This is a genomic window from Sphingobacterium sp. GVS05A, from assembly GCF_019969845.1.
Classification (GTDB): Bacteria; Bacteroidota; Bacteroidia; order Sphingobacteriales; family Sphingobacteriaceae; genus Sphingobacterium.
On the sequence record NZ_JAHXYR010000004.1, the window covers coordinates 519,044 to 576,714 of the forward strand.

The following is a 57,671-nucleotide window of genomic DNA, read 5'->3' on the forward strand; positions in this document are numbered from 1 at the left end:
CAATATATGAATGTTAAAATAATAAGTGTTGCCAAGCAACTGCCCAAATACTCCAGCACAACTGCTGAAATACTTCCGCTATTGGATATATGGCTTAAGGGCCAGGAGCACCGGTTTATAAAAAAAGTAAAGAAACTTTTTGAGGGTTCGGCTGTCGACAGAAGGTATGCTATTATGGGTCCGAATGAGGTTTTTACTGCAACATCATTCGAGGAGAAAAATAATATTTACATGCGGGAAGCCATAGTATTAGGTGAGGAAGCACTTCGTAAGGCTCTCGAAAAGGTAGGATGGACACCCCAATCTCTGGATTATATCATCACCGTCAGCTGTACAGGGATTATGATACCTTCATTGGACGCATATCTTATCAATAAGATGAAACTCCGGCAGGATATTGTCAGGCTGCCAGTTACTGAAATGGGTTGTGTTGCTGGAGTTTCCGGTATTATTTACGCAAAAAATTTCTTGCAGGCCAATCCTGGAAAACGTGCTGCTGTAATTGCCGTCGAAGCACCAACAGCAACCTTTCAGCTGTCAGACTTTTCAATGTCCAATATAGTTAGCGCTGCGATATTTGGAGATGGCGCCGCCTGTTGTTTACTTTCATCTCATGAAGCAGATCGAGGACCTGTGATACTCGACCAACAGATGTACCATTTTTACGATACTGAAGACATTATGGGTTTCAAGCTAACAAATGGCGGTATGCAGATGATATTGGATGTTGAGGTTCCCAATGTGATCGCATCGCATTTTAATGCAGTCATACATCCATTTTTACAGGAGAATAGTTTAGAAATTGAAGATATAAAATATATGATTTTTCATCCTGGAGGTAAAAAGATTGTCACAACAATGGAGCAGATTTTTGCCGAGTTTGGCAAAGATATTACAGATACCAAGGCCGTTCTGGCCCAGTATGGCAATATGTCAAGTGCTACAGTTCTTTATGTTCTCGAGCGTATCATGGCACGCGAGCCTCAGGCCGGAGAACTAGGGTTAATGTTGAGTTTTGGCCCCGGTTTCTCAGCACAGCGAGTTTTATTACAATGGTAACCTTAAAAAACAAGTCGATGGATTTGAATGATATTATTGCGAAATTGCCTTATGGGGAGCCATTTTTATTTGTGGATGAATTGGTGCATGTAGATGAAGAAGGTATTATAGGAAACTATACTTTCAATGAAAATCTGGATTTTTACAAAGGGCATTTTTGCGGTAATCCAATTACTCCGGGTGTTATTTTGACCGAAGTAATGGCTCAGATAGGGCTGGCCTGCTTTGGAATTTATTTGCTCGGTAGTGATTTAAACAATGGTATTGCGATGGCATTGACCTCAAGTGAAATACAATTCTTAAAACCGGTGTATCCTAAGGAAAAGGTTACCGTTTTTTCGGATAAGATATATTTTAGGTTCGGGAAGCTCAAGTGCGCTGTCACGTTGAAAAACGAAGCTGGATATGAGGTTTGTAAAGGAACCCTGTCAGGTATGATCAGGAGAGAGCTATGAATAGAGTTGTAATAACTGGACTAGGGGTGGTTGCCCCAAACGGAGTAGGGGTAACCGCCTTTTCAACGGCCATAAAAAATGGACTTTCGGGTATAATGCATGATCCTCTACTGGAAAGGTTACAATTCTCTTGCCAGATAGCAGGAACGCCATCGATATCTGAAGATCTCAAAAGACAGTATTTTACGGACTTGGAACTGAGAGGATTTAATAGCACCGGAATATTGTACGGTGTCATTGCTGGTATGCAAGCATGGGCAGATGCAGAACTACCAATAGATGTTTCTTCTGAACCGGATTGGGATAGTGGAACTGTTTTTGGTTCAGGTACCTCCGGCATAGATAAATTTCGTGAGAGCATTTATAAAGTAGACGATCTGCAAACACGGAGACTAGGAAGTACAGTAGTGGCACAGACGATGAACAGTGGAGTCAGTGCATACCTAGGGGGGAAACTCGGGCTTGGGAATCAAGTGACAACCAATTCATCTGCCTGTGCTACGGGTACGGAAGCCATTCTGATGGCCTATGATCGCATTCGTTCGGGAAGAGCAAAACGGATGGTAGCAGGGAGTACAGGAGATAGTGGCCCTTACATCTGGGCAGGCTTCGATGCCCTGCGGGTCTGTAGTTCTCAATATAATGAGCATCCACAACAAGGGGCCCGGCCAATGAGTGCAACCGCCGGAGGGTTTGTCCCCGGTAGTGGAGCAGGTGCTTTACTATTAGAAGATTTGGGAAGCGCCTTGTCGCGTGGTGTAAAAATATATGCAGAATTGCTTGGGGGCCAGGTCAATTCAGGAGGTCAGCGTGGAATGGGGAGTATGACAGCTCCTAATAACGATGCAGTGCAACGATGCATCATCGATGCACTTAAAAATGCTGGCATTTCTGCTATGGATATTGATGCCATCAATGGGCATCTTACTGCAACAGCCAAGGACGCGCTCGAGATAGAAAATTGGACTAAGGCGCTTGAACGTAATGGGAAAAACTTCCCTTATATCAATTCGCTCAAAGGCTTGATCGGACATTGCCTCAGCGCGGCAGGTAGTATTGAAAGTGTCGCTACAGTATTGCAACTGTACGAAGGGTTCTTGTTCGGTAATAGCAACTGTAATGACCTACATCCCGACATCGCTGCTCTTATAGATCCGCTGAAAGTACCGCTGAAAACAATCTACTTGAGACCCAATATTGTAGCCAAAGCCAGTTTTGGCTTTGGCGATGTAAATGCCTGTCTAATATTTAAAAAATTTAATAACTAAGTCTATGAACAGAGAAGAACTAATTGACGCATTAAAGCCTATCATAGCACCATATACTACAAATGATGACGCTTTTGGGAAGCTTAGCGAGAATACTGATTTCATTCATGACCTCCAGATCAATTCTGCCAATCTGGTTGATATAGTATTGGATATTGAGGAGAAATTCGATATTGTTATTGACAATCCCGATATGGAACGTATGCTCAATGTAAAGGCAGCTATCGATATTATAGAAAGCAAACTTCAAATGAAATGATTGGTAATGACGTCATCGATCTGGTGCAATCCCGCAAAGACAGTAATTGGCGACGTAGGGGATTTATTCCGAAATTATTTGGTGCTGATGAGCAATTGTTAATAGCAAATAGTCCCGATCCCGAGACGACGCTATGGCTCTTATGGAGTATGAAAGAGGCAGCTTATAAGGCATGGAATAGAGAAACCAAGATCCGGAAATACATGCCCAAAAAACTGGTTTGTACAATATCCCGACAGTCGGTCAGTAATGCTTGTGGCCGGGTTGTTTGTGAAGGGAAGATCTACTATACTGAAACAATTCTTGCGCCTGATTTTATACATTCCATAGCTGTTAGTGTTTTTAGTCATCTAGACTACGTTATTGAGATCGAAAAAAATGAAATTGTCAAAGACCATTTTGGCATTCCATATGTTGCTGTAGAGGGGGGGACAGAACTATTTGCAGCTTCAGTAAGCAATCATGGTCGTTTTGAAAAAGTAGTTGCTATTTCGCGCATATAAGGTTGTTCTACTTCTTGTCATTTGTCGGAAAGGTCTCTCTTTTCGCTTAGGTAGGCTATTCCTATTAAAAGTTATGTAGAACAAAAGAAAAAAGCAAAAGCGACATTCCACAAGGAATGCCGCTCGTTCAATATCGGATAAAAGAATACCGTTGTCTTGGATTAGTAACCCGGATTTTGCACCAAGTTAGGTTCTACCTGAAAACTACTTTCGTGAAATGGCCATAGGTATTGGTGATTTAAGAACTTTCGATCCTCAATTTTAAGTACCTCAGACTGTCCAGCACCATTCAAACGCATGTGACCGAGAGCTGCTTGATTAAGTACCGTTTCTGCCGTTTTCCAGCGCAAGATATCGCTATAGCGTAATCCTTCGCCAGCAAATTCGATTCTTCTTTCGTTGCGGATGAGCGCAATCCATTCCTGCTGCGATTTTGCAACTAAATTGACATCCGCAATGCTCATATCAAGTCCGGCTCTTTTGCGAATTTGGTTGATACAACTTTTAGCCAGTTCATCTATTTCATTCAACATAATCTTAGCTTCGGCATAGGTTAAAAGTACTTCGGCATAGCGGGCTAAAGAAAAATGCATATTTCCACCAGTACGGAACGCATCGGCTTGGTCCACGAATTTCTTAAACCAGTATCCCGATCTACTACTGCGTAGGTTTTGGTAGTAAAAAGCGCTTTTGGAATCATAGATGTCTATTTTTTCATTATTGAAGAGATCGCCATGACCAAATACACTGGCTTCATACCGTGGATCGCGGTTTAATTTTGGATTAAGCTCATAGGCTTGCTTGCTGTGTAATGGACAGTTGTCAATTGGTCGCCCCTGTAAAGTCCAATAACTATCCACGAGTGCTTTTAGAGGAACGACATAAGATTGTCCATTTCCGGTTCGATATTGTGGTGCCAGATGTTGAAATGACGCCGTTGCTGAGTTGTTATGACTCTCCATATCGAACTTGATAATAAACTCTTTGTTGGTTTTATCTGCTTGATAATTAAATAGATTGGCGTATTGAGTGTGCAGTTGATATTTTCCACTATCCATTATTTCCTTAGCAAGCCTCGCCGCCAGTTCGTACCTTCCATTATAGAGCGCATAGCGCATAACCAATGTTTTAAAGGAATATTTATTGAACATATATGCATTTGTAGTACCTTCATTTTCCGGAAGTCTATTGGCGACATCTTCACTCATTTCAAAGAGTTTGTCGAGGATTTCGGCTTTAGGGGTAACAGCTGGTGTTGCCTCTTCCAGTTTAACAGGAGTAAGCACAAAAGGGACATTACCCCAAAATTCTGTGATCCTGAAGTAATGCCAGATGCGCAAACCTTCAAGAATTGCTTTATACCTTTGCCGCGTAGATTCATTTTCGACATAGGGTACATCAACATTTGCCAAATAGGTGTTAATACGTCCTATATGCTGATTGTGTAAATTCCAGTAATAAACAGCTAAAGCAGAGTTGCTGGTCATATTGCCGTTGGCAATGATCATATGGTGATCTGTCTCAATGCGGGCATAAGCATTGTCCGAACGACCTTCGGTCATATAAAAAAGGAGACGACGTTCACCAGGGCCCATAAAAGCATCCAAATAACTGCTATAGACCACACGACGTAGATCCTCCTCTGTGTTAAAAAACTCATCAAAGGAAGTTGCTGTTGGATCTCGTTTATCAAGAAATTTTTCGCAGCTACTAAGTGTCGCCAATGCTATTATCAGGGTAATAATTTTCTTTTTCATTGTTATGATATTAAAAAATGCTCGCACTTAATCCAAAACTGTATGTTGCCATCCGCGGGTAATTTCCATTACCACTACCGATCCGCTCAGGGTCTAGTCCTTCCCACTTTGTCAAGGTGAATACATCCTGGGCGTTTACATAAAGCCGCAGGTTTTTGACACTTTTACCAATGGATGGAAAAGTGTATCCAAGTTGAAGTGATTTAACACGGAAATAGGCCGCATTGCTGAGCCATACATTACTCAAAAGTGTGTTCGGCGTAGAGCCTGTCCATAAACGTGGGAAACGGCTATTTGGATTTTCCGGACTCCAATGGTCGGCAACATATTCAACACGTGGCGCCCCTAGATCATTGCTGTTTCCATCTACATAAACTGGATAGGCTTCCTGACCAGCTAGCCTACCAGTTCTCTTACCCACACCTTGACCTAACGCAGAAAAATCCCAGCGTTTATAATGCAGGTCAATATTGATAGCGTAATTGTAATAGGGTAGTGGATCCGCCAGATAAACGCGGTCATTGTCGTTAATGAGGCCATCCTGATTTTGATCGACATAGCGGATATCGCCAGGTCTAGAATTAGGCATTTTTGCTGCTGTTTCATCAATTTCTTGTTGACTCTGAAAGTAGCCATTTGATTGAAAGCCATAATAATTATTGATCGGGATCCCTTTATACCATATCTGATCATTGTTACCTTTGAAAATCAAACGGTCATTTTCATTATAGCCAGCCTTGAGTATGCGGTTGCGGTTATTGAACAGCATCGCACCGATTTTATAGGAGAAATCATCTTTCTTGTCAGACCAGTTTACCGAAACTTCCCAGCCATCGTTCTCTACCGCACCAATATTTACTGCTGAGACCAGGGTGTATGAGCCTGTTAGGGGCGGAACAGCAAATTGATCATAGATTAAATCATACGAATTTTTATGGTATACCTCGGCTGTTAAAGAAAGTCTATTTTTGAACGCATTCATATCGAGACCAAGATTCCATTGTTTTTGTTTCTCCCATGAAAAATTAGAATTAGGAACGCGCATTGTCCATCCCCAAGTATTGACAGATTCCTGCCACAGATACGGGGCTACATTTTCATTACCAATTAAACCGTATGAGGCACGGATTTTAATATTGTTGATCGCCTCGGATTCGAGAATAGGTTTGAAAAAGCGTTCATTATGTAGGTTCCATGCAAAGGCCCCTGATGGAAAGAATCCCCAGCGATGACCCGGTGCAAATTTACTGCTTCCATCCGAACGGCCTGTTAATTCAAATATATAACGGTTATCAAATGAATAGTTTAGTTTACCAAAAAAGGAAGCCTTGCTAATTTCTCTAAAATCGGTGAAGGTATAGCTCATGATCTCAGAACCTGCGGTGAGATAGATTTTGTCTTTGTCCTGACGTAGTTCTTTATTGTAATTTACCAATGCTCGCGCAGTCAGTTGGCTCTCGCTTACTCCCTGTGAGGCATTAACATCGTTACCCCATATGCTGATTGGCGCCCCTTTTTCATCAAAGAATTTGTAGGTTAATCGCTTTTGTTTGTCGGCGGATTTATTGATCATGTATGATACATTTCCTTCGATATTTAGGTTACTGTTAATATTGTATTTAGGTCGGAGATTGATCGTACTACGGTCATGCATATAGTTTTTGGTACCACCATGTTTAATCGAAGCTATCGGATTAATGTTGTTATGCAGAATGAAAGGTTCAGGCCTGTCTACATCATAGTAGATCTGTTGTGTTGGGTTTAGGCGCCAGGCTTGTTGATAGAGCCCGTGACCATCATCATTTGCCATCAGCCTATTGACTTGTAGACGATGTGCGTAAAAATCGGCCATCAAAACAAACTTATCTGCAATATTGATATTCGTGTTGAACCTGGCCGAGAATTTTTGCGTACCTTCAATATTGTTGAGGCCGTTTTCCTTAATATGACCCAGCATAAGGTTAAAGGTACCTACGCCACCGCCACCAGAAATACTAGCGTTGTTGTTGATTGCTGTAGAGGTGCGTTCCATTATTTCATCCAGCCAGTTGACCCCTTTTATTTTTCCATTAGCATATTGTTCAATTGTCTCATCAGAATAGATCGCTGGTTGCCCTTGTTGGATTAGTGTTTCATTTCGCAATTTCATAAAATCAACTGCGCCAACAAATTCTGGAAGATCTATCGGTTTGTTTATTGCATACCAGTTATTTGTAAAAACCTTGAATTGACCAGTTTGTCCACGCTCTGTTTCGATGATAATAACGCCATTGGCACCACGTGAGCCATACATAGATGCTGAAGCCGCATCTTTAAGTACTGTAATACTTTTCACTTGGTTGGGATCGATATCGTGGATACTCTGTTCCATTCCATCTACGATGACCAGAGGATCGGCATTTTGTAGCGTACTGATACCGCGAATAGAAATGGTGCCAGGTACACTGCCAGGAAGGCTATTCCCTCGCATCATTGTAACACCAGCAATTGTTCCCGAAAAGGCATCCTGCATTTTATAGATTGGACGGTTTTTTACTTTTTCCATATCCATTTGGGATACGGAGGAGGCGAGGTGCTTTTTATCGACCTCTGAAAATCCAACGACCACCACCTCTTCAAGCCCAATTTCGTCGTTGTCCATGACGATATTGAGCTCAGTTTTGTTGTTGATGGGAAGTTCAAGCTGTTTAAAGCCCACCGCACTGAAGATCAATGTACCTCTATTCCCATTTGGGAGAGAAAGTTGAAATTCACCTCTAGCATTTGTTGAGGTTCCAATGTTTGTCCCTTTGAGCAAAATGCTGACTGCACTTAATAGATTTCCTTTTGTGTCATGTATTTTCCCTTTAATAGTACGTTGCTGATACATTTCGCTATTTGATTGATCATCAGGAATATTTTCCTGTTTCCGTTTTATGACGACGGTACCACGATGTACCATGTAATAGAATGCGCTATTTTTAAAGAGCTGATCAAGTGTTTTATTCAGGGTTGCATCTGTTATTTCAAGATTTGCTTTTTCATTATTCAGTAAGCCCTCCATAAAGATAAAACGTACTCCTGTCTGCTTGGTGATGTTTTTGAGTACCGTTTCAATCTTTGCATTTTTGGCGTGCAGTGTAATCTGAGCAGAGCTTGAAGCATAGGCACCCATCATGGATGTTGCTAATAATATTCCTGTCAGTTTCATTTTGATTAGATTGTTCAAAATTTTTCCTTTGTCTATAGGACAAAGAATTCCTTTTGAATAAAATAAATTATTCATAATTTGGTAGAGAATTAATAGTTTATGATCAGTTGTTAATTCAGTTAGATGCAGGAGTATTGGAGTACTTCTGCATTCTTTTTCATACAATATTTAGGTATTTATCTTCTTACATATTATAAGTCCTCCTTTTCTTAGTTAGATAGTTTATTTATTTTTGTCAGTCGGTTTGTTAACGATTAATTTTTCTTTGTCGATTGTTAACTGATAGCCGGTCAGGTCTTTCAGTAGATTACAGACCTCTGCAAGGGTCACATCTCTTTTTATACCTCCTTTGTAACGCCTTTTGTCTAATGAAACGTTGGATTCAATGTTGATACCATACCATCTGCTTAATTCATCGAGAATCTGCTGCATATTTTTATTATCGAAATAGAAATAGCCGTCTTTCCATGCCGTTGCTTCTTCCATATCTGGTATAGGAAAGGCTACCAATTGACTGTTAACCATTTTTACTCCATTTCCAGCATCTATAAAAATCTCTTTTTCTTGTCCATTGATTTTTAGGCGTCCTTCTGTTAATAGTACTTTGGCGTTGGGCTTATAGGAATTGATATCAAAAGCTGTTCCTATAGCTTGGATACTAAGGTCATTAGCCTCTATGATGAATGGTCGTTTTGTGTCCTTGGCAACTTCAAAATAAGCTTCACCTTTTAATGTTACCTTCCGTTCATTTTCAGTGAAATTTGCTTTATAAATCAGTTCCGATTCCGAATTCACCCATACACGTGTACCATCACTTAGCGTTATCGTTATAGTAGATCTCTTGGGCACAATTAAAGTGTGTATCGGGTTGGACTTTTCGGTTTTGAGCTGTGAGTATAGTAATTTTCCATCTTTTAATTCGATACCTTGAGAAAGGCTTTGATCCACTTGTTTATTCATTAAGTTAATGTCTTCTTTTCCTTTAATCTTCAGGATAGCACCGTTTTCCCCTGGAAGGACATCATTTTTCTGTCCATAGACCTTATCTGGGATAAGATAATTGATAGGTTTTAGATAGGATTTCCAGATCCAAACGAAAGTAAAGAGTAATAATAGTGCGGCAGCTACTCCGATAGTAGTTTTCCATTTTCCATTCCACCGACGATAATTTGGAGCAATTTTTCTTTCATTATATTTGGTTTTTAAAATTTCCCACTCCTGATCTAGATCGGTGCTGCGTAAATCAAATGGAACTTGGATATCCGTATTCGCAAGACGGTGGCGTAAACTATCTTTTGCGTCAGGATATTTTTCCAACAAACGTTTTAGCTCATTTTCCTGTACAGTAGATAATTGTCCATCTTTCAGGAGTAATGAAGCCAATTCAGCCAATACTATTTTATCGGTTTCTATCATAATTCAATAACTAAATAACTTGAGGAATCAAAAAGGGTGACTCGGGATGAAAAAAAATAAAAAGGAATAATCTTTAAAACAAAAAGAAGTTTAATATTAAATTTAGGAATTTGGTTTTCAAAAGGTTTATCGCACGCATGCGTTGGGTTTTTACGGTGTTGACGGACACATCCAATTCCTGCGCTACCTCGTCATATTTCATGCCATCCAAGTAGATTAAACGGCAGATTCGTTGACACCCTTCAGGTAATTGGTCAAGTTCGCGGTGTAATGCGCCAATCAGTTCGGAATTGATAAGATCGTCCAGGATATTATGATTGTCGGATTCTTCTACGGTGATGGAATTGCGTATCTTATCAAATACCATATCCCGTCGTTTGGTGTTCATTGCCATATTTTTTACGGAGGTGTAGAGAAAACTTTTGATAACCCGTTCTCCTTTCTCCAACAGCTCTGGTCTATCCATTAGGACAATAAAAGCATCTTGTACAATATCCTTGGCTATTTCCTCCGAGTTGACCCATGGAAAGGCAAACGTACAGAGCTGTAGAAAATATGTTTTAAAATAATATTCGATGGATAACATTACCTAGCTATTTTTTAAAAATATAGCTATTATACAAAAATATTGGGAACAATGTGCTTAATTCATACAAAGCGATACCAGAGCTGTTTTTGCCAATAAATAATTGAAATGAACATTTTTAAGTGTTGTTTTTTGCTTTATCTAATATGATTAAAATAGTGCGATGAAACAGATTCTGGTTTTAATTTCCTTTGTAGCATTTGCTGGCTGTAAAATCAATACACAGAAATTGCAGATTTCTGCTATTCAAACCGTACCAAAACGAGTGGCAAAAGAGAATCCCGAAACTGGTACAACATATACTTTTACAAGCCGTAACGAAATAACAGAGCGGCTCGCACCCCAGATTTTTATGCTTTCCAAAACTGCTGAAACGCTACAATTTCGTATACAAGGAAATATTCATTCCAGTGGACATTCGATGAGTCGGGTCAGAAAAATTCGTTTCGAAAAACGCGAACAATATGGTAATACCATTACACTGCGCTACTTTGTTGAAATCAAGAAAATTCCTGGCAAGGAAAATGCAGATGTACGCGGTTACAATTATACAAAAGATGAAACGTATAAAATACCGAATGACGTTAAATTGATACAAATCGAATTGTATGAAGATCGACTTAATGACACATCAATTATCAATCCAGCGCTTATCGCTCAACATATCTTTAATTTTTTTGCGAAAATATAAAGGCGTATTTGTTTGACAAAGCAAGAGGAATAGGTAAAACTTGTCCCATGACAATCTTTAATCTGTTGAAACCCATTAACTTTATGCTGTACAAAAATGAGATAATATGAAACCTAAAATGATATGGGCCAATTTGGCGGTTGCTAATCTGGAACGCACACAGAAATTTTATGAAGTACTGGGATTTAAACCCAATAATCCCCATACTTCTAATGACCTGGTCAGCTTCTTTTTTGGGGAAAATGATTTTATAATTCATTTTTTTCTGAAAAATATACTGGAATCGAATGTAAAAGATGTCAATTTTGGCGATTCTCAGATAAGCAATGAGATCATATTCACACTTTCCGCAGAAAGCAAAGAACAAGCAGATCAATGGGCCAATGAAGTTGAAAGTGCTGGGGGAACGATTGTATCCAAACCGACCAGTTTCGGTAATAACTATTATGGATTTGTCTTTGCTGACCCTGATGGTCATAAGTTTAATGTCTTCAAGATGTAGCTAATTTAACATTAGGCCCTATTGAGAAGGCACATTTGAAATGCTATCCAATAAACAAAAAAAATAAGAATAGAAAATTCAGATATTCAGGATTGATAAGAAGCTTGTAGTAATTCTTTACCCATTACTTTTTCTCTAGACGCTTGCAAAAGAGAGCATAAATTAACTATTTAAATAGTTTCAAAGCATATTGAATTGTCGTTATAGCTACGGTTTATGATGGTGTGAAAAAATACTTTCAAAGCATGATGTATATATTGAAAGAAATACCGTGTTTTAAATTTTTATTATTTTTTCTGTAAATATAAATTATAAAATTTATATTTACAGAAAAAATAATTACACTAATATGCGTTTTATTTTCATTGTTATCTTGTCGGTTTTTGCTTTTAGCTGTAAAAAAGACGAAAATAATTTGGGTGATAAGGATCAGAATATGCTAAAGGCTGGCTTTTCTTACCTGAATCCACAGGGTAAAGAGTTTGGCGACTCTTTGATCGTTTTACCCGTGTCTGGATCTATTATGAATATCGACAATCCGCTTAGTGCCTATGCTGGAGCAACCTTCAAAAACAATGCGCACTGGACATGGGGCAAAGGTCGCGACTTGACCAAGGATGTCGTTTTATCGTGGAAAGTAATTGATACCAAGGATAACAAATTAGTCAAAACCTCTAACATGGAAGACCTGCAATTAGAACTTTATGAGTTAGGGAAATATAAACTTATACAATATACTTATGCTAGTGTAGCATATAGAGATATAGCTAAACCTTTAGACTCTGTCTCAAAGCTTGTTGAGATTGTCAATAAAAGACAAATTGATTCTATTGGTATTGACCTCCTTTCTTTTAGTAGTCCATATCTTAATTGGAACTTAAATTCGAAGGAGCCCGTTGATGTTTTTGTTTCAATATACAGAAACAAGGGTGAACTTATGCTGGGCAAAGCTCCGCTTTTTAAATCCAAGGTGATCAGGGGTGTTAAGTCAGGTGCAACAGCGTTAAAATTTGATATTCCGGGATCAACTACCTTATCTAGTTTTAGCAAGCCTATCAACTCTGACGATGATCTTCTCATTCAGCTCAATGTTGAGCAAAACGGAACAACATACACATTAATAGATAACGAACGGGGACTGGTCATACAACGTCTACAAAGCGGATACTTATCTAAAGATAACAGCCACCTATTGGAAGAATTCAAATTAGCCTATGGGAAAATGGCACTCATTATCAATACATCATATCAATTCATGCAATAATAGGGCAGGGGCTAGCTGATACCCTTGTTATATGTTTGGTCAGTAGGTATTTAAAGACGGAACTATTCTAAAGAATATTTTAATATTTATCGAATGGAATTTATATTATCAATAGTAATTGCCAATATCTTTATTTTGCTGGCATTACTTCATCTCTTTTGGGTATTCGGAGGTCAGTGGGGGATTAGTGCTACCATACCTACGGACTTGAATGGGAGAAGGTTATTTAATCCTGGTTGGCAGGGGACTTTACTTGTCGCCATTGGATTATTATTTTTTGCATTGATAAACCTCTCTGCCATTGGGATGATAAAGGTTCCCTTCGAGAATCGCTATGTACTTTATGGCATGTATGTGATTAGCGGTATTTTCTTTTTGCGATTTATAGGTGATCTGAAATATGTTGGAATATTTAAGAAGTATAGACAGTCCGTATTTGCATCGCGGGATACCTACATCTATAGTCCGTTATCCCTGTTTTTATCACTTTCCAATGGAATTTTAGCCGTTTTATTATAAGGGGATATTGTCCTGTTTTTTTGCTCTCGTATTAATGATCTGTTTACCCTTAATTTTTAAATTACATAGATCTATATTAGCGGTCGATACCAATATATTAGAATAAATAAAAGGAGCAGTTCAAAAATCAAAAATGTGCTCCAGGAATTGAATATTTGAAAAAGATAGTGTAGATGGTTACGAAATAAAAAAATAGGAGTGTCCAACCACTGTGGACACCCCTCTATAGGTTTAAGCCAATCGAAGACTAATTGGAAAAGACCCCGAAATCAGCCAGATGTGAATAGAAGAAATCACCCCAGGAATTCACAGACTCTATTTTAAGATAGCGTGTGCTTATCGTTGAATCAAGATTTACATTGATCCAGGAACCAGAAACTTTGCTCAGCTGAGCTGATTTAATTAAGGTCCAACTTGTACCATTGGTGCTTGTATAAATGTTAATATCTTTCATTGCCCCATTCAGATTATCGCGGTTTCGAAATGCAAGTCCTTTTACTGACCGTAGAGCACCCATATTCACAGAGAAGAAGTGAGGTTGTGGTGTTTGGGCTGAAGACCATGGCGTATGCCAGATTGTATTTCTGTTCATATCTAACACATTGCTTGCGGGAGCACCAGATTCATTGCTGTCACTGCCTAAGATCGACCAGCCTGTTGTTGGCAATAGTTTATGAGTGACAACTTTGCTGAGATCAGGAACATTATTGACAAAGTTGTAAGCATAACCTAATGTTGAGCGGCTTCCGTTGACATGCATAAAGCCGATACGCATTTCATAATTTCCGTTTAAATCATAAAAATCTGCCAGCGGGCACTCGAATCTGAAGCTATCTTGGCCAATGATTTTTGTCGCCCATTGTACGGCATCATAATCATTATTGCCACCAAAAGGTTCCCTGTCATGCCAAACAACGATATCATTTACAGGTTTGGTTGTGGTAAATTTTCCAGAAATAATGATTTTATCGTTGCTGTAGCTTGAGGATAATGAAGTGATCTCCGCAGATGCAGCACCATACCAGTCATTTCTTGTCACGGTGCTAAACACCTGGCTGTTATTAAAGGTTGCTGCAGTGGTAGCTGTCAATGAAGTGGTGGAGATTCCATAAGTTGAATTGCCAGATCCCATCAATGCAGTACCTAGAGTTGGGGCCAATGTCTTGTTCATTCGGTTATGGCTAGCATTTAAGCCATGGCCAAGTTCATGAATCATTCCACCTATCCAGACTGTCGCTTTCCAGCCAATATCTCCACCTATTCCAAGGTTTTTTGCGTCCAGATTTATGTAATCCAATGCATAACAGGTCGTGCCAGTACCATAAAATGGTGGGCCTCCTGGATTAGCGGGATCAGTATTATAAGTAGGAATAACAATCAGGTTGTGCTCACTTTTTTTGACTGTGGGGTTCTGTGCAAAATAGGCATCTACTTCGGATTTTACTGCACCGCTACCGCCTGAATAAGGGTAAGTTGACTTACCAAATTTTCCTGCAATGTAGTGGATATTGATCAGGGTGTCATTTGTCAGATCCAATCCAAAGGATTTGCGACCAAAACCTTCACGGTTCATATTCGAGGCAAACATTTCCTGTGCATCAAGAAGGATCCGACTGATTCGTTTTTTAAAGTTGGGAATTGAATCGACATCATTGGGCACGAAGTAAATGACATTGAGTTTGTACGGATTTTGGCGCCATTCATTCGTAATCGTCGCGCTGGATGCTTTTAGTTTTAGATTTTCACTGTTTTCATCCGTTGGGATGAGCGTCTTATTACACGACGCTACACCCAGAGCCAAGGTGGCAATCAATAAATTTAAAAGTTTTCTCATAATGGTTTATATTGTATAATAATGAATATAAACCATTGAGCTTATTATCTAGAAAAAAAATTACATTTTTTATCCAATATTGTTTAATCAATCGATTGATAAATGGATTTTAATAATTGTTTTGTAACATTTATTAATTCAGTTGATAAAAATTAAGTTATAAGACGGAGGTGATTTATCCCTTTTATAAATAGATCCGAAAACTATTATTGTCACTGAAAGATAAGATCTATCGTCGAACCGATAATAAAAGCCGTTATTATAAACATTATAAATCCTAAAATATGGGCGACTAACGCTTTTAAATAGCTAGCTATTTTAGGGGGATCGAAAAACTGTCCCATTGCCCAAGCACAGTATATGAATGCAATTTTACTAGCATACATCATGAGATGTATATGGGTAATACCTTCTATTATTGCAAAAACACAATATATCAACATAGTCATTCCCAAAGTAAAACACAACAGGATGATAATTTCAAAGAGATTGAAACCATATTTTCTAAAAAATAGTTTAGCCCAAAATGCAATAAATATTCCTATCATAATATTGGCATAACCATAATGGGTTTGGATCCAGATAAATATAGCGCCTGTAGTGGAGTGTCGGGAATTATAGTAACTAATATATTTGTCTTCGATATGAAAATAATGGCTTACAATCGAGTAGATTAGTGAGGTGACAATAATAAAAATAATAGGTTTGACCAAGCGACTTCGATTTTCGGAAATGTAATTCCGTATATTTTTTCCCGGAGTGGTGACTAGTTCTCGAATAGTATATAAAATACCACGTTCGAAGTGAAGGACGTGTTCGATCTCTTGGGCGATATAGTGCGCATCTATCCTTTTTAGGACCGCAGGCTGGCCACAATTTGGACAAAAATTGGAGATGATATTAGTTTCACAGTTTTTGCAATTTGTCATTTTTAAGGTAATTAAGGCTGTAATGATATATTTCGGTTTGTTGTTCGCCAAAGCTCTCCGGTTAGGGATAATTGTTGTCCACGTAGTCAATAGATTTTTGGCTCCCTATTGATTTCTATTTTGCTCAAAAATATTACAGATTATCATAATAAAAGCTACACCTGAGTGTAGTTTTATTTATTTTTGAAGTATAGAGTTTGAACATGGATGTTAACGATTTATTTTCACCCAAAAATACGGTGGATAGTCTTTCAGCAAAAGATTTAGAACAGACCAAAGATTATATAGAAATAGTTAAAGCTTTCGCACGTATTACTTACCAAAGTATCTATGTGATAGATTATCAATTGAAAGCATTTGAATTTGTTTCAGATAATCCGTTGTTTCTGGCAGGTTTAAGTTCAAAACAGGTTGTTGAGATGGGATACGGATTTTACCAGAAATATGTCCCTGCGACGGATTTTCAGATGCTCATTCAGATCAACAATGCCGGCTTTAATTTCTATGAAAATATTCCATTGGAGGAGCGGAAGCTACATGTTATATCCTATGATTTTCAAATACAAGATGCAAATAAGAAATATATTTTGATCAATCACAAGTTAACACCGTTTTTTCTAACTGAGAAGGGAAAGATATGGAAGGCCATGTGTATCGTATCTCTATCTTCAAATGTATCTTCAGGAAATGTAACCATAGAAAAACTTCATTCTGATTTATTGTGGGAGCTTGACCTATTGACCGAAAATGGATCGCCCGTATAAAAATTAATCTCACAGAACGTGAAATCGAAATTTTACGTTATTATCATCGCGGACTTACTATCTACGAAACTTCCAAGAAGATCTTCATTTCAATCGATACGGTGAAATTTCATCGGCGGAAATTATTTGAAAAATTGGGCGTAGGCAATATGAATGAGGCCTTGACCTTTGCTTTGAATAATAGGTTGTTATGAGTATTCCATTGCCAATCTCGTTTTGATTAAACAAAGCGATTCGAAGTTCCGACAAGATTCGCAAAAGAAAATGTAATTCTAATCGTATCATTATGAATATTTTAATTGTTTACAGTCATCCGAGCGAGAAATCCTATACTTTTGATATATTCAACCATCTGAAGAATATATTGGCAGCCCAAAAATGGAATGTTGAAGTTTCTGATTTATATGCAAATAATTTTCAGGGTATTATGACCGCAACGGAATACCAAAGAGAAGGGAATGCAGACACAGCGCTGCCAGTTCCTAGGGATGTGATTGAAGAGCAGCAAAAAATTGAAAATGCTGACTGTATTATCTTTCTCTATCCGGTCTGGTGGAGCGATTGTCCGGCAATGATGAAAGGTTGGTTTGACCGGGTATATTCGGTTGGCTATGCCTATGGACAAAAGCCAGACTTGCCTAAAATGAAAATAGTCAAATATGGAATAGTCATCTGTACTGCAGGTCATCCCAATAACTTTTTAGAGGAAATCGGCATTGCCCAAAGCATGGAGAAAGTTATGCTTGAGGACAGGTTAGGGAAACGCTTTCAGCACAAGGAAATGCTAATACTAGGGGGCACCTTGGCAATTGACAATGTGCGGGAAAAACATCAGGAACAAGTCAATGAATTAGTGAAAAAGATGAGCATTAACCCGTTGTTGTGATTGGCATAATCGGGGCGAAATTTTGAATATACGGCTCTTTATAAGAATTATTATTTCGTAAATTTATCCTATGAAGCGATTCCGATGTCTATAGATAAATCGCTTCTTCATTCTTAATATAACAAATGCATGGACAGCACGAAACGAAATAGGGGCTTTCTCTTCACACAGTATACCGAGCCGTTTCAGACACCTTTTGATAAATTATTTAATATTTTCAAAGAACTGATTACACATACTGCCGGTGATTTTGATGAAGCTATTGATTGGCTGCGTCAATTGGATAGAGAGTTCAAATTGACCACTCCAGAATATACGATCGACGATTTCATTGCGGATCTCAAGAACAAAGGATATATCCGAGAAAAATTGGGCTTTGGTGGTGATGGCGGTGTAGATCTTACATCCAAGCTGGAAAAAGCTTTGCGACAGAATGCGTTAGATCAGATTTTCGGAAAGATGCGAAAAGGATCGTCAGGTAACCATAAAACCAATCATCAGGGGCGGAGCGACGAAAATATGGGCGATTTTAGAAGCTTTCAGTTTGGAGACAGCCTGGAGAAAATCGTATTGACCGAGAGCTTGAAAAATGCACAGATCAATCACGGGATAGGAGAGTTTAGCTTATCAGAAAATGATCTGGTTGTAGAGGATACGCAGTTTAAATCGCAAATGAGTACGGTGTTGATGATTGACATCAGCCATAGTATGATTCTATACGGGGAAGACCGGATCACACCCGCGAAGAAAGTGGCTATGGCCTTATCGGAGCTCATCATCACACGTTATCCCAAAGACTCCCTTGACATCATTGTCTTCGGTAACGACGCCTGGCCGATAGCGATCAAAGATCTGCCTTATCTGCAAGTAGGACCTTTTCATACCAATACTGTCGCTGGCCTTCAGTTGGCGATGGATATACTCAGACGAAAACGGCATGCCAATAAGCAGATCTTTATGATTACTGACGGAAAGCCGAGCTGTTTAAATATGCCTGATGGCACTTACTATAAGAATCCGATGGGTTTGGATCCTTTTATTACCAGCAAGTGCTATAGCATGGCAGCACAAGCCCGAAAGCTGGGGATACCCATTACCACCTTTATGATCACTTCAGATCCTTATCTGCAGCAATTTGTCAACGAATTTACAGCTTCAAACCAAGGCAAAGCATACTACACAGGACTTGGAGATTTGGGCGGAATGATTTTTGAAGATTACGAAGAAAATCGTAAAAAAAGAATACGATAAACACATCGTTTATCGATAATAGGATATCATCTTGCGCAACGTTTGCGCCTCATCATTAGGAATATATGGATTATACGAAGATTACAACATTTGGCGCATTGAAAACATCAGGTTACAAACCTAAGACGATAAAAGAAGAATTGCGCCAGAATCTGATTACAAAAATAAGCAAAGGCGAAAACGTTTTTACTGGTGTACATGGTTACGAGGACACAGTTATTCCCGAACTTGAAAGAGCCATTCTCTCCAAGCATAATATTAATTTTCTAGGTCTTCGTGGTCAGGCAAAGACACGCCTGGCTAGGCTTATGGTTAATCTGCTGGATGAATATATACCTGTGGTACAGGGTTCGGAGATCAATGATGACCCATTTAATCCTATATCGCGCTACGCGCAGGAATTATTGAAGGAAAACGGGGATGACACCCCGATAAGTTGGCTTCATCGAAGCGACCGTTTTGCTGAGAAACTTGCCACTCCTGATGTGACCGTAGCAGATTTAATCGGTGATGTAGATCCTATCAAAGCCGCTAATCTGCGCTTGAGTTATGCGGACGATCGTGTGATTCATTTTGGCATGATTCCACGGGCAAACCGTTCGATATTTGTGATTAATGAGCTGCCCGATCTTCAAGCTAGGATTCAGGTGGCCCTTTTTAATATCTTGCAGGAGGGGGATGTTCAGATTCGTGGATTTAAGTTACGTCTACCATTAGATGTACAGTTTGTGTTCACTGCAAACCCAGAGGATTATACCAATAGGGGAAGTATTGTGACGCCGTTGAAGGATCGGATAGGATCCCAGATACTAACACACTACCCCGCATCTGTTGAGGTGGCAAAGGCAATTACTGCCCAAGAGGCCAATTTGGAAGCTGCGCAGAAGGAGCGAATATATGTTCCCGAGCTGGCTCGTGAATTAATTGAGCAGATCAGTTTTGAAGCCCGAAATAGCGAATATGTTGATGAAAAAAGTGGTGTCAGCGCACGGATGAGCATTACAGCATTTCAAAATCTGTTAAGTACAGCTGAATTGCGCATGCTTAGAAATAAAACAAAAGCGACTGCGGTGCGCTTGAGCGATTTTATGGGTATTGTACCGGCTATAACCGGTAAGGTGGAGCTGGTTTACGAAGGTGAACAGGAGGGGGCTGCTACTGTGGCGTTGCAGTTGATCGAAAATGCCGTAAAAAGTATCTTTCCAATCTTGTTTCCCAAAATTGAGAAGCTGGAAAAGGAAAACGAGCGTTATCCCTATGATGATATCGTTCGTTGGTTTTCGGAATCGGAAGGTATTGAGCTGTCCGATGAACTCTCTGATGCGGATTATGAGAGCTTATTAGATCAAATGACACCTATCCAAACGCTGATACAACAATATCAGCCAGAGACCAAGACAGAGGATCGCTACTTCCTGACCGAATTTGTACTTTGGGGGCTAGCGCTAAATAACAAATTAAGTAAATATAGGTTAGGCAATGGCCTGCAGTTTCAAGATAACTTTCAAGGATATCTGAGAAACAATCTATAACAATCGGATAAAAACTTCCCTCTGTTAGTTCGAGGGAAGCTTTTTTGTTTTATGTGTTTATCCTTTGTAGGATATATAGCAGGGAATAAAGATAAGCCTTGACTGTTTTTCCAAACGAATATAAATCCATTGATAGTGAAATTTGCAGAATATTTAGTCCCTGATTTCTCTCGGCTGCTGGCTGCATACTTACCTGTCGACCTTATCATAGTTTACTCCAAGATAAATTTGATGCATTTTTGTTGGCAAATAGGGATAGGCAATACGCTTCTTTTCCCATTCAGATCATATATCAAATAAAAGGACAAACTGAGCACATCCCCCAGTTTTGGTCAATCTATAAATTCGCATGTGTTTTACTTCTTTTTCAGGTAACGGTTTATTACTGGACTGAAATCTATTTTGGAGGATATCTGCATATGGTCTACCAAAATTGATTCCGGAAATTCATCCAACGATTTAAAATTAATACAGCCTTTTTGGAATTTGGCTTTGGGCAATTTTGATTTTAGCTCATCCATGAGTTGTGGCTTGGAATACATCACCAACGAGTGGAATGAAATATAGTTTTTAGCAACTGTAAGTCCATATTTGAAAACACCCTGTTCATTATAACTGATCGCATTGGGATTAGACATGAATTTTCCAAAGCTTTCAGAAACAGCTTTGTCATTTTCTAATATTACTTTTCGGAATTGACTAATCGCTTGTTGTTCGGTTTGCGAAAGTGTACTGATATATTGTTCTATTTCCATAATTTTTTATCGTCCCTAGGTCTTTTGTTTACCATCTAAAATTATTCAATTTTCTTTGATTCAGCTATAGTTCTAGATTAAAAAAATAAACTCCTAAGTTTAAAGACTTGCTGGTCGAAAGGTACGATTTCTAAGGTATATCAAACGTTTATGACGACAGAAGGTCTTGATCAAATCTGGACTAAAAAGCTAAATGTAAAATCAGAGGTCCGTTATATCAATGCGTTCGATTTTAATAAGGGCGAAACAACCAGAATGAAGGGCCTTGAATTGAAAACAGAGAACTATATTCTGTGGGAATATATAACCTAAGATAAGGAATGGGTGACGACAAATTAGTCAAATTGTTTCCAGCGTAAAAACTCATCCACAATAGGCAGATCTGCTTCCGCCCAGTCGTAATGCTTTAGCTCAGCGGCATCTACCCATATCGCTTGCGCATGTTCCAGTGTATCCACTTCACCCGAATGCAGACTGCATACAAATGGATAGAGCTGTAGCGAGAATTCGGCGTAATGGTGCTCTATCACCGTGAGCGCTTTATGTATAGTAATATCAATATTGAGTTCCTCTTTGATCTCCCTGCGTAGGCAGTCTTCTTTAGACTCTTCGGCTTCAATCTTCCCACCCGGAAATTCCCATTTCAATGGTAACTTCATCGACGCAGAGCGTTGGCAAATCAGAATTTTATTAGCGTGTTGTATAATCGCGCAGGTTACTTGGAGCATAGTGCTCAAAGGTATTAATTTTTTCATAATTTGTCTTTTTGCATATTAAAGCTGTTCTAGAAGCTTTCATTCGTAATAAGGCGTGAGCTAAGCTATCCCACATCGGCCAACCTATAAAACTACACCCAAGTGTAGCTTTTATTCGAGCAAACTGTGATATTTTTGAATCAATAAGAACAAACTAACACATGAAAAGCCTGAAAAATACAGTACAGTTGATTCAATTATCTAACAGAGCAAAAGGGATGAATTTTAAAATCATCCTCATATTGCTTTGTGGAATCCTTTTTGGAAAAGTTTATGCGCAAAAAATTGAAGTCTTAAATTTTGCGACTTTTCACATGACATATACACCTGATGCACATAAAGTAAAATTTAATGAAAAGGATGACAAAAATAAAAAAGAGACTTATAAAATAGCAAAGATGCTGGCGGAATTCAAACCGACAATAATTTGTGTGGAAGTACTTCCAACCAAAAATGAGGAATTGAACGCAGGCTACAGGAGTTTTAAGGAAATTAAAGATTATACCCCAAAATATGGAGGGGAGATCGCCTTAATTGCTTACGAAATTGGTAAAATGACTAGCGTAAACAAAATATATGGTATCGACGAGCAGCAGACAGCAGCTTATAACTATAATATAGGGAATGAACTGGAAAATCAGGTGGACAGTATAACCTCAAAAAAATACAACGCCAGTATTCTTAAAGAATTTATGGCCGCAGAAAACCTTTCTGTGCTAGAAAAATTGAAGCTATTTAATCGCAAAGCGACTTTCCAAAAATTTATAAATCTAAATGCTGATATTTTAACTCACAACAGTACAAAAGGCAATTTCGAAGGGGCAGATGAAGCGAGCAAATTTTATAGACGAAATCTGCGGATATTCTCCAATTTGAACCAGATACCAGTCAACAACGATGATCGAATTTTTATACTAATGGGAGCTACCCATAGTGCTTGTCTGGATGAATTCATGCAGAGAAGTCCTAAATACCAGCTTGTTGATATTGAAAATTATCTGAAATAAATAGTAGGAATACAAGGTAATTTAAGACCATTTGGATACTTTCCAAACGGCCTTTTTATATTTATAGCATACCCCATGTCTTCGTGTTATGCTGTACAGTTCTTTGAATAAGTCCTCAAATTTTGATCCTCAAAAGAGTAATCACATTGTTTGAAATAAGCTTATAACCAATTTACACTTCCTGTTTCAACATCATAATTGGCACCAACAATCTTGATCTTACCTTCTTCTTCAAGTTTACGAAGTGTTGAACTTTGTCTGCGAATATCTTTAATTGCATGTTTAATATTCTGTTGGTTAAGTTTCTCCAGCAATACACTATTTTTTGATGAACGCTCTTCATTCTCATCAATCACTTCATTGATAATAGGATCAAAATGATTAACTAAATGGTTCAAGTTGTCCATTCCCATTTTTTCGATTTGTGCAGCATCCAATCCACCTTTCAAAGCACCACATTTGGTATGGCCTAAAACGACAACCAGTTTAGATCCAGCAACATTACAGCCAAATTCCATAGAGCCTAGAATATCTTGATTGACAAAATTTCCTGCAATTCTGATACTGAAAATGTCACCCAAACCTTGGTCAAATATAAGTTCAGCAGAAGTGCGGCTATCGATACAGCTTAACACCACAGCAAATGGCCATTGACCCTCACGAGTAGCATTTACCTGTTCGAGTAGATCCCGGTTTGCTTTTAGATTATTGACAAAGCGTTGATTGCCTTCTTTTAAGAAGTCTAATGCTTTTTCAGGAGTAATTGTCGATTGTGTTTCGTACGTATGTGCCTTCATAAAATTTAAATATTTGAATATTAAAGATAGGATAAATTCGTTAAATTTTAATGACGAAAAGAGATCGTATTTTCTGCTCCTTTGAATTTTCTGGCTGTACAAAGCAATGCACAGCACATGTAGGACTATTTTTTTTGATATCTGTTAGACGGGTAGATAGAAGCCTAATATATACTAGATTGCCGTCAAATTTGCTGATACAATGACTCATGCCACCGCGAAGCAAAAAAAGCTTATGAAGCTGCGAATCATAAATAGCTATAAACAAATATTAAATAGCCTTTAACTTTTGTTGTTATGTAAGTTACCTTTATATCGGGTTGGTTTTTAATTCTTTTAGGAAGTTATAAATCTGCTTGTCAAATAGTATCAAGAAAACTTTTCTTGCTACACATAATCGATAAATAAATATGAAATTGATTTTTATTATTCTTTTTTCCATAAGCCTTGTTTACGGGCAGTCCGATAAAAATCTGACTGTCGGCTATGGAGATCGGTACGACAGCTTGCCTAAAATAAATTTCAAGACCGCGGCAGCAGAAAACTATGAAAAGGCATTCAGCGCTAATACCGTCGTCGATATCAGGCCTGCAGTTGAAAAGAAAAATTTTGTGATTCCAACAGGAAAAGGTAAGTTAAAATTTAAAAAGTATGATTCCTCAGCAGGCCAAGGGGATGGATTCCGGGGTTGGGAGTATAACGGCTATTTTCCACAGCTGAAAATGCATATTTTGGTAAGCCATTCTGTTGCCGAAAGTTTAGGTTTTAGCGATTTGGTTTTGTTGGATAGCATCGAGGGTAGCCAGCATAGGATTGCTTCGGTAGGTGATGGTGCTGTTGAAATTCCTATTCCATCTCCTGACGCACGGTTTCTGGCATATTACTACAATGAGGTGTATGCACCTAATAGCTGTTTTATAGGAATTCTTGACGTGCGAAAAGGAACTCCATTTCGGATTCGTCTTTCCGAATGCAGTAGTTTTCAAACCGAAAACTGGGCGGTGGAAAATATCAGATGGATCGACCAGAATACCATAATTGTAAAAGCTTATACACTTAAAAAGCTAGGTAATGAGAGAAGCAAGCAGTTTACTTATTACATTGCTGAGTTAAACAATAAGATAAATATCAAGTAAAGTACCATTCATTGTGGACGTTCTGGATTTTAAAATAACTTTATCATGTGGAAAAATATTACGCTTACTATACTCGCGCTAATGGCTTTAAGCTGTAGAAACGAAAGAGAACAAAAAAACCGAACTGATCCACAACATACAGTTATCACTGGGGACGAAAAGAAAGATACTGCAGGAGTTCTACTGACTGAAAATAAGAATATGCAGCTAGGAGGTAGCGATAGCGTGGACCTATCCGCTGTACACAATACGAATGAATCTAACACAATTATAAAAATAAAATTCAATGAACTTGTAGTAGTCATTAATGGCATGACCATTTTTGATGCAGAAAAAATGGAACGGATTCAAAAAGATACTGCTGAGATCGAAGCTGAAGTTGGAGAAACCATTGAAGGACGTACCATATCCATTTCGAGCGAGCAACTTATCGGTTTGAACATTGAGCAACGCTATGAAACGAGTGTAACCATTATGAATGAAGGGCCTCACTGTGACCTCATTGAGTGGAAACATTTTAATTCCAACTGGAAGTCGTTAAAACAAAATTCAAACGGGCAATTTGTAGGTGATAAATACACCGAAGAGGATTATAATACCTTTCCCGAAGTCTCGATGGATGAGTTGAAACAAACAGTAAAAGAGCAGTGTGGAGAGGATTGGTTTAAACTTTTGGAAAAAACAAATTCTCCACGTGAATATCCTTGTGCCATAAGTATAAGTCGATATTTCTTACGAATCGTAGGTAAGCGGAAAGACAATGGACAAAAAGTAACCAAATTAATTATTATTAAAACCCCGATGGGATGTTAATGGTCGAATGAACCATTTTATTTTTGCCGTTATTTTCCGAAAATCACACTTTCCCAATCTTAAACAATATCCCCATAACTATTGTAAAAATGGTCTTCGCAACTGCTGTAGTCTTTGGGTTACCAAATTGCATAATAAGTATCAATAGAAAACGTAAACGCTAAAGTATGTCTGAACGCCTAAAGCATCTTGTTTCGCCGCTTTTTATTTTTTTTCTTGTTCTATTAATTATCAATGATTTTTTTCTGAAAGCGGTATTCCATAATACGTTTACCGGAAAACTATCTGATTTCAGTGGACTTTTTATTTTCCCTATTTTCTGGTCCGCTATCTTCCCTAAACAAAAATTAACGGTTTTTATATCCACAGCAGTCTTATTTGTCTTTTGGAAAAGTGAATATTCCTCGGTTATCATACAATTTATGAAGCCCTACTTTGGTATTGGAAGAACCGTGGATCTTTCGGATCTGATCGCATTACCCATGATATTGTTGGCATGGTTTTACACAAAAAGGAGGGCACAACAGTCCGTCAATCCAGTCTTAATGACGCGATTGAGCACATATTTTAGCGCAGCTGTCGCAATTTTCTCTTTTTGTGCTACCAGCCAGCAAAGATATATCCAATCTTTTGATCAGCCGCAGTATGTACTGTTAAAAGACCCGACAATCCAGCATCTTAATTTCGATGATGAATTCGAATTTTATAATAGAGATTCCTTACTTGTTGTCAAAATAAATTATCGATCTACCAGTAGGCCTGAGCGGAACGATGACTACAATAAGAATCAATCGGTCAAAACTCTTGATCTTGCCGTTTTACATCGTTTAGCAGATAGTGCTAGCCTGGTTTCGCCCGGAAAAATAACTTTGCTCACAGTCAATACTGAAGAGGGGAGTGATTCTTTAAGATTTAATGGTGGGCGACTTGATGGACGGTTCATCAGGACAAAAGGAGGTAAGACTATCATTGAAGGATTTTATAAGATGGGATTGGAAGACTCCACCTGGATAATCAGGGACACGATCAGTGCCGATAAGGTCATAAAGACATTTGTTAATGGAGAAACAATCAATATCAAACACTATAACCATGATAAACTCCAATCCTCTTCAAATATCAACACCCGTTCTGACACCATTTTTAATATCTATTTGCAGTTAGTAATTCTGGTCCTATGTCTGGCGGGGATATGTTATTTATTATATAGAAATTATCGCAGGGCCATCCCGGATCATTTTAAGCTCAAATTACTTTGGAGATTGCTGTTGTGCTTTATTTCACCGCTCGTCGTCTGGCTGTTTTATGTCGGGATCATGTTATTGCTTATGAATTATAGTCAAGATATTTTCGAGACTTTAGCGACAATTATCTTTATTTTTATCACAGTTTGCCCATTGATGTTTGTCATAGTTTTTTTGATAAAGATCAGAAGGCCAATAGATATTCTCTGGTACAGTCTCTTGTTCGCTCTAGCAGCCAGTATCTGGGCAACGTACCTCACACTTGGAGCGCTTTCACAATGAAATGATAAACTCACCTCTGTTGAAATCCTAAAAACCACGAATAATAATCTAAAGGAAATGATTACCATTGCTTCGGATAAATGTAAGTATCTCGAAAAGTTTATAGCTATCCTTGGTCCAGCGTCTTAGGTGTATTGGGCGATGATATCCTTGTCACAAAATCGTGATTCCTGATAAAAGTAAAAAAGACTACTTGTTTAGTAGTATTTATCAGTAAGATGTTTTATATTTGTGATCAAATCGTTTATCAATTGGCGTTGGCAGCGATACAACCTAACAAAAACAAAGTTCAAATGAAACCACAAAGATCAACCTTTTCCGTCATTCACAACATGAAAAACATTCGATTTAACCTTACTCCATTTCGAATGCGCTATTGCGCTTAAATTTTTTCTTCTAGACTTTTTTAATTGATAGTAAAGGATAGTGATTCTCTTATTATCAATCATGCCACAAGTAGCATCATCCTACTTGTCAGTATTCACTTATTAAACTAATTCATCCCTATGAAAAAATACGAAGTATTTTTCCAGTGCTCGCTATTGCTTTTTTTTCTGTGGAGCAGTATTCTTTTTGCTTCTGCCCAGGAGGGCTCAGTGCCCAAAGTGTTTCAAAATGAATCCGCCGGGCAAAACTTGGAGAAAAATTATTATTTTCCGGCAGGAAGCCGTTTTGTGGCAAACATCCCCACGCCAAGTCAATTTTTCAATCATCAAATCGGTCATAGTCATATCCGTTATGACCAGATTGTTGATTATTTTAAGATACTTGAGCAACGTTCCGGCCGGATAAAGATAGATACGATTGGTCGTACCTGGGAAGGGAGACCGCTGATCGTGCTGAAAGCTTCTTCACCCGACAACATCCGCAATAGTGAACAAATTCGTCAACAGCATATCGAAACGATTAACAAAGCAAAAGAGAACCGGATCGTATCTAATGAAGCACAGCCCGCATTGGTATTTTTGGGTTTTAGTGTGCACGGTAACGAAACCTCAGCTGCCGAAGCATCTATTTTAACCGCTTATTACCTAGCAGCTGCCGAAGACCCAGCTGTTGCGACCTCACTTGCAAAGGGAATATTTTTTATAGACCCAGTCCGTAATCCAGATGGTTATGATCGTTATGTCAATTGGGTCAATGCTAATGCAGCATTTCCACCAAACGGAAGCCCTCTGGATAGAGAGCACAACGAAGTTTGGCCCGGAGGCCGAACAAATCACTATTGGTTTGACTTAAACCGCGATTGGATCAATCAGGTAAATCCCGAAAGTAAGGCGCGTGTCAGCTACTTTCAACATTGGCTGCCGCATTTTCAAGGCGACTTCCATGAGATGGGAGCAGGATCTTCCTTCTTCTTCGAACCCACAAAGACCGATGCTCAAGAATCTCCCTTAGTCCCTAAAAGTACATATCAGCTAAATCAGAAATTTGCTACTTATTATGCGAAGGCATTGGATGAAATAGGATCTTTTTATTTCACCAAAGAACAATTTGATAATATTAATCCAACCTATGGATCTACTTATCCTGATCATGTCGGAAGCCTAGGAATCCTCTTTGAGCAAGCAAGTCCACGGGGCCTCTTTCAAAAAACAAGCAATGGTGATCTAACTTACCCCTTTGCTATTCGAAACCACTTCAGAATAGCCTTGGCGAGTATTACAGCATCTATTGATCATCGTACGACACTTTTGGAAAATCAACTGAGATTCTTCCAGTCCGCGTTCGAATTGGCCCAAAAAGATCCAGTTAAAGGTTACTTGGTGGATCTAAAGTATAATAATAACACTGCGGCACATTTCAAAGAACTTCTTGCCAGGCATCAAATTCGCTACCTAACGAACAATCGTGACCGTAAGGTAGATGGTAAAGATTTTGAGAAAGGAACTTCCATCATTATTCCGACAGCGCAGGCAAACTATCGGCTGGTCAAAGTCATCTTTGACGAAACCAAAACATATGTGGACAGCGTTTTTTATGATGGTTCGGGCAATTCCATTGCTTACCTCTATGGCTTCTCTTATGCTAGTCTAAAACAAGGGGTAGACAACGGAGAAACTGATCAGAGTTCTGTTACTAATCCACCCGCTATTGCCCTGACAAGGAGCAATTATGCTTATCTCGTAGACTGGCGGCAGGAGGGAGCAGCTTGGTTGTTATCCCAATTGCTACAGCGCGGCATCCTTGTTAAGTCCGCTAGCAGTCCCTTTGAACTATCTGATCAGGGCAGGACAATAGGGTTTGATTATGGAAGTCTGCTGATTCCCATACAAGGTCAGCCCATCTCAGCAGATGAATTATTTGATCTCTTGCAGAAATTGAATAAAAGAGGAAATATAACGATTGCATCCGCTTCCACGGGATACAGCGGAAAGGGAATAGATCTCGGAAGTAGTGGATTTAAAAGCCTCGCACCTCAAAATGCATTGCTTTTAACCGGAAATGGGATTAGCGCTTATGAGGCCGGAGAAGTGTGGTATACATTTGAGCGCCAATTGGAACAGCCGATCTTACGGTTAAATCTTGATCAATTTGGTCGTGTAAACCTTGAGGAATATCAAGTACTTGTATTGGCTAGCGGCGAGTACACCGGATTGAGTTCGGCTGCTATTGAGCGTATCCGTGCTTGGGTAAAAAATGGGGGAACATTAATTGCCTTTGGACGTACTGGACAATGGCTTGCAGGACAAAAGATTGCTTCTTTTCAATTTCTTGACAGAAGGAGCGATAGTGTAGTGCCGAAAGAGGAAAAACCAACGAAAACAAAGGAACGTTTTGATTATGCTTCGGCCCAAGGTCGGGAAGGAACAAAACGTATTGGTGGAACCTATTTTAACACTGAAATTGACAGAACCCATCCCATCGGTTATGGTTACACCCATAAAACAAAGCCTGTTTACCGCAACCACACTCTTTTTGTTGAGCTAGGTGACCAGGCCTATAATAATGTTGCAATTTATAGCAAGTCTCCCTTATTAAATGGATACGCATCGGCCGAAAACCAAAAGAACATCACAGGTACAGCCAGCATTATCGTAGAAAATAGTGGGAATGGACGTATTGTATATTTTGTTGACGATCCCTTATTCCGAGGTATTTCCTTTGGCAATGCACGCAGCTTTTTTAATGCGGTCTTGCTCGGACAGGTTCTTCAATCTGGGATAAGAAGATAAACAATTACAAACTAACAACGAATAAAATAGGATAAAACTATGATTTATTCAATGGAGAATGAGGAGTTCATAAATATAGCTGAAAAGCAAAATATCCATGAATAATCCTACCGGAAAATGAATATATCAGGCAGTTTTATTAGAAAAAGCAAACTGGGCATAGTGATTTCATTTATACCAGTGAAAATAAACACTCCTAAATAATTTAAATAGATGAAAAATAAACTGACATTATTTACTGTTTCGATGCTGTTTCTTGCCACACAGGCATCGGCCCAAAAAGTTGCAGCGCTACGTTTAACTGGAAAAATAGAAGGATTGAAAGAAGGTAAAATATATCTTCAACAATACGATAATAAAGTATTTAAGACGATTGATTCAGCCTCAGTCCACAACGGTCGATTTAGTTTCGGGACTCAAGTGCAGTTACCCGAACTCTATGGTCTGAAATTGAAAGAAGAAGGTTATCCCGTCCAACTTTTCTTGGAGGATGCGCCAATTGAAGTGCTCATCCAGTCTGGAGAAAATGGCGATCATGCTACTGTGAGAGGGTCAAAAGCTCAAGATTATTTTGAGCGCGCAAATAAAGAGCAACGTAAGTATACTGCTAAGCAGTTTATTGAAGCGGATCCCAAATCTATTGTCGCTGCGTATGCATTGTTCCGTAACTATTCCTATAATCTGTCGCCGGATGAGCTTGAAGAGCATACAAAATTGCTGGATACCTCATTGCAACAAACACAATATGTGCGCATCTTGAAAGATTTAATCTTAAAACAGCGAGCCGTATTGCCGGGGAATAAAGCCTTAGATTTTGTGTCTACTGGTCCCGATGGAAATAAAGTAAGATTCAGTGAGCATCTTGGTAAAGGATACGTATTGCTTGATTTTTGGGCAGCCTGGTGTGGTCCTTGCCGTCGGGAGAATCCCAATATTGTTGCGGCTTTCCAGAAATATAAAAACCATGGATTTAGCGTATTTGGCGTATCACTGGATAAGAAAAAAGCAGATTGGCTAAAAGCCATTAAGGACGATGGATTGGATTGGACTCAGGTTTCTGATCTTTCGTTCTGGGATACCGAAGCTGCAGCTCTGTATGGTGTCCGTTTTATCCCGAGCAACCTACTTATCGACGAGCATGGTATTATCGTGGCCCGAAACATTAAAGGCGATGCGCTATTGCAGAAATTAAAGGAAATCTACGGCGAGTAAAGAACAAACAAAAACATCAAACAGAAAAACAATGAGAAAATCAAGCTTGTTTTATTTGCTTCTTTCATTAGCTGGCAGTGGGGCCGTGGTACCTTCCTTCGCACAGGAGCAAACAAAATCTATTATAAATGCTGTACTCAGTGGTGTTGTGCAGGACGCTGCCACTGGAAAGCCTCTTTCTGGTGCAACCTTAAGTCTAAAGGATGTAACCCATCATGTAAGTACCGATAAATTTGGGAGATTTCAATTTGTAACCGGACAGAAATTACCCTTTACAGTGACCATTTCCTTTGTGGGGTATACAAGTCAGACCTTGGTCATAGATCATTCTCCAGTGGTTATTGAACTTGAGCCTGTGGATCATACACTTGAGGAGACCGTCGTCGTAGGTTATACTACGGCTAAAAAATCAAGTTATACAGGATCCGTAGCGACGGTAAGTGGCAAAGAATTAGATAATCTACAGATTACGACGATTGGGAAAGCATTGCAAGGGACGGTGCCTGGGCTACAGTCCATTGCCGCAGCAGGTCAGCCTGGGAGTGATGCCGAGTTATTTGTCAGGGGTGTAGGGTCTGTAAACGCGTCAACAGCACCGCTTTATGTCGTAGATGGTACCCCCGGGGCCAATCCCAATAGCCTCAATCCAAAAGATATCCTTTCTATTTCGGTCTTAAAAGATGCGACAGCAAGTGCACTATACGGTTCACGTGGTGCAAATGGCGTCATCGTGATCACAACAAAATCCGGTGAACTGAACAGTAAGACTGCCGTTAACTTTTCGGCGAATTACGGTTATACAGGGAGGGCAGTGAAAGATTATGAATACCTATCCCAGCAGGAATATTATGAATTGCAATGGGAAGCAATCCGCAATACGCAGCTCGATCAAGGGAAATCCGCCGGCGATGCTGCCCAGTACGCTACAGATTATTTGGTCGATGGTGCGCTTAAAGTAAACATCTTTGGGACTAACTATCCAAAACCCGTAGGGCTCGATGGAAAGCTGGTTGCAGGAGCAACATCGCTCTGGAACGATAACTGGGGAGAAGCAATTGCCCGAAGGGGGGTACGCCAGCAATATGACCTTAGTTTGAGTGGTGGCGGCGCAAGTACTCGTTATTATCTTTCTGCCGGTTACCTCAATGAACAAGGCTGGATTCGCACGGCTGATTTCAAGCGGTATAATTTCCGAACAAATATACAATCAAAGGTGAACAACTGGTTTGAAGTTGGTGGGAATGTTGCCTTGTCATCAGGCTTTCAACGTGCGCCTACGCAGAGCGATAGCAATACCGGCAACTTCGCTAACTTTCAGCGTTTAGTGTCCGATCTGTATCCCGTCTATCAGCGCAATCCTGATGGGAGCTATGTGCTGGATGAACAGGGCAATAAGATCTGGGATTATGGGTTATGGCGCCCAACCACAGCTGCGAGTGGTTCAAATATTTTAGGTAGCGCTGAAAATGCAATTTCCGGTACCAACAATGAATCAGTTTTGTTGGGGACCAATATCAAAATATCATTTGCGGACAATTTATTCCTGAAGACCTCGGCCAATATCGACTACCGAAACACGAGTTCACATACCTATTCGCATTCGTACTATAGTACCGGTGTCCTTACAGATGGAGCGGGATCCGCAAGCCGAAGTTCGAGCCGTACACTCAACTATACGGTCAATAGCTTTCTGAACTATGCGACTACATTTGGTAATAAACATAGCATTAGTGCGCTGGTCGGTCCCGAAATCTATGTAGAGGGAGCTTCTTCACTATCAGGTAACCGCACGGGCTTCCAGGTGCTTGGTAAAACGGAACCATCCGCAGGGACACTGAGCGGTGTTTTTAACGGGACTTCTTCCGATTATAAGCTCGCAAGCTGGCTGGGACAGGTAAATTATGATTATCTGGATCGCTACCATTTTTCTACAAGCTACCGTAGAGACGGTTCATCCCGCTTCAGTAAGCAATCACGTTGGGGTAACTTCTGGTCTGTCGGTGCGGCCTGGAACGTGAAAAAAGAATCCTTCCTGAAAGAAATCAGTACGATTAACAACCTGAATCTACGGGCGAGTTATGGAGCTCAGGGAAATGATAAAGTTGGTAACTATGCTTATGGTGGATTCTATTCCATTTATAACAGTTTGGACAATCTGGGGCTTTTACCCTCTGATTTACCTACACCAGACTTAAAATGGGAAACAAATCTTAATCTCAACATCGGCGCTGATATCGCTTTATTTAACAATCGGTTGGTAGCACAGATTGATGTCTATGACCGGAAGTCAAAAGACCTGCTTTTCCAAAAGCCACTTTCACCGTCTACAGGTTATAGCGGGATCGATGCCAATATTGGCTCATTGAGCAACCGTGGAATTGATGGGCAGATTACAGGGGTACCTATTCGAAACAAAGATTTCAGATGGTCTATTACAGCAAATGTGGGGCACTATAAAAATAAAATCACCAAACTACCACAAAAAGAAATTCTCACTGGATCCATTGGACAGTATGGTAACACGAAAAAAATGGTTGAAGGTGGTTCCATCTATGATTTTTATATCAAGGAATGGGCCGGAGTAGATCCGGAGACCGGCAAGGCAACCTGGTATAAGGATGTAAAAGATGCAACAGGAAATATAACTGGGCGCACGACGACAACGAATCAAAATGAAGCATCATTTTATTTTGAAGGAAGTTCATTGCCAGATCTTTATGGCGGTGTTAGTAACAACTTTAGTTACAAAGGAATAGATTTGTCTTTCTTGTTTTCCTATAGTCTAGGAGGAAAAATCTTTGATGGTGATCAACCCATGATTATGCATGTGGGTTCAGCACCGGGGCGAAGCTGGTCCAAGGAGGCCCTCAATAGATGGACACCCGAAAATAGAGATACCGATTTCCCCCGATTGTCTTACGTGACTGATTCTTGGAATAGTATTCCCTCCACACGTTTTCTACGCAGTGCAAGCTATGGACGCCTAAAGAATTTGAGCTTAAGCTATACTATTCCGCGTAATCTAGTGTCAAAATGGTCTCTTTCCGATGTCCGGATACGTTTTGTAGGTGAAAATCTATTGACGTTCTATGGAACTCAGGGCCTGGACCCAGAGCAAACGGTAGGTGGAGTTACCTACTATCGCTACCCGGCACAGAAGTCATACGCTCTGGTCCTCAATGTTTCCTTTTAACACACATATTTGATTTATTATGAAATTAAAATATATCACGATCATTTTTCCTTTATTGGTACTCTCATCCTGCCGTGACAGTTTCTTCGAGACTGCTCCTGCAACCCAGATTACGACTCCCGAGGTATTTTCTTCTGAGAATAATATTGATGCCTTTATTAACGGATCAATCCGCTTTTTGATGGAAAATAGCACCTCTCAAGACAATCCTGGACTCCCGACCATATTCCTCACACATGAAGTGATGGGAGAGGACGCTATTGCACGTGACGGTCGTTATGGTTTTCGGGACTCATATCCCTATAAAGATCCTTTTGACAACACCACCCGCCGGGCACTTTTCTTTTGGACCTTGCAATATAAATCTATCGACCATGCCAATAATCTGATAGCCAATGTGAAAATTGACGATAACAGTAAAGAAAGCTTAAAACACCTCAAGGGGCAAGCCTATGCCTTGAGGGGATTGAATTATCTCAATCTCGTACGTCAGTACCAGTTTACCTATGTGAAAGACCCAAATGTCAAGGCAATACCGATTTATACCGAACCGACGACACCAACGACGGTTCCCAAACCACTGGCTACAGTAAAGGAAGTTTATGAGCAGGTTATTTCCGATTTGAAAGAAGCCGAAAAATTATTGGCGGGTTTCAAGCGGAAAGTGAAGAACAGACTCGACCTCAATGTCGTTTATGGTCTACTGGCTAGAACATATTTGACACAGGAAAATTGGGCGCAAGCACGTGATTATGCAGCAAAAGCACGTGTCGGTTATCCGATTATGACGGCAGAGCAGTACAAGGAAGGATTTAATGATGTCAGCAATCCGGAGTGGATCTGGGGACACCCACAGACCGCGACCCAAAATTTGGGTGGAGCTTCTTTCTTAGCCTATATTGAGACAACTCCCTACGCAACAGATGCCAAAGGTGTAAATCTATATTTTGGTTATAATAGCATTATTCCTGACCCCAATTTTATCAGCTTATTTACAGCTGCTGATGTGCGTAAATCGCTTTTTGAGATTGCAAAGCAACCTGCTGAGGCGATCTATCGTTCTTATCGTTACCGTAAGTTTAGAAATAAGCACCCTAACCGTGATGGACATATCGTTTTAATGCGATCATCGGAACAGCTGCTTATCGAAGCCGAGAGTAGAGCTCACCTGGACGATGTAAAAGGCGCTATAGACCTCCTGAACGAATTAAGACGTAAACGGACTTTGCAAGATCTCGATGTCGCAAATTTTGATAAAGCAAAGGCGGTACAGGAAGTTTTATTGGAGCGCCGTAAAGAATTATGGGGTGAGGGTTTCCGTCTTTACGATATTCTTCGGACGCAGACGGCGCCTGTACGTCGCGAGGCTAATGAGACCTTTGTGGATGATGCTGGAAAGACAGTAGCAGTAATGGGACATTATATTCTCAAGTTTCCAGATGGATCTAACTTATCTCCAAATAGCAAATATTTTTTATTTCCAATACCTCTAAACGAACTGAATAATAACCCAAATTTGTAAAACTAATCAATGGTCAGTTGCTTATAGGAGTTCCTAAAAGGCCACTTAGAAAAACACTAAGTGGCCTTTTATTTAAATGCTTTATTTTAAAAGAAGCTAGCTATCAAATCAGGGAATGAACCAGCTGTTGGTCATTTGTTCCATTTATTGATGAAGACGAATTTCTTCGGCTTAATGAATAAGCTAGCAAGCGAGATTTAGCTTATTCTTTTTTTAATAGGAGTGCTATATCCTGTTTTGCGAGAACGTGACCTTTATTGACAATATTACTTCTTAGATAAAGAAAACATTGGTCATTATGGTCGAGTTTACCAATAGTCAGTTTTACCGATTTTATATCGAGCGTGTTAATTTCCGATGGATCCATCTTATCGGGGTCTGCAATTAGTTGTCCGTCTTTCCTAATTTCTTCAAAATCCCAGGAGTATCCCTTCCATGGTCCCGCAACTAGCGTTGTGTTTTTGCTGTCCATGATGCGTTGACTTTTGTATTTCAAGGGTATACTGTCGATCATGATTGTATAGTCCTTAAGGTGAATTGTGAGCTCCTTTAAATAATGAGGAAAGTCTTCGGGCTCGAAATAAATGCTGTTGTCTTTGTGAATGATCTTAAGCTTTACGATCCCTATTTTGTCTATTTTTGCCGATTGTGAAACTTGTATAAATACCGCGTACTCCTGTTCGCTAATGCCTAGATTTTTGTGATATGGCATAAGTTCGCCAGGTTTTAATCCGCTCATTGTTTTTAGAAACCAATCTTGGTTCTGTTGAATGGCAAGTTTCATTTTTTTGAGAATTTCCGACTCAGCGGCATTCAAAGGAGGGGATCCCAACACCTCTACAATATAGTTGCCCTCAGGAAGTAATGTGTCAACGAATTTAAGTGCCATTACCGTGCTGTCTGTTTTAGTCCTCTCTTGAGCAAATCCATTCACGGAAAATAGTAGGGTAGTTATGGAGGCGATGAAAGAAAGATATCTACGGAGAAATGTCATGTTGAACTTGAGCTTTTGTAAACGTTATAGGCGTTTAAGTTACAGCTTAATTCCGATAAATAAGAAGCTGAAAAGGAATCACATAATAGGAAATGGCAAAGAGAACTTGCTGAAAGTACATTTAACAATTTGATAATACCTGATTATTAACTTTGCAGAACAGCTTAATTAGATTAAGAACGTGAATTATATTATTATCGTAGGGGCAACCCAAGCCTTAATGGCTTTGGGAATTTTATTGAAGGACAAAAAAAATAATGGACAGCATGATAATATCCTTTCTTATTTATTAGCCTCCATTTTTTTGCACCTGGCAATCAGTTTTGCATTGAACGTCTTTTGGCCCAATTCAAAAATCCATCAGCAATTCAATACATTTATCGCATTGGCATATCCCGGTTTGTTATGGTGTTATATACGTTTTCTCGAACATAAGGGAAAGTCCATCGATATTCTTTTGGCGATGTTTCCATCGATAGGTGCATCTATTGGTTATTTTTGGATTGCTGCCTATGTGATCAACCATTCTGGCGAATTACCACCATTCATCAAACGGTACAATTCAATATCTGGTTATGCATATACAATATTATATATCGTGTACCCGTTAAAAATTTTGGCTAAGACACATACGATACCGACATTTTGGAAACTTGAAAAACGTATGGTTAGACTGGCCGCTTCCCTGTTCCTGTTTGTTGGACTCGCATTTTTAATCATCAGCATCTGGACTCGACTATCTGATATATCCGTCTATTTTAATCTTATCCATCTGTGGCTCCGTCTGATTATCTATTCTATATTAGCGGTTATCTGCATATCTATTATTTATGTCAAAGTAAGCTCCTTCCTATATGTTCATTTATATCAGCAGGAGCAAGCAAAGCCGCATATTCTTGACCATCAGCATGAAAATCGGTTGGACAGCTCGATGGGGAAATCCCGATACCCATCTGCTGAGGAAAATGAAAGGAATGCCGGTATAGACTATGTAGGTATTTTGGAGAAGGTAGAAAATCTGATGTCCCAGCATAAAGTCTTCTTAGATCCAAGTCTCACATTAGATATTCTTGCTACAAAGGCCGATGTATCACGTCACCATCTTTCCGAAACGTTAAATCAGTACCAGGAAAAGTCCTTTTATCAGTATGTTAATGAGTATCGAATTAAGGAGGTTATTACACTAATGGATCTGTACAAAAGCAAAGGAGAGACCATCAATATACTTGCGATGGCATTTCAGGCTGGATTCCATTCCAAATCCTCGTTTAATCAATATTTCAAAAAGGTTCAGGGCTGCACACCTTCGGCCTATCTCAAAGCAAAACCACATTATAACCTAGTGAATACCTAAGTGAATATTCTTGTCCATCGGGCTGGAAAAGCGGGTATTAATTAATCCTAAAAGCGGTGTTTCCACGTCGCGATCAGCGTATCAATTTATCGGTAACCTAATCTTAATGCAAAGTTAATGTTTGTAAATGTCATTAAATGAGTGTTTTGTGGTGTTTGGTGCTAATTGATCGTACTTCTTTATCGAGAAAGACGACAGGCATCTCATGAAATATCAATTTCGTAGCAAATAACAAAAATTGATTACATGATATGAAAAGAACATTACTCTTTTTGATTTCGTTGATGCCCTTCTTTTTACAGGCACAACAAATTACAGGGACTGTCACTTCAATGACCGACGAGGTATTGCCTGGCGCTACAATACAAGTGGGGAAGTTGACTGCACAAACCAATCTCGATGGCAAGTTTACACTGATTTTAAAAGAAAAGGGGCCTGTTCGACTTGCTATTTTATACACCGGTTATCAAGCATTCGCGTTAGATACACTTGTTTCAGGTGAGGGAGTTCATTTGGGAATAATCAAATTGCAGCCATCCAATAATAGCCTAGGTGAGGTTGTTGTCGTCGGTTCTTCAGCTGGTTCTCAGCTCAAGGCATTAAACATCAAAAAAACGGCAAATGCCATTATGGAAGTATTGGCGGCGGATGCTATTGGTAAATTGCCCGATCGCAATGCTGCCGAAGCGGTACAACGCATTCAAGGGGTTTCCATTGAACGAGATCAAGGGGAGGGGCGATATGTTTCCGTACGTGGCACACCCATTCAGTGGAGTGCATCTTTGTTAAATGGGAACCGGCTTCCTTCCGCTAGTCTTGACTATGCAGATCGACGGATTCAGATGGATATTTTCCCCTCAGAGATGATTCAATATGTGCAGCTATCAAAAGCAATCACTCCGGATATGGAAGGAGATGCGATCGGAGGGTCGATCAATTTTATTACCAAAGCAGCTCCCTTAAAACGTACACTCCATATCAATGCGGCTGGCGGCTATAACGGACAATCTCAGCGCGGATCATACAACAGTTCAATCCTCTTTGGCGACCGTGTTGCGCAGGGAAAGTTGGGTTATATTCTTTCGGCAGTAATCTGGGACCGAACAGCTGCCCAGGACCGATATAACCTAAACTATGATTTTTCGAACAGTAACGCTACGCAGGCTTTTTCCATTACAGATCTACAATTGCGGGATTATATTGCACGCCGGCGTACATTGGGATTTAATGGTGGACTTGAATATGCATTCAATGAAAGGCACAAAATCATGGCTAAGGGACTCTATAGCGAATATATGGACGCTCAGCGTGTCCGTGAGAATTATTTCTATTTTAATACCAAAACAGCGACCATAACAACCAGAGCCGCAGATTACCATACAAGCCTTTACTCTGGAGAGCTTAGCGGGCAGTCGAGTTTTTCAGAACGATTTGGATTGGATTGGGCACTGAGCATGGATAAGTCCGCTTTTAAATTTAAGGACCCCGATTACTATCCAATGGCAACCTTTTCCCAAAAGGTTGATTATGATGGCTTGGCTCCAGATGGAAAGAAATACCTCGCGATGGATTCACCAGATGGAACAGGGGACTATATTGACCATATCCTACCTCATCTTGCTTCCACTACAGCGATTAGCGCAGAAGTCATGAAATTAACACAGGTTGTCAATATCAGGAGCAAAAATCAAGAACGCAACAAGCGTGTTGGAGTCAACTTGAAATATACACCTAGCAATTCGTTGATCGTTAAATTTGGTGGAAAGTTTATCCACAAGGATAAGCAGGTAGAAAACCCCTATAGTATTTATGTGGCCGGTATCTCTGGAGCTGCTCCAACATTAGCCAGCCTAGGTACTGAACCCTATCCCTATCGGGGTGGTTTTTTGACCGAAATAGGATCGCCCTACAACAATGTGCTTATTGATCAGGTAGCTATGGCATCAGTGAGGCAACTTGCATCACCGGAGGGTATTGCCGAAAACAAGTTGTACCCATTCCGCGTCGATTCAGCGGGCAATGCATCAGGCGCTGCCAACTACTACAGTGGAAAGGAAAACGTATACGCAATTTATGGTTCTGCAGAATTTAAATTGTCAGAGCGGCTCACCATTATAGGAGGAATACGAAACGAGTATAACAAAGTTACTTTTTCAGGCAACAAAGTATCCACGCTCGCAGACAAATCGACAAAAGTAGAAGCAATCAATCAGGACAACAGCTATAATGCTTTTCTACCGATGTTGCATGTAAAGATCAATGCGACAAAGAATGATATTATTCGGCTGGCATTTACGCGAAGTTTCACACGTCCCGATTTTGGTAGCCTCAATCCGGGTACGACACAGGACGATATCAACCGTGTCATCACCCGAGGTAATCCAAAATTGAAACCCACTTTCGCCAGCAACTTTGATTTCATGACCGAACATTACTTTGGCGGCATAGGTATGTTTTCGGCAGGGGCATTTTACAAAAAGCTTTCCAACCTGATCTATTCCAATCAATCTACACAAGATATTGATGGTATTTTATTCAATGTAAATGAGCCCGAGAATCTCCAAAACGCCTGGCTGTTAGGCTTTGAAGCCGGCATATCCAAGCGATTTACAGAGCTGCCAGGAATATGTAAAGGATTTGGAGTAGACGCCAACTACACCTATACAGACTCAAAAGCGAAAGTTCCGCGCTTTGACAAAGGAAAATTGATAGAAGATGAAAGTGTGATTCCTAAGCAGGCAAAACACTTGTTCAATGTCTCCTTGATCTATGAGAATAGCAAGTTTATGGCACGTATTGCCGGCAACTATAAAGGTAAATATCTTGATGCCATTCGTCAGGTCGCTGGACCCGAACATTACCGTTGGTATTCAAGCAATTTTTCGGTAGACTTTTCTTCTTCCTATAGTATCAACTCGAAATTCAGATTATTCGCCGAGTTAAATAACATTACTGGAGCCCCGGTGCGCTACTATCATGGTGTATACGATCGTGCCGAACAAGCAGAATGGTATTCTGTCCGTGGTCAAGTGGGGATCAGTGCAAAACTTTTTTAAAATATAACAAATATGGAATTCAAACAGATTATCCTAACAACGTTGTCCACCCTGGTACTAGGTACTGGAGTTATTCGTGCTCAACAATCCGAGCTGCCACAGCTAAATACACTAAAGATCAATCAGATTCAGGTGCTTGGTACGCATAATAGTTATGCTAGGCCTGTCGATCCACGTCTTGCCGCCTATGCTGACCCTATTTTTGCAAAAATGATGGAAAAGATGACCACATTAATCCCCGCGGACAAGCTTGCGTCATTTAAGGAGTTTCATCCAAATCCGATGACGATGAGCGAAGGGTTGAAATACGATCACCCATCTTTTGATGTACAGCTCGACAGTGGTATCCGGAGTTTAGAAATGGATGTTTATTATGATCCTACAGGACATCGTTTCAATAAGCCCGCTGGGTACGAGGTATTAAATAGCATGGGTGTTTCGGATCTGGCGCCCTATCAAAAGGAAGATTTGGAAAAGCCAGGTTTCAAGATGCTCCATATTGCAGATTTTGATTTTCGATCGCATTATGCTACTTTCCGAGGTGGCTTGAAAGCGTTAAGAAATTGGTCCGACAGACATCCCGGTCATCTTCCGATCTTTATTATGGTCGAAGCAAAGGACAAAGGCATACCAATCTTTCCAAATAGCGCTGAGGTTCTTCCATTTGACGAGAAGGCATTCGATCTGCTGGATGCCGAAGTTATCGAAATATTGGGAAAAGACAAGCTTATTACCCCAGATGATGTACGTGGACAGTATACAACGTTACGTGAGGCAGTGCGTTCTGGCAACTGGCCTACCATTAAAACATCCCGTGGAAAATTTGTTTTCTTGTTACTTCCTGCGACTGCTGGGATGAACCTGGAATCTGCTTATGTTAAAGACAGGCCCAATCTTGAAAAACGTATCATGTTTGTGCAGTCGGAACCCAATGATAGTTTTGCATCCTTTATCCTGTTGGACAATGCGCTAGTTCGTCAAAATGAAATTCAAAATCTTGTAAAACAAGGTTTTATTGTTCGTAGCCGTTCAGATATCGAAACATACGAAGCAAAGATCAATGACTATACGAGGGCAGATGCGGCTTTTAATAGCGGAGCCCAGATTATATCCACCGATTTTTTTAGACCAGGTAATGGTTACCATACGTCCTATTATGTGAAGTTGCCTCATGGCAACCCCGCTCGTTCAAATCCTATCAATGGAAGAAGGTGAAGCGTAGATGCGCAGAAACAATAAAAATAAAGAATAAAATTGTACCGTTTCAATAGCGAAGCGGTACAATTTTTATTTGAAACTTTTAAAACTCTAGTAAGCAATGATACTAGGGGACTAAAAGCGAAAAGTGGCTGTTAGAAAGGATGCACGTGGTGGAATGGACACTGTCGCATAGGGTGACTGTTTTTGAACAGCGAGCGTATATTGCTCTTTGGTAAAGCTGTTATTGCCTTCCAATGTTTCCAATATACCTCCTGGTCTTACCCAGCTCATTACACCATATGTATTTAATAAGTTATTGATATTGAGACTTAGTTTTACGCTTTTGCTGAGGTCATAACCCGCTCCAAGGTCAAATTGAGAAAAGGCGGGCAAGGTGAATGTGTTGACCACATTAGCTTGCCTTTTTCCAAGGTAGGACCAGGTGATAAAAGTATAGAATTTTCCATTAAGATAGGTGGGCGTGAGATTGAAAATAGCGCGAGCATTATTATCTGTTTCGTTGCCTGAGTAGGAAATCTTAGTATCATCTTCAGGTCCAGGATTATTGGCTACCCATGACTCGAGGTTAACTATTTTAGAACGTTGAAGAGTAGCTATACTACGTATGTTAAAGTGCTTGTCGATCTTCCATTCAGCTTCGATTTCCACACCTATCGTTCTATATTTTCCGTATAACATCTCAGGTGTATAGAATCCGCCGCCGCTGGCTTGCAGAAATTGCCCGTTGGGTACACCGCTAAGAACACTATAGAACGGTGTAACAAAGATGTTGAGCGTTTTTGTTTTAGCTTTTAATCCAACTTCTATTTGTCTAGTCGTACGTTCTTGGGGGTGTAGCAGTCCTATTGTTTCAGGTCTATTGGTAGCGAAGTAAACATCTAGGTCTGGTGCTTTTTTACCTTGAGAATAACGCCCATAGAGTGCAATATTGGTATTGAAGGTATAGTTTAATGCACCGGAAAAAGAAACAGTATGAAGAGTCTTATCATAATCTACCCTTGTTATTTTGTCAACAGTATTGTTGTCGTAAAACGTCTTGGGATTTCCATCTGTACCTCCCTGTAGTCCAGTTTTCATATAGATACGTTCGTTATATCCTTTGATATTTACATTTTCATAACGGAGACCCCAGTCAAACGTCAACTGTGGATTTATATACCAGGTATGGCCAAAAAATAAGGCCGCCTGATTTTGTTTGGCATTGAATGTTAGCGAGGCACCATTGTCGCCATATGCTTGCGCGATACCGTCACTGTTACTTATTTGATGTAAGCCCGTCGTGCCGGCGAGTGTCGCACCGGTAAACTCGAGTGAAATCAGCTGTGGCCTATTTTCAATTGTGCTAAGCGCAATACCATCTATACCTGAATAACGTCTTACATTTGAATAGCCATAATAACCCCCCAGTGTAAAATTCATCTTATCTGTAACCTTTTGAAAAGAAAACTGATCAACAAATTCCTTGACGTTATTTTTATATGCACCAAAAGTGGTCATAAATATGGAATTGGGCAGAAGGTCCTGTCCAGGCAGTTCATTCTTGTTAACTGTGTAGACTGGTAATCCATTTGAACCTAGCGTTGAAGTAACCTGCATAAGTTCGGTTCCTGTTTTGCCATTTTTGAAAGAATAGGAACCGATGCCCAAACCCTGTTGTCCGGTCATTAAAAAATAGCTTGTCATGTCCGTTGTACTCATTGCTGTGACAGCACCAGGTGTGTTATAGAGAATATCATTGCTTGAATAACGTGCCGCATTATTAAGGGTCCAGCCCGCACCCAATTGTTGTTCCCAATTGACACCACCTGAACGATATTTACTTTTGACTAGATTCTTTGGGTTAAAAGAAATAGAACCACCATATCTAAAATCCTGCGAGGTATAATCAACTGCTGGCATCAACACCGTAGCGTTAATGTCAAAACCTTGGGCCGGTCTTGGTTTGTCGAAATCTTTTGTCGGAATAAACTGGACATAACCATTTTTGTCGTTCAAGTATTTCGCGAAAAACTTAAGTGTACCTCTTTTCAGTTTCTTGACTACATTCGCCTTGACCTGACCGCCATTATTCATGGGATATCCAGGATATCTGCCGCTTTCATCATATCTGTAGAAACCACCAATATTATAAAACCAGTTATTTTTCAATGGCCCACCAATATTCAGATCGACACGGGCATAACTCCGTCCATCGATCCCGACTAGACCATATTTTGTTCTCAGTTCACCCTCGAAACGATCCGTTCCAGTTTTGGATACGTAATTAAAAACGCCTCCGGGAGCATTGGCTGCGGTAATAGAAGCAGTTCCCCCACGAACAGCTTCCAATCGATATAAGGTTGCATCAGGACGGAGGAAAAAATCAGGACCATAATTGAAATATGTCGTGTTGGTTACCGGTAAACCATCTTCTTGCATGGAAACATATTCGTAACCAAAACTACCATCTTGTGTCCCAACGGTGATGCCTCTGCTGGCCACGCTATTGCGTATTTCGCCTAGTGACGAATTAACAAACACCCCAGGTACATTTTTCAAGAGATCGGCAGCACTCAATGGGACTACCCGTTCTATTTGTCCGGCATCTAGTGTACTGATCGCAACGGACGCGTCCATACGCTTGCGTTTGTCAAAAGTTCCCGTCACAAACACTTCATCCATCTTGTTGTTTTCGGATGTAAGTATCACTGTTGTATTTTGCCCAGGACTTGCCTGTTGCTCTTTGTTGAGATAACCGATGGAGGAAACTTGTAGTATAACAGACCTACTCGTTACCCCTGCTATCTGGAATGCCCCCAGATGATCACTCACAGTTCCCAAATTGCTGTTTTTAACTTTGATGGTAGCTCCCTGTATCGGTTGTCCACCAGTATCTTCTATTTTCCCTGAGAGGATATTTGACTGTCCAAAACAGAAAGTAAAGGCGCAGGTCAAAAATAAGATGAGAAGATAATTTTTGTAATTTATTGATTGTGTTTTCATAGCGGTTATAATTGGTGATATCGACATTATAACAGTGCTTGGTAAACTGACACCTTGAATTTGTCGCCGAGTTCGCTGTGCCTTAGTGGCCACTGTTGTATAAATAGTAGTGCAATTATTTTTTCTCGCGGGTCCGCCCAAAAAGTCGTTCCGAAGAATCCACCCCAAGAGATGCTTCCTTCTGATAGACCCAATTTCGCATTGCCTTCACTTGAAGTGATCTGAAAACCAAGTCCAAATTTATCGTCCCCCAAAGAAAGATGTCCGATCTGATTTTTGGTCATTATTTCTATCGTATGTCGTGATAGTAAACGATGACCATTATAGATACCTTTGTTTAATAGCATCTGAAGGAATAAGGCATAGTCTTTTAATGTTGATACAAGGCCGGCCCCACCAGCGTAGAGTCCATTGTGATTAATTGGATAGTCAATAGAGACATTCGGAAAAGTATTGTCAGCCCATGGCATGACTGTTCCAGTTTGCCTATCTTCTGTGTAAACTTGGACCAGTCGATGTTGCTTTTCTGTGGGTAAGTCAAAATAGGTATCCTCCATTCCTAATGGTTCAAAAATTCGAGTTTTGAAAAATTGATCGAGTGTTTTTCCTGAAGTGACCTCAACTAACCTTCCCAATACATCTATACTCAGACTATAAGTAAATTTTTCGCCAGGTTGGTGGATAATAGGCAAGGTCCCCAATTTGTTAATCATTGGTTCAAGTAGTAGGGGAGTTTTTGAAAATCCGGCGATGATACCTGCTTTGGCATAGATTGCTTGCATCTGTGGCGATCCAATTTGGGCGTAATCTAAACCAGAAGTGTGTGTAAGCAGGTCGCGAATTGTAATCTCGCGCTTGGCGGGTACAGTAGTAAAAGTACTGTCCTTTTCATTAAACTTATCTAATACACGAGGTTTCGCAAAGGAGGGGAGATAGCGTGAGATTGGATCATCTAATAAAAATTTACCTTCTTCATAGAGCATCATAACGGCGGTGCTTGTAATCGCCTTTGTCTGCGAAGCGATCCGGAAGATCGCATCCTTGTCCAAACTCTTTTTGGGTTTTATCCGATCTACTCCAAAAGCCTTATGATAAACGGTGTTTCCATGATGAATCAATAGAGCAGCTGCACCTTTGATCCAACTACTGTCGACATACTGTTGTAATAACAGATCGATACGTTGGAGGCGCTCTTGGGAAAATCCATGGATTGTTTTTTCAAGATTACCTTCTTTGCCAGGTACTTGCGCAAAAGATAGCAAGGGCAGCAAGGCATAAATTAAATAAATAGCTATTTTCATCTTTTTCTGAGCGAAGTAATTTTTGAAAATTATTTTATAGGTTTATAGAAGTATTCATACATAAAATTGTATAATTCTGGAAATACCCTATCAGGCAATAAACCATGTGGATAACCGGGAAAATTATGCAGTTCTACTGGAATACCCACTTTGATCAGTTTAACACCTAAATCCAATCCACCATCACGCAGAGGGTCTACACCACAGGTTGCAATATATGTAGGAGGTAACTGGCTGAAATTATCGGTCATTCCGGGCAATACATTCTTAGGGATATTGGAGGCATAATCTTTGCCTATATACAGTTTCAATAGGTAGGGGATATCAGCTCCTTTCACGCCTGGTATTTGCCAGAGCTCACGTACGGAAACATGGTTTGTATCTATATCTGCAGGAGGAAAAAATAGAGCCTGAAGGGCGATTTTTGGTCCCTTTCGTTCGCGATTCAATAAAGTCATGCTACCAGCAACACCAGCTCCAGCGCTACCGCCACCCAAACCTATTCGTGTTGTATCCCCCTGAAAATTTTTCGCATTCTTAATACTCCATAGAAAAACAGCATACGCATCGTGAACTGCGGCTGGGTAAGGATGTTCAGGTGCAAGTCGATAATCTACCGAAATAACGACAACCTTTCCCCGTATTGCTATATTTGCACAATGCTTATGGTCACCGTTCAGATTTCCATAGACAAATCCACCTCCATGAAACCATAAGAAGATTGGGGCAGTAGTAATATATTTGGGTTTGTAGATCCTAACTGGAATGTCAGGATCACCCGCCTTCAAACCGGGGACATTGCGATATGTTATCTCCACACTATCTGCATTGGTTAATAGCGGTATAGTGGATTGCTTTTCTTTCTCCCTTACGGACTTGATATTTTCATAGTCCAACTGCGTGAGGGGCATCAATGCCAATGGAGCGTATTTGGGGAGAAGTCTCTGACTTACTTCTTGAGGAGTAAGCGGGCGGATTGAGTGTTTATCTTGTGCCCGAATCCCCAAGAGATGAACAAAGACCAAATATGTGATAAAAATAATCTTTTTCATATGTATATTTTTAGTGACCATACTGTTTTATCCATTGTATTGCTGCTCCGTATACACGTTTTCGAGCGTTCTTATCCGTCATATTCAAATCATGACCAGCGCCTTCTATACGGACAAGTTCATGCACAATTTTCCTATTGGAAAGCGAATCGCTGAGCTGTTGGGACTGTGAAAAGTCGACGACTGGATCTGCTGTACCATGTACTATCAGCACAGGGATATCTTTGATGTGTTTTATGGGACTAGACTTGTAAAAGCTAATGTCCAATGGTTGACCTGACTCATAAGTATGCCCTGTCATTTTTTCAATGACATCTTTTAGTCCGACTTTTTCTGAATAAGCAAGTGTCGTGGTATCAGTTAAATTGACAGGACCACAAAATTCAACAATGGTTTTAATCCGCTTGGACGATGTATAGCCATACAAGAGCGCCAAATGGGCACCGGAGCTGACCCCGGTCATTGTAAAACCATCTTTACGCGTGTTCCACTCCGAGGAATGGGCTATACAATAATCCAGGGCTTGATCTATATCAGCTAACATCTGTTGATAATGAATAGCCGCATGATCTGCATATCTATGATTGATACTAACAACAGCTATACCATGTTGAAATAAAGTATCCTGATAGTCCCGTATATATTCTTTACCAGCCATTGTCCATGCTCCGCCATGGATCAGCAGGACAAAAGGTGTATTTTTATTCCTTTTAGCTGGAAGGAATACATCCATGATCTGGCGTTCGTGTTTGCCATAAGCAACATCCATTAGCCGGCTTTCTTGTTGTTGAGGAAGCTGTTGTATAGGTTTGCTGCTTTTGCATCCAAATAAGGTTAACAAACTGATCAGTAATAGCAGATTTCTTTTCATTGTTACAATATTTTAGTCAGTTATTTATTTAATTTTTCATTGTCGGCAGCCCGCAGTTCTTTTTTGAGAATTTTACCAGTTGCGGATATAGGCAATGCATTGGCAAAGTGGATCACACGGGGATATTTATATTTCGCCAAACGATCTTTTGTCCAACGCATCAGCTCATCTTCGGAGATTTCCTCCTGCTCTTTTAGAACTACAACTGCTTTTATTTCCTCCCCAAGTTTTTCATCGGGGATACCTATAACAGCAACTAGAGAAATTGCTGGATGTTTCATCATAATTTCTTCTACCTCCCTAGAGTAGACATTCATACCTCCACGAATGATCATATCTTTTGTTCGATCCACAATAAAGTAGAAACCTTCGTCATCCCGATAAGCTACGTCCCCCGAATGCATCCAACCATTCTCAATGGCTTCTTCTGTTGCGGTATGTTTATTATAATAACCTTTCATAACATTATGTCCCCTGAAAACCAGTTCCCCGGTCTCATAGTTCGGTAGGGTATTGCCATCCTGATCTATAATTTTCACATCTACGCCCCATACCGGGAGTCCAATAGATCCTGGCTTGCAGCCTAAACGGATATCATTAAAAGTGACGACCGGAGAGCCTTCACTCATTCCATACCCTTCAATCACTTGAACATTGAACCGATCCTGAAAATCTTGTAATACTTTGACCGCTAGGGATGCCCCTCCAGAGACGCAGAGTCTTAAACTGTTGCTGATGTCTTCGTCCCTAAGCTGTTGATGATGGAAGTTGAGTAGCGCCCAGTACATAGTAGGAACACCAGCAAAAACTGTGATGTTTTGTTGCACAATGATTTCCATAATAGTCTGCGGATCAAATCGAGGCACCAGTACGTGTTTTGCGCCCCTATAGATCCCGGTATTCATCAGTGTTGTCATTCCAAAGATGTGAAATAGGGGCAAGACCAGTAATTGTACGTCGCGATTACTTGTTTCAAAGAGATCCGCAACGAGCTGAGCATTGCAGAACAGATTGAAATGAGTAAGTTCTGCACCTTTTGGGAGGCCAGTCGTCCCGGATGTATAGACTAAAACAGCCCTGTCATCTGCTCCAGTCTGTGCACTCGTAAACTCGTTGGAATGGCTTTTTATAAAATTATTATAATATATGATCCGTTCGTCAACAAATTGGATATTTTGATCTAGTGTAATGAAATGTATGCATTGAGATGCCTTGCTGAACGCATAAAAACATTGATCGGCTATAGGTAAAGTTTCTTCGTTGGAGTAACAGAAATATACCTTTGCATTACTGTCATCCAAGTGATATAGGATCTCATCCTTTTTCAATAAAATATTTAGTGGGACAACAATGGCGCCCAGTTTAAGCACAGCATAATAGATCACTGGAAAATCGATGATATTTGGTACAGACATCGCGATTTTGTCGCCAGTGGTTACTCCGATACTTTTTAATGCATTGGCTAGACGGTTTACCTGTTGATTCAATTGCGTGTAACTCATTTCTATTTTGCCATCGGAGATAGCAACATGGTTTGCATAGCGTCTTGCAGAATCTTCAAGAATTAAAGATAGATTAAACATAGATTTATAACTGGTTAGTTTCAAGTACTCTAAATGGAGTCTCCTAATGTGTTATAAAGTTATGTTAACATAGTAAATTGTATTGTATCGAAACGGAAATGCTTTGATACGAAATGGGAGTATTTTAATGCGCTGAATTTAGCCTATCTTGTAATGGGGAGGTGCCGAAAAAACGTTGATACAGGCTAGAGAAATGCCCTCTATTACTATAACCTATTATTTGGCTGATTGTTACAATAGGTAGGTCAGTGGTTCTAATAAGTTCACGGGCCTGTTCAAGACGTAGTTTGATATGGTATTGATGAATCGGTAAACCATATATTTTCTTGAAATTTTTTTTAAGATCATATTCGTTTAACCCGACTTTTCTACTAAGAAGTTTGATAGAGAGCGTTTTGTTGATATGATTCTGTACAATCTCATGAGCATTATTTACCGCTGAAAGATGCCGATTGGATATATCATCAAAGTGGAGATCTATTTCTTCAGTACGCAGATAATCGATCCAATAATAAATGAATTCCAGCATTTTGCTCTCTAACAACATTGCGTTGGGAATATCGTCCGGACTCAACGTTAATATTTGCTTCTGTAGGTTGATGATGTTATTATTGTAACAGTACTTTTCAAAATGATCTGGAAATCGGCCATTATGGAGATTGAGGTATTTTTCAGGAATAAAAAAACGGAAACCATCCACTTCAGTGATTTCCCATTCAAATTTTTTATCGCCTTCAATTGAAGCGGAATGTATTTGGCCGTTTTTGTTGACGCGAAAATCTATTAATCCTTTTTTACCCACTTGATCCTTTGAGATAAACATAGATTCTTCCTTAAATTTCCATTTCCCTCTAAAATAATGGATATCGTTGCGGATATACAACTGTAGGGCACCCTCTCCAACATTTTCTGGAAACATAAGGTTTATTGAGTTCCATGCACCATTATTCCCAAAGCTGTAGTTGTTGGTCAATGTAGCTGCAAAATCTGCAGGGTCGATGTAAGGCAATTTAAGTTCCATTTTCTTAACAATTGGTTTAATTCGGTATTAAGCTAATGATTCTACTGTAGCTAATATAAACATTTTCAGTGGATTAAAAGGTGATGTAAAAGTAAGAATTTTCATCACCTGTGTATGTGATCGTCCCTTCTAGATGCAAATTAATTCATATATGGAGTTTAATTGCAAAACTAAGGTCGTAGTCGTGATGTGAAATGTTGAAGAAAATTCATAGATTCATGGTGGATTAATCGAGAAATCTTATGTCATTTTACCAAACAATCTCAAGAATAGGTTCGAAATATCTAGGAGTTGCGAAGACTTTTAAATGGGGATTTAACCTCTCACCGATGTACAGACGTAGTACGGGCCGAATAGAATATGTATCGGATGATCTATATGATATCCGTATTAGGCTTCCCATCAGTTATAAAAACAGAAATTATATGGGAACAATTTTTGGTGGCAGCATGTTTTCTGCAGTTGACCCTATTCCTATGGTACAACTTATTAATTTATTGGGTAACAAATATGTAGTTTGGGATAAGGCGGCCGAAATTTATTTTAAACGTCCTGGAAATGAAGATTTATATGCTTATTTCCAGTATACAAAAGAAGAGCTAGAGGAGATAATTGCTGGGGTAGAAAGCGACAAGGAAATAGAAATAATAAAAGTAACTAAGCTTACGAATAAAGATCAATCGATTATATTTTGTGAAATTCGAAAAACTATTTATATCGCAGATAAAGAGTATTTTAAAAATAAACGAAAAAAAGGTGAATCCACCTGATTATTGCCCCCCTCGTTCTTTCAGATTGCAGGATAACCGGGTAAAGCTATGGATTAAATTTTTATTTACTGGCGTAATAACAACTTTGACTATAAAGACGCTGTAAATTTGCAGTCGAAAGCCAGTTATATTTTGTGAGTATAAACTGTTTGAATTGGTTGAATGCTACAAATTCAACTCCTGAATCGGAGCGAATGGGATTCTCGGCCACGTAGTTATGTGCAATTTGATGTACCCTCTTGCAGATCAGATTGCATTCTTCCTGTTGTCGCTTATTTAGATTAGGAAATTTAATTTCCAGCCTTTCATTTATAGGTTTTAACCAATTTTTTCCAAATTCCATGGATAGTTGGAGTCCATAATTTAATACTTCAATTGATAGGTTCATTTGAGCCATAAATCATAATAAGTTTGTTGATCTAGTTTTGTTTTTGCTCGCTATAGACGCTTACTTGTATAGGTTCTTGATTAGCTTTTTATACTATTTCTAAGATAGCAATTTATCCTTAAAAACGTATTTATCATCTCTGTAACAATTTAAACCGAATCCTACCTGTTGCCATTTTTGGAATAGCCCATTTCAGGATTGTCTTATTCTTGATGCTTCTTTTTTATGTGGAAAGGACATTATTGACTTATAATAAATATAGCTAAACGTACTACTTTCTTGATTGAAAATAAGATTCTAAACGATTATATTTATTTTGTCATTGCCGGTTACCATACATTGATCCTAAATAAAGAAAATCAGGCATTGGACGATTACCTAGTTTTCAAGACCAGAAATGTGATAACCGTTTTGTTCAAATTAATAATAAATTATGTTAAGTTATATCGCAGCGATCTGCCTAGTTTTCTTGGGAATAATGCTTAAATATTCCTCCCAAGACAGTTATAGTCCATTAAGAAAATATTGGATTTTTTTTACGATTGGAGGGTTGTTGTCCCTACTTTATAACCTATTTCAATTACTTTAGGTGATATACAAAATTTTACTTTTGTTTGGTACGGTCGTAAGCTATGTTCAAGAGGTAACATGCATAGCTTACATCTTGTTTATTGTGAAGGTGAAAACTTACCCATCCTGAATTTTTATATACATGATGATCCTTAATTTTTCCTTCAAGCATCAGCGATTGTTTTAGTTGTTTATTTAATAAGATGTCCAATAAGCCATTACTGTGTACATGTGCAAACTCTCTTCCCTTATAATTAAACTGAGTCCCACCATATTTATGTATTCCAATCGTAGTTTCGGGCATCCGCGTCACATCTTCTTCTAGTTCGTCGATCCAATCCAGTAATTCAGGCTTGGTAACGAGCATCCAAAATCTCATGAGACTATCAAATATAATGGCGACTAAAGGGATATCCTTTAAAAAGCCAGCTCTTTTCACTACAAAAGAAAACATAGTCTATCTCTCGCTTAATAACTTAATATGCTCCATTACTCTAAAGTGGACATTCCTGGTGATACTTTCTGCCCAAAGATCATAGTACCAAGTAGGGAAGACATGAAGGTTATACCAACTGTTCCCAATAAGGGTGGTGGTGCCATTTCCATTATCTTTCAATATAAATTCACCTCTTTTTATATCGATATGTCCCATAATTTCAGGGTCTTTGGGTTGATCAACGATATCAAAAATTAGGTTTTTATTGATATCAAATCTTACAATCTTCTCATCGAAGATATATCCATTGCTAAAAATGCATTTTCGGTTTGCACCCAGTTTATGCTCACTTACCGTTGTAGCCATTGGGCTGGGCATCCCTATTTTAAAGAGCCAATAGTTTTCCTTCTGGGAGATCGGATCGAAGGCAACCACGTGTTGCCATACCTCAGCTGGACTCGCATGAATCAATATCTCATCAGAAACCATATTTTCGTGATAATGGTTGCTTAGGGAGTCAACAATAAAAATTCCAAGTAATAGGCTCACAATGCTTATATTCAATTTTTGATTTCTCTTTTTAAACATTGCTCTTCCAATAAAGGCGCCCGCGATGATAAAGCTAAAAATAAGAGGCGAAACAATTAGAAGACAGATAAAGCCCTCACCTAGGAAGAAAAAACTCATTGAGATCGCAATAAGACAGTTCACGACAGAATGTCCAGTGATTTGTTTTCCCCTTATTCCAGTGTCTTTCCAAAACCAAGCAGTGATAATACCCATCAACATTGGAATAATCACAAACTCTGAAAAAACAAGTATACCTGGATCTTTGGGCATCAATGAAGACTGGATGACAATGACTAGGAATGCGAAAATGTTGGCTGTCAAAATTCCTTGAACTGTTTTGGAATTTACTACTTTATATAACGTTTCTTTCAAATTCATCATATTCGATCGTTGATTTTAGTCTATTAAAACTGAGGTCTTTAGTTAAAACTGTAGCGTTGTCTGCATTCCTTTACAATTTAGTAAGAATTTAAGAGATTGATGATCTTAAATTACGAAACCCATATTTTTTTCGTAAAAACCAACCGTACAATCTTATTTAAATCAATATGCCCTATAAATTATGTGGTTGATCCTGAGTGTGATAAAAATTAAATCAATCTCCTGTATTGATTGTTTGCTAATAATATTAGTAATTTTGAATACAACAACCACCGAAAATAAAAGTCGTGGGGAACGGCTGGATAGCGAATTGAAAAACATGGAAAGGAGTATAGTACATTGTGATCTAGATACATTCTTTGTATCTGTCGAGCGTTTGCAGAATAGCAAGCTAATCGGAGTACCTGTGCTCATAGGGGGGAGTAGTGACCGTGGGGTAGTTGCATCCTGTTCCTATGAGGCCCGTAAATTTGGCGTACATTCCGCTATGCCGATGCGGTTAGCCCTACGTATGTGTCCCGAAGCTATTGTGGTGCGGGGGGATCATGATATATACAGTCAGTATTCCAGTATTGTGACGCAGATCATCGAAGAGGAGACACCCATTGTTGAAAAAGCAAGTATAGACGAGCATTACCTTGATGTCTCGGGAATGGACCGCTTTTTTGGCTGTTGGAAATGGACACAAGAGCTTCGCCAGCGGATTATCAAACAAACAGGATTGCCGATCAGCTTTGGACTATCCGTCAATAAGACCGTTTCGAAGATCGCTACCGGGACAGCCAAGCCCTGTGGCGAAAAACAAGTTCAAGGCGGTACGGAAAAAGGATTCCTAGCTCCGCTGTCCATCCGCAAGATCCCCATGGTCGGGGAGAAATCTTTTACCCTGCTGCGTAATATGGGGATCTCCAAGATCGGAACCTTACAGCAGATGGAAGTATTCACAATGCAGAAAGTCCTCGGCGAGAATGGGATTAACATCTGGCGTAAAGCCAATGGTCTGGACGATTCATTGGTCGTACCTTTTCGTGAACAAAAGTCGATGTCCAAGGAAAACACCTTTCAGCAGGATACCATCGATATGGATGTACTCCGCCGCACCCTGATCAGCATGATCGATACACTGGCCTTCGATCTGCGGAAAGATCAGAAGTTGACGAGTTGTGTCACCCTCAAAATCCGTTATAGCAATTTCGATACCCATACCCAGCAGCTGCAGGTCGGTTACACCAACTCCGATCGAAAGTTAACGGAAGTTGTGCTCTCCCTTTTTAAGAAACTGTATAGCCGCAGGATGCTGATACGCCTTATCGGCATCAAGTTCTCCGGACTGATCTACGGTTCCTATCAGACCGACCTCTTTGACGATAATGCCGAAGAGGTCAACCTGATGCAGGCCATGGACAAGATCCGGAAACGTTATGGTACCGAATTTCTGATGAAAGGTATCTGTGCACCGCTACCAGAGAAAGGAGGGGAGCATGCTCTTAAATCTACATAGTTATTTTAGCTTACGCTTTGGTACACTGAGTCTACTGGATCTTATTTCGGGGATGCGGGCAGGTGGCTATGATACTGCCGTGCTGACAGATATTAACAACAGTTCAGGATCGCTGGATTTTATTAAAATGGGGCGTGAAGCTGGGCTCAATCTCCTTGCTGGCATGGAATTCCGTGATGGCGATCAGCTTTGTTTCGTCGCCATCGCCAAGAACGAACAGGGATTCCGGGAGATTAACGAATACCGGACCAAGCTCAATATGGAAAACCGCGCCACACCCGAGTGTGCACCTGAGTTTGAACAGGTCTTTGTGATCTATCCCTTTAGCCGAATCAAGACATTTCAATTGCGGGACTTTGAATACATAGGTATCCGTCCGAGTGAGCGTACCCGCGCGAAACTGTTGGAGCGGAAGCTGCTTGACCGCTGTGTGATCCTGGCGCCCGTTAGTTTCCGCAAAGCTGATTATACCCTGCATCGGCAACTGCGAGCTATTGACAACAATCTGCTGATATCCCAATTGGAAAGAGAGCAGGTCGCCGCCGAAGATGAAGTCTTTGTTGCTAAGATCAAGCTGATGCAACTATTTTCCGAGTTACCACAACTGCTGGCCAATACCAACCGTATACTAGGACAATGTTCCTTCAGTTTTGATTTTACAAGTGTCAAGAATAAAGCGACCTTTACCGACAATAGCTACAACGATAAACAGCTATTGCATAAGTACTGCATGGAGGGCTTTGCCATACGTTATGGCCGGAAGGATGGCATCGCTGCCGATCGGATCCGGCGCGAACTCAAAATCATTGAAAACCTGCGTTTCTCGAGTTATTTCCTTATTGCCGATGATATCTGTCGGCATGCGCGTAGTCGCAGTTTTCATTACGTAGGCCGTGGATCAGGAGCTAATTCTGCTGTGGCCTATTGCCTCGGAATTACGGATGTTGACCCCATAGCCCTCAACCTTCCTTTTGAGCGTTTCCTCAATCCGAAGCGGAAGAGTCCACCGGACTTTGATGTAGACTTTAGTTGGAATGAGCGGGATAAAATGTATGCATATATT

The 57,671-nt window shown here is 39.8% G+C and carries 47 protein-coding genes (2 of these 47 running past the window's edge); 29 read left to right on the forward strand and 18 right to left on the reverse strand.

The window, feature by feature from the left end:
• The 6 genes in view from LC454_RS12725 to LC454_RS12750 are tightly spaced (at most 17 nt apart) and all read left to right on the forward strand, a layout consistent with a single transcriptional unit that may run on beyond the window.
• A protein-coding gene (locus LC454_RS12725; protein WP_223582850.1) for a methyltransferase domain-containing protein crosses the window boundary here: on the forward strand, positions 1–10 show its end. It extends 662 nt beyond the left edge of the window; 10 of the gene's 672 nt are visible here — the last part of the coding sequence; its start codon lies off the left edge, out of view; the stop codon is at positions 8–10.
• A complete protein-coding gene (locus LC454_RS12730; protein ID WP_223582851.1) occupies positions 7–1,059 on the forward strand; it encodes a type III polyketide synthase in 1,053 nt (350 codons plus the stop codon). Before LC454_RS12725 ends, LC454_RS12730 begins: the two co-directional genes overlap by 4 nt.
• 17 nt (positions 1,060–1,076) lie before the next feature.
• The gene (locus tag LC454_RS12735) at positions 1,077–1,514 is read left to right on the forward strand and encodes a 3-hydroxyacyl-ACP dehydratase FabZ family protein (protein WP_223582853.1); all 438 of its coding nucleotides are present in this window, start codon (positions 1,077–1,079) and stop codon (positions 1,512–1,514) included.
• On the forward strand, positions 1,511–2,782 hold the full coding sequence (locus LC454_RS12740) for a beta-ketoacyl-[acyl-carrier-protein] synthase family protein (RefSeq protein WP_223582855.1): 1,272 nt from the start codon (positions 1,511–1,513) through the stop codon (positions 2,780–2,782). Before LC454_RS12735 ends, LC454_RS12740 begins: the two co-directional genes overlap by 4 nt.
• Positions 2,783–2,786: 4 nt before the next feature.
• Positions 2,787–3,041 carry an acyl carrier protein gene (locus LC454_RS12745; protein ID WP_223582863.1) on the forward strand — a complete coding sequence of 85 codons (255 nt, stop codon included), beginning with the start codon at positions 2,787–2,789 and terminating at the stop codon, positions 3,039–3,041.
• Positions 3,038–3,544, forward strand: coding sequence for a 4'-phosphopantetheinyl transferase superfamily protein (locus tag LC454_RS12750; RefSeq protein ID WP_223582865.1), 507 nt, complete (start codon positions 3,038–3,040; stop codon positions 3,542–3,544). The genes LC454_RS12745 and LC454_RS12750 overlap by 4 nt, the downstream gene beginning before the upstream one ends.
• Before the next feature lie 161 nt (positions 3,545–3,705).
• On the opposite strand, the gene LC454_RS12755 is transcribed toward LC454_RS12750, so the two are convergent.
• From LC454_RS12755 to LC454_RS12770, 4 genes are all read right to left on the reverse strand, one after another.
• The gene (locus LC454_RS12755; protein ID WP_223582867.1) at positions 3,706–5,301 is read right to left on the reverse strand and encodes a RagB/SusD family nutrient uptake outer membrane protein; all 1,596 of its coding nucleotides are present in this window, start codon (positions 5,299–5,301) and stop codon (positions 3,706–3,708) included.
• 10 nt (positions 5,302–5,311) lie between these two features.
• On the reverse strand, positions 5,312–8,566 hold the full coding sequence (locus LC454_RS12760) for a SusC/RagA family TonB-linked outer membrane protein (protein WP_223582868.1): 3,255 nt from the start codon (positions 8,564–8,566) through the stop codon (positions 5,312–5,314).
• A gap of 147 nt (positions 8,567–8,713) precedes the next feature.
• On the reverse strand, positions 8,714–9,907 hold the full coding sequence (locus tag LC454_RS12765; RefSeq protein WP_223582870.1) for a FecR family protein: 1,194 nt from the start codon (positions 9,905–9,907) through the stop codon (positions 8,714–8,716).
• A 73-nt stretch (positions 9,908–9,980) separates the two neighbouring features.
• Complete coding sequence (locus LC454_RS12770; RefSeq protein ID WP_223582873.1) at positions 9,981–10,493, reverse strand: sigma-70 family RNA polymerase sigma factor; 513 nt, start codon at positions 10,491–10,493, stop codon at positions 9,981–9,983.
• 163 nt (positions 10,494–10,656) lie between these two features.
• Between LC454_RS12770 and LC454_RS12775 the strand changes: the two genes are divergently transcribed.
• The 4 genes from LC454_RS12775 (at position 10,657) to LC454_RS12790 (ending at position 13,469) form a co-directional block, all read left to right on the forward strand.
• Positions 10,657–11,184, forward strand: coding sequence for a hypothetical protein (locus LC454_RS12775; RefSeq protein WP_223582875.1), 528 nt, complete (start codon positions 10,657–10,659; stop codon positions 11,182–11,184).
• Positions 11,185–11,290: 106 nt separating this feature from the next.
• Positions 11,291–11,686, forward strand: coding sequence for a VOC family protein (locus tag LC454_RS12780; protein WP_120257064.1), 396 nt, complete (start codon positions 11,291–11,293; stop codon positions 11,684–11,686).
• Positions 11,687–12,035: 349 nt separating this feature from the next.
• The gene (locus tag LC454_RS12785; protein ID WP_223582876.1) at positions 12,036–12,950 is read left to right on the forward strand and encodes a hypothetical protein; all 915 of its coding nucleotides are present in this window, start codon (positions 12,036–12,038) and stop codon (positions 12,948–12,950) included.
• Between the two features lie 93 nt (positions 12,951–13,043).
• A complete protein-coding gene (locus LC454_RS12790; protein WP_223582877.1) occupies positions 13,044–13,469 on the forward strand; it encodes a DUF3995 domain-containing protein in 426 nt (141 codons plus the stop codon).
• A gap of 247 nt (positions 13,470–13,716) precedes the next feature.
• Here LC454_RS12790 and LC454_RS12795 read toward each other — a convergent pair whose 3' ends face one another.
• Both LC454_RS12795 and LC454_RS12800 read right to left on the reverse strand, forming a co-directional pair.
• Complete coding sequence (locus LC454_RS12795; RefSeq protein WP_223582878.1) at positions 13,717–15,303, reverse strand: discoidin domain-containing protein; 1,587 nt, start codon at positions 15,301–15,303, stop codon at positions 13,717–13,719.
• A gap of 212 nt (positions 15,304–15,515) precedes the next feature.
• A complete protein-coding gene (locus tag LC454_RS12800; protein WP_223582879.1) occupies positions 15,516–16,232 on the reverse strand; it encodes a DUF3667 domain-containing protein in 717 nt (238 codons plus the stop codon).
• A gap of 203 nt (positions 16,233–16,435) precedes the next feature.
• On the opposite strand from LC454_RS12800, the gene LC454_RS12805 reads away from it, so the two are divergent.
• The 5 genes from LC454_RS12805 (at position 16,436) to LC454_RS12825 (ending at position 20,665) form a co-directional block, all read left to right on the forward strand.
• Positions 16,436–16,996, forward strand: coding sequence for a hypothetical protein (locus tag LC454_RS12805; RefSeq protein ID WP_223582880.1), 561 nt, complete (start codon positions 16,436–16,438; stop codon positions 16,994–16,996).
• A 2-nt stretch (positions 16,997–16,998) separates the two neighbouring features.
• Complete coding sequence (locus LC454_RS26630) at positions 16,999–17,190, forward strand: LuxR C-terminal-related transcriptional regulator (RefSeq protein WP_223583002.1); 192 nt, start codon at positions 16,999–17,001, stop codon at positions 17,188–17,190.
• 92 nt (positions 17,191–17,282) lie between these two features.
• A complete protein-coding gene (locus LC454_RS12815) occupies positions 17,283–17,882 on the forward strand; it encodes an NAD(P)H-dependent oxidoreductase (RefSeq protein ID WP_223582881.1) in 600 nt (199 codons plus the stop codon).
• A gap of 129 nt (positions 17,883–18,011) precedes the next feature.
• Positions 18,012–19,133 (forward strand): vWA domain-containing protein, encoded by a 1,122-nt coding sequence (locus LC454_RS12820; protein WP_223582882.1) that lies wholly within the window; start codon positions 18,012–18,014, stop codon positions 19,131–19,133.
• A gap of 65 nt (positions 19,134–19,198) precedes the next feature.
• Positions 19,199–20,665 carry a sigma 54-interacting transcriptional regulator gene (locus LC454_RS12825; protein ID WP_223582883.1) on the forward strand — a complete coding sequence of 489 codons (1,467 nt, stop codon included), beginning with the start codon at positions 19,199–19,201 and terminating at the stop codon, positions 20,663–20,665.
• Positions 20,666–21,021: 356 nt separating this feature from the next.
• Here LC454_RS12825 and LC454_RS12830 read toward each other — a convergent pair whose 3' ends face one another.
• Together LC454_RS12830 and LC454_RS12835 are read right to left on the reverse strand one after the other, a co-directional pair.
• Complete coding sequence (locus tag LC454_RS12830) at positions 21,022–21,420, reverse strand: DUF1801 domain-containing protein (RefSeq protein ID WP_223582884.1); 399 nt, start codon at positions 21,418–21,420, stop codon at positions 21,022–21,024.
• A gap of 335 nt (positions 21,421–21,755) precedes the next feature.
• Positions 21,756–22,175, reverse strand: a complete 420-nt coding sequence (locus LC454_RS12835; protein ID WP_223582885.1) for a (deoxy)nucleoside triphosphate pyrophosphohydrolase — start codon at positions 22,173–22,175, stop codon at positions 21,756–21,758.
• Positions 22,176–22,336: 161 nt separating this feature from the next.
• On the opposite strand from LC454_RS12835, the gene LC454_RS12840 reads away from it, so the two are divergent.
• Positions 22,337–23,182 (forward strand): DUF5694 domain-containing protein, encoded by an 846-nt coding sequence (locus tag LC454_RS12840; protein ID WP_223582886.1) that lies wholly within the window; start codon positions 22,337–22,339, stop codon positions 23,180–23,182.
• A 161-nt stretch (positions 23,183–23,343) separates the two neighbouring features.
• Here the strand turns inward: LC454_RS12840 and LC454_RS12845 are convergent, their stop codons facing one another.
• Complete coding sequence (locus tag LC454_RS12845; protein WP_317196260.1) at positions 23,344–24,096, reverse strand: carbonic anhydrase family protein; 753 nt, start codon at positions 24,094–24,096, stop codon at positions 23,344–23,346.
• 293 nt (positions 24,097–24,389) lie between these two features.
• Here LC454_RS12845 and LC454_RS12850 point away from each other — a divergent pair, with 293 nt between their 5' ends.
• The 7 genes from LC454_RS12850 (at position 24,390) to LC454_RS12880 (ending at position 36,557) form a co-directional block, all read left to right on the forward strand.
• Positions 24,390–25,115 (forward strand): hypothetical protein, encoded by a 726-nt coding sequence (locus LC454_RS12850; protein ID WP_223582888.1) that lies wholly within the window; start codon positions 24,390–24,392, stop codon positions 25,113–25,115.
• A 45-nt stretch (positions 25,116–25,160) separates the two neighbouring features.
• Complete coding sequence (locus tag LC454_RS12855; protein ID WP_223582889.1) at positions 25,161–25,928, forward strand: hypothetical protein; 768 nt, start codon at positions 25,161–25,163, stop codon at positions 25,926–25,928.
• A gap of 167 nt (positions 25,929–26,095) precedes the next feature.
• Entirely contained in the window at positions 26,096–27,454 is a 1,359-nt protein-coding gene (locus tag LC454_RS12860; RefSeq protein WP_223582890.1) for a hypothetical protein, read from the forward strand.
• Positions 27,455–27,960: 506 nt separating this feature from the next.
• Entirely contained in the window at positions 27,961–30,630 is a 2,670-nt protein-coding gene (locus tag LC454_RS12865; protein ID WP_223582891.1) for a M14 family metallopeptidase, read from the forward strand.
• Between the two features lie 213 nt (positions 30,631–30,843).
• Positions 30,844–31,842, forward strand: coding sequence for a TlpA disulfide reductase family protein (locus LC454_RS12870; protein ID WP_223582892.1), 999 nt, complete (start codon positions 30,844–30,846; stop codon positions 31,840–31,842).
• Between the two features lie 31 nt (positions 31,843–31,873).
• On the forward strand, positions 31,874–35,035 hold the full coding sequence (locus tag LC454_RS12875) for a SusC/RagA family TonB-linked outer membrane protein (RefSeq protein ID WP_223582893.1): 3,162 nt from the start codon (positions 31,874–31,876) through the stop codon (positions 35,033–35,035).
• Between the two features lie 19 nt (positions 35,036–35,054).
• On the forward strand, positions 35,055–36,557 hold the full coding sequence (locus LC454_RS12880) for a RagB/SusD family nutrient uptake outer membrane protein (protein WP_223582894.1): 1,503 nt from the start codon (positions 35,055–35,057) through the stop codon (positions 36,555–36,557).
• Between the two features lie 202 nt (positions 36,558–36,759).
• Here LC454_RS12880 and LC454_RS12885 read toward each other — a convergent pair whose 3' ends face one another.
• Positions 36,760–37,446 (reverse strand): hypothetical protein, encoded by a 687-nt coding sequence (locus LC454_RS12885; RefSeq protein ID WP_223582895.1) that lies wholly within the window; start codon positions 37,444–37,446, stop codon positions 36,760–36,762.
• A 286-nt stretch (positions 37,447–37,732) separates the two neighbouring features.
• Here LC454_RS12885 and LC454_RS26535 point away from each other — a divergent pair, with 286 nt between their 5' ends.
• From LC454_RS26535 to LC454_RS12900, 3 genes are all read left to right on the forward strand, one after another.
• Positions 37,733–38,905, forward strand: a complete 1,173-nt coding sequence (locus LC454_RS26535; RefSeq protein WP_223582896.1) for an AraC family transcriptional regulator — start codon at positions 37,733–37,735, stop codon at positions 38,903–38,905.
• Positions 38,906–39,156: 251 nt separating this feature from the next.
• Positions 39,157–41,961 (forward strand): TonB-dependent receptor, encoded by a 2,805-nt coding sequence (locus LC454_RS12895; RefSeq protein WP_223582897.1) that lies wholly within the window; start codon positions 39,157–39,159, stop codon positions 41,959–41,961.
• 12 nt (positions 41,962–41,973) lie between these two features.
• Positions 41,974–43,176: a Ca2+-dependent phosphoinositide-specific phospholipase C gene (locus LC454_RS12900; protein ID WP_223582898.1), complete on the forward strand. Its 1,203-nt coding sequence runs from the start codon at positions 41,974–41,976 to the stop codon at positions 43,174–43,176.
• 117 nt (positions 43,177–43,293) lie between these two features.
• Here LC454_RS12900 and LC454_RS12905 read toward each other — a convergent pair whose 3' ends face one another.
• The 6 genes from LC454_RS12905 to LC454_RS12930 all read right to left on the reverse strand — a co-directional run bounded on the left by LC454_RS12905 (position 43,294) and on the right by LC454_RS12930 (position 51,992).
• Positions 43,294–46,164, reverse strand: a complete 2,871-nt coding sequence (locus LC454_RS12905) for a TonB-dependent receptor (RefSeq protein ID WP_223582899.1) — start codon at positions 46,162–46,164, stop codon at positions 43,294–43,296.
• Between the two features lie 26 nt (positions 46,165–46,190).
• Positions 46,191–47,465 carry a serine hydrolase domain-containing protein gene (locus LC454_RS12910; protein ID WP_223582900.1) on the reverse strand — a complete coding sequence of 425 codons (1,275 nt, stop codon included), beginning with the start codon at positions 47,463–47,465 and terminating at the stop codon, positions 46,191–46,193.
• Positions 47,466–47,494: 29 nt separating this feature from the next.
• Entirely contained in the window at positions 47,495–48,517 is a 1,023-nt protein-coding gene (locus LC454_RS12915) for an alpha/beta hydrolase (RefSeq protein ID WP_223582901.1), read from the reverse strand.
• Positions 48,518–48,527: 10 nt separating this feature from the next.
• Entirely contained in the window at positions 48,528–49,388 is an 861-nt protein-coding gene (locus LC454_RS12920; protein WP_223582902.1) for an alpha/beta hydrolase, read from the reverse strand.
• 20 nt (positions 49,389–49,408) lie between these two features.
• Positions 49,409–50,971 carry a long-chain-fatty-acid--CoA ligase gene (locus LC454_RS12925; RefSeq protein ID WP_223582903.1) on the reverse strand — a complete coding sequence of 521 codons (1,563 nt, stop codon included), beginning with the start codon at positions 50,969–50,971 and terminating at the stop codon, positions 49,409–49,411.
• A gap of 124 nt (positions 50,972–51,095) precedes the next feature.
• Positions 51,096–51,992 carry a helix-turn-helix transcriptional regulator gene (locus LC454_RS12930; RefSeq protein WP_223582904.1) on the reverse strand — a complete coding sequence of 299 codons (897 nt, stop codon included), beginning with the start codon at positions 51,990–51,992 and terminating at the stop codon, positions 51,096–51,098.
• A gap of 242 nt (positions 51,993–52,234) precedes the next feature.
• On the opposite strand from LC454_RS12930, the gene LC454_RS12935 reads away from it, so the two are divergent.
• Positions 52,235–52,762 carry a DUF4442 domain-containing protein gene (locus LC454_RS12935; protein ID WP_223582905.1) on the forward strand — a complete coding sequence of 176 codons (528 nt, stop codon included), beginning with the start codon at positions 52,235–52,237 and terminating at the stop codon, positions 52,760–52,762.
• Positions 52,763–53,754: 992 nt separating this feature from the next.
• On the opposite strand, the gene LC454_RS12940 is transcribed toward LC454_RS12935, so the two are convergent.
• Both LC454_RS12940 and LC454_RS12945 read right to left on the reverse strand, forming a co-directional pair.
• A complete protein-coding gene (locus tag LC454_RS12940; protein WP_223582906.1) occupies positions 53,755–54,174 on the reverse strand; it encodes a luciferase family protein in 420 nt (139 codons plus the stop codon).
• Positions 54,175–54,177: 3 nt separating this feature from the next.
• Positions 54,178–55,107 carry a hypothetical protein gene (locus LC454_RS12945; protein ID WP_223582907.1) on the reverse strand — a complete coding sequence of 310 codons (930 nt, stop codon included), beginning with the start codon at positions 55,105–55,107 and terminating at the stop codon, positions 54,178–54,180.
• A gap of 256 nt (positions 55,108–55,363) precedes the next feature.
• Between LC454_RS12945 and dinB the strand changes: the two genes are divergently transcribed.
• Both dinB and LC454_RS12955 read left to right on the forward strand, forming a co-directional pair.
• Positions 55,364–56,608 carry a DNA polymerase IV gene (gene dinB / locus LC454_RS12950; protein WP_223582908.1) on the forward strand — a complete coding sequence of 415 codons (1,245 nt, stop codon included), beginning with the start codon at positions 55,364–55,366 and terminating at the stop codon, positions 56,606–56,608.
• Positions 56,589–57,671, forward strand: the start of a protein-coding gene (locus tag LC454_RS12955; RefSeq protein WP_223582909.1) for a DNA polymerase III subunit alpha. It continues 1,854 nt past the right edge of the window; only the first 1,083 of its 2,937 coding nucleotides appear in the window; it begins with the start codon at positions 56,589–56,591; its stop codon lies beyond the right edge, outside the window. The genes dinB and LC454_RS12955 overlap by 20 nt, the downstream gene beginning before the upstream one ends.

Coding starts and splice junctions, on each gene's coding strand:
- LC454_RS12730 (WP_223582851.1), top strand. CDS start 7: ATGAATGTTAAAATAATAAGTGTTGCCAAGCAACTGCCCAAATACTCC.
- LC454_RS12735 (WP_223582853.1), top strand. CDS start 1,077: ATGGATTTGAATGATATTATTGCGAAATTGCCTTATGGGGAGCCATTT.
- LC454_RS12740 (WP_223582855.1), top strand. CDS start 1,511: ATGAATAGAGTTGTAATAACTGGACTAGGGGTGGTTGCCCCAAACGGA.
- LC454_RS12745 (WP_223582863.1), top strand. CDS start 2,787: ATGAACAGAGAAGAACTAATTGACGCATTAAAGCCTATCATAGCACCA.
- LC454_RS12750 (WP_223582865.1), top strand. CDS start 3,038: ATGATTGGTAATGACGTCATCGATCTGGTGCAATCCCGCAAAGACAGT.
- LC454_RS12755 (WP_223582867.1), bottom strand. CDS start 5,301: ATGAAAAAGAAAATTATTACCCTGATAATAGCATTGGCGACACTTAGT.
- LC454_RS12760 (WP_223582868.1), bottom strand. CDS start 8,566: ATGAATAATTTATTTTATTCAAAAGGAATTCTTTGTCCTATAGACAAA.
- LC454_RS12765 (WP_223582870.1), bottom strand. CDS start 9,907: ATGATAGAAACCGATAAAATAGTATTGGCTGAATTGGCTTCATTACTC.
- LC454_RS12770 (WP_223582873.1), bottom strand. CDS start 10,493: ATGTTATCCATCGAATATTATTTTAAAACATATTTTCTACAGCTCTGT.
- LC454_RS12775 (WP_223582875.1), top strand. CDS start 10,657: ATGAAACAGATTCTGGTTTTAATTTCCTTTGTAGCATTTGCTGGCTGT.
- LC454_RS12780 (WP_120257064.1), top strand. CDS start 11,291: ATGAAACCTAAAATGATATGGGCCAATTTGGCGGTTGCTAATCTGGAA.
- LC454_RS12785 (WP_223582876.1), top strand. CDS start 12,036: ATGCGTTTTATTTTCATTGTTATCTTGTCGGTTTTTGCTTTTAGCTGT.
- LC454_RS12790 (WP_223582877.1), top strand. CDS start 13,044: ATGGAATTTATATTATCAATAGTAATTGCCAATATCTTTATTTTGCTG.
- LC454_RS12795 (WP_223582878.1), bottom strand. CDS start 15,303: ATGAGAAAACTTTTAAATTTATTGATTGCCACCTTGGCTCTGGGTGTA.
- LC454_RS12800 (WP_223582879.1), bottom strand. CDS start 16,232: ATGACAAATTGCAAAAACTGTGAAACTAATATCATCTCCAATTTTTGT.
- LC454_RS12805 (WP_223582880.1), top strand. CDS start 16,436: ATGGATGTTAACGATTTATTTTCACCCAAAAATACGGTGGATAGTCTT.
- LC454_RS12815 (WP_223582881.1), top strand. CDS start 17,283: ATGAATATTTTAATTGTTTACAGTCATCCGAGCGAGAAATCCTATACT.
- LC454_RS12820 (WP_223582882.1), top strand. CDS start 18,012: ATGGACAGCACGAAACGAAATAGGGGCTTTCTCTTCACACAGTATACC.
- LC454_RS12825 (WP_223582883.1), top strand. CDS start 19,199: ATGGATTATACGAAGATTACAACATTTGGCGCATTGAAAACATCAGGT.
- LC454_RS12830 (WP_223582884.1), bottom strand. CDS start 21,420: ATGGAAATAGAACAATATATCAGTACACTTTCGCAAACCGAACAACAA.
- LC454_RS12835 (WP_223582885.1), bottom strand. CDS start 22,175: ATGAAAAAATTAATACCTTTGAGCACTATGCTCCAAGTAACCTGCGCG.
- LC454_RS12840 (WP_223582886.1), top strand. CDS start 22,337: ATGAAAAGCCTGAAAAATACAGTACAGTTGATTCAATTATCTAACAGA.
- LC454_RS12850 (WP_223582888.1), top strand. CDS start 24,390: ATGAAATTGATTTTTATTATTCTTTTTTCCATAAGCCTTGTTTACGGG.
- LC454_RS12855 (WP_223582889.1), top strand. CDS start 25,161: ATGTGGAAAAATATTACGCTTACTATACTCGCGCTAATGGCTTTAAGC.
- LC454_RS12860 (WP_223582890.1), top strand. CDS start 26,096: ATGTCTGAACGCCTAAAGCATCTTGTTTCGCCGCTTTTTATTTTTTTT.
- LC454_RS12865 (WP_223582891.1), top strand. CDS start 27,961: ATGAAAAAATACGAAGTATTTTTCCAGTGCTCGCTATTGCTTTTTTTT.
- LC454_RS12870 (WP_223582892.1), top strand. CDS start 30,844: ATGAAAAATAAACTGACATTATTTACTGTTTCGATGCTGTTTCTTGCC.
- LC454_RS12875 (WP_223582893.1), top strand. CDS start 31,874: ATGAGAAAATCAAGCTTGTTTTATTTGCTTCTTTCATTAGCTGGCAGT.
- LC454_RS12880 (WP_223582894.1), top strand. CDS start 35,055: ATGAAATTAAAATATATCACGATCATTTTTCCTTTATTGGTACTCTCA.
- LC454_RS12885 (WP_223582895.1), bottom strand. CDS start 37,446: ATGGCACTTAAATTCGTTGACACATTACTTCCTGAGGGCAACTATATT.
- LC454_RS12895 (WP_223582897.1), top strand. CDS start 39,157: ATGAAAAGAACATTACTCTTTTTGATTTCGTTGATGCCCTTCTTTTTA.
- LC454_RS12900 (WP_223582898.1), top strand. CDS start 41,974: ATGGAATTCAAACAGATTATCCTAACAACGTTGTCCACCCTGGTACTA.
- LC454_RS12905 (WP_223582899.1), bottom strand. CDS start 46,164: ATGAAAACACAATCAATAAATTACAAAAATTATCTTCTCATCTTATTT.
- LC454_RS12910 (WP_223582900.1), bottom strand. CDS start 47,465: ATGAAAATAGCTATTTATTTAATTTATGCCTTGCTGCCCTTGCTATCT.
- LC454_RS12915 (WP_223582901.1), bottom strand. CDS start 48,517: ATGAAAAAGATTATTTTTATCACATATTTGGTCTTTGTTCATCTCTTG.
- LC454_RS12920 (WP_223582902.1), bottom strand. CDS start 49,388: ATGAAAAGAAATCTGCTATTACTGATCAGTTTGTTAACCTTATTTGGA.
- LC454_RS12925 (WP_223582903.1), bottom strand. CDS start 50,971: ATGTTTAATCTATCTTTAATTCTTGAAGATTCTGCAAGACGCTATGCA.
- LC454_RS12930 (WP_223582904.1), bottom strand. CDS start 51,992: ATGGAACTTAAATTGCCTTACATCGACCCTGCAGATTTTGCAGCTACA.
- LC454_RS12935 (WP_223582905.1), top strand. CDS start 52,235: ATGTCATTTTACCAAACAATCTCAAGAATAGGTTCGAAATATCTAGGA.
- LC454_RS12940 (WP_223582906.1), bottom strand. CDS start 54,174: ATGTTTTCTTTTGTAGTGAAAAGAGCTGGCTTTTTAAAGGATATCCCT.
- LC454_RS12945 (WP_223582907.1), bottom strand. CDS start 55,107: ATGATGAATTTGAAAGAAACGTTATATAAAGTAGTAAATTCCAAAACA.